The sequence below is a fragment of the Streptomyces sp. NPDC006384 genome (assembly GCF_042870695.1).
In the GTDB taxonomy this organism is placed as follows: Bacteria; Actinomycetota; Actinomycetes; order Streptomycetales; family Streptomycetaceae; genus Streptomyces.
In genome coordinates this window covers 1-56,290 of record NZ_JBIAHR010000003.1, presented here as the reverse complement: position 1 = coordinate 56,290, position 56,290 = coordinate 1, and the positions used below count along the sequence as shown (strand labels likewise).

General features: G+C 72.3%; 49 protein-coding genes and 1 rRNA gene. 30 read left to right on the top strand and 20 right to left on the bottom strand.

Annotation, left to right across the window (positions count from 1 at the left end; translation table 11 throughout):
• Positions 1–31: 31 nt before the first annotated feature.
• Positions 32–946 carry an RNA polymerase sigma factor SigF gene (locus ACFYOJ_RS04410; RefSeq protein WP_356554359.1) on the bottom strand — a complete coding sequence of 305 codons (915 nt, stop codon included), beginning with the start codon at positions 944–946 and terminating at the stop codon, positions 32–34.
• Positions 947–1,197: 251 nt separating this feature from the next.
• Here ACFYOJ_RS04410 and ACFYOJ_RS04405 point away from each other — a divergent pair, with 251 nt between their 5' ends.
• The 3 genes from ACFYOJ_RS04405 (at position 1,198) to ACFYOJ_RS04395 (ending at position 2,970) form a co-directional block, all read left to right on the top strand.
• Positions 1,198–1,575 (top strand): STAS domain-containing protein, encoded by a 378-nt coding sequence (locus tag ACFYOJ_RS04405; protein WP_356554358.1) that lies wholly within the window; start codon positions 1,198–1,200, stop codon positions 1,573–1,575.
• Between the two features lie 195 nt (positions 1,576–1,770).
• Positions 1,771–2,343, top strand: coding sequence for an ATP-binding protein (locus ACFYOJ_RS04400; protein ID WP_356554357.1), 573 nt, complete (start codon positions 1,771–1,773; stop codon positions 2,341–2,343).
• Positions 2,344–2,610: 267 nt separating this feature from the next.
• Complete coding sequence (locus ACFYOJ_RS04395) at positions 2,611–2,970, top strand: hypothetical protein (RefSeq protein ID WP_356554355.1); 360 nt, start codon at positions 2,611–2,613, stop codon at positions 2,968–2,970.
• Positions 2,971–3,040: 70 nt separating this feature from the next.
• On the opposite strand, the gene ACFYOJ_RS04390 is transcribed toward ACFYOJ_RS04395, so the two are convergent.
• Positions 3,041–4,579 (bottom strand): oligopeptide:H+ symporter, encoded by a 1,539-nt coding sequence (locus ACFYOJ_RS04390; RefSeq protein WP_356554354.1) that lies wholly within the window; start codon positions 4,577–4,579, stop codon positions 3,041–3,043.
• A gap of 478 nt (positions 4,580–5,057) precedes the next feature.
• Here ACFYOJ_RS04390 and ACFYOJ_RS04385 point away from each other — a divergent pair, with 478 nt between their 5' ends.
• Together ACFYOJ_RS04385 and ACFYOJ_RS04380 are read left to right on the top strand one after the other, a co-directional pair.
• A complete protein-coding gene (locus ACFYOJ_RS04385) occupies positions 5,058–5,735 on the top strand; it encodes a response regulator transcription factor (protein ID WP_356554353.1) in 678 nt (225 codons plus the stop codon).
• A 70-nt stretch (positions 5,736–5,805) separates the two neighbouring features.
• Positions 5,806–7,083 carry an ATP-binding protein gene (locus tag ACFYOJ_RS04380; protein WP_356554351.1) on the top strand — a complete coding sequence of 426 codons (1,278 nt, stop codon included), beginning with the start codon at positions 5,806–5,808 and terminating at the stop codon, positions 7,081–7,083.
• A 14-nt stretch (positions 7,084–7,097) separates the two neighbouring features.
• Here the strand turns inward: ACFYOJ_RS04380 and ACFYOJ_RS04375 are convergent, their stop codons facing one another.
• A complete protein-coding gene (locus tag ACFYOJ_RS04375; protein ID WP_356554349.1) occupies positions 7,098–7,589 on the bottom strand; it encodes a GtrA family protein in 492 nt (163 codons plus the stop codon).
• Positions 7,590–7,747: 158 nt separating this feature from the next.
• On the opposite strand from ACFYOJ_RS04375, the gene ACFYOJ_RS04370 reads away from it, so the two are divergent.
• From ACFYOJ_RS04370 to ACFYOJ_RS04360, 3 genes are read left to right on the top strand one after another with little or no spacing between them, the layout of a single operon-like run.
• On the top strand, positions 7,748–8,923 hold the full coding sequence (locus tag ACFYOJ_RS04370; protein ID WP_356554347.1) for a 5-(carboxyamino)imidazole ribonucleotide synthase: 1,176 nt from the start codon (positions 7,748–7,750) through the stop codon (positions 8,921–8,923).
• Complete coding sequence (gene purE, locus ACFYOJ_RS04365) at positions 8,920–9,459, top strand: 5-(carboxyamino)imidazole ribonucleotide mutase (RefSeq protein WP_356554345.1); 540 nt, start codon at positions 8,920–8,922, stop codon at positions 9,457–9,459. The genes ACFYOJ_RS04370 and purE overlap by 4 nt, the downstream gene beginning before the upstream one ends.
• 5 nt (positions 9,460–9,464) lie before the next feature.
• Complete coding sequence (locus tag ACFYOJ_RS04360; RefSeq protein ID WP_356554344.1) at positions 9,465–10,643, top strand: dipeptidase; 1,179 nt, start codon at positions 9,465–9,467, stop codon at positions 10,641–10,643.
• 103 nt (positions 10,644–10,746) lie between these two features.
• Here the strand turns inward: ACFYOJ_RS04360 and ACFYOJ_RS04355 are convergent, their stop codons facing one another.
• Positions 10,747–12,090 carry a UDP-glucose/GDP-mannose dehydrogenase family protein gene (locus ACFYOJ_RS04355; protein ID WP_356554343.1) on the bottom strand — a complete coding sequence of 448 codons (1,344 nt, stop codon included), beginning with the start codon at positions 12,088–12,090 and terminating at the stop codon, positions 10,747–10,749.
• A 181-nt stretch (positions 12,091–12,271) separates the two neighbouring features.
• On the opposite strand from ACFYOJ_RS04355, the gene ACFYOJ_RS04350 reads away from it, so the two are divergent.
• The 4 genes from ACFYOJ_RS04350 to ACFYOJ_RS04335 all read left to right on the top strand — a co-directional run bounded on the left by ACFYOJ_RS04350 (position 12,272) and on the right by ACFYOJ_RS04335 (position 15,042).
• Complete coding sequence (locus ACFYOJ_RS04350) at positions 12,272–13,429, top strand: acyl-CoA dehydrogenase (protein ID WP_356554341.1); 1,158 nt, start codon at positions 12,272–12,274, stop codon at positions 13,427–13,429.
• 200 nt (positions 13,430–13,629) lie between these two features.
• Positions 13,630–13,980 (top strand): ArsR family transcriptional regulator, encoded by a 351-nt coding sequence (locus tag ACFYOJ_RS04345; protein ID WP_356554340.1) that lies wholly within the window; start codon positions 13,630–13,632, stop codon positions 13,978–13,980.
• Positions 13,977–14,249 carry a hypothetical protein gene (locus ACFYOJ_RS04340; protein ID WP_356554338.1) on the top strand — a complete coding sequence of 91 codons (273 nt, stop codon included), beginning with the start codon at positions 13,977–13,979 and terminating at the stop codon, positions 14,247–14,249. The genes ACFYOJ_RS04345 and ACFYOJ_RS04340 overlap by 4 nt, the downstream gene beginning before the upstream one ends.
• Before the next feature lie 79 nt (positions 14,250–14,328).
• A complete protein-coding gene (locus ACFYOJ_RS04335) occupies positions 14,329–15,042 on the top strand; it encodes a DUF4097 family beta strand repeat-containing protein (protein WP_356554336.1) in 714 nt (237 codons plus the stop codon).
• A 64-nt stretch (positions 15,043–15,106) separates the two neighbouring features.
• Here the strand turns inward: ACFYOJ_RS04335 and ACFYOJ_RS04330 are convergent, their stop codons facing one another.
• The 3 genes from ACFYOJ_RS04330 to ACFYOJ_RS04320 form a co-directional block, all read right to left on the bottom strand.
• Positions 15,107–15,607 (bottom strand): nucleoside deaminase, encoded by a 501-nt coding sequence (locus ACFYOJ_RS04330; protein WP_356554334.1) that lies wholly within the window; start codon positions 15,605–15,607, stop codon positions 15,107–15,109.
• 140 nt (positions 15,608–15,747) lie between these two features.
• Positions 15,748–16,218: a cyanase gene (cynS, locus tag ACFYOJ_RS04325; RefSeq protein ID WP_356554333.1), complete on the bottom strand. Its 471-nt coding sequence runs from the start codon at positions 16,216–16,218 to the stop codon at positions 15,748–15,750.
• Between the two features lie 60 nt (positions 16,219–16,278).
• A complete protein-coding gene (locus ACFYOJ_RS04320; RefSeq protein WP_356554332.1) occupies positions 16,279–16,866 on the bottom strand; it encodes a carbonic anhydrase in 588 nt (195 codons plus the stop codon).
• 124 nt (positions 16,867–16,990) lie between these two features.
• Here ACFYOJ_RS04320 and cynR point away from each other — a divergent pair, with 124 nt between their 5' ends.
• Entirely contained in the window at positions 16,991–17,902 is a 912-nt protein-coding gene (gene cynR, locus ACFYOJ_RS04315) for a transcriptional regulator CynR (RefSeq protein ID WP_356554330.1), read from the top strand.
• Positions 17,903–17,972: 70 nt separating this feature from the next.
• Here cynR and ACFYOJ_RS04310 read toward each other — a convergent pair whose 3' ends face one another.
• Complete coding sequence (locus ACFYOJ_RS04310) at positions 17,973–18,539, bottom strand: acyl-CoA thioesterase (protein WP_356554329.1); 567 nt, start codon at positions 18,537–18,539, stop codon at positions 17,973–17,975.
• Positions 18,540–18,659: 120 nt separating this feature from the next.
• Here ACFYOJ_RS04310 and ACFYOJ_RS04305 point away from each other — a divergent pair, with 120 nt between their 5' ends.
• A complete protein-coding gene (locus ACFYOJ_RS04305; RefSeq protein WP_356554327.1) occupies positions 18,660–19,949 on the top strand; it encodes an LCP family protein in 1,290 nt (429 codons plus the stop codon).
• A gap of 102 nt (positions 19,950–20,051) precedes the next feature.
• On the opposite strand, the gene ACFYOJ_RS04300 is transcribed toward ACFYOJ_RS04305, so the two are convergent.
• Positions 20,052–21,419 (bottom strand): LCP family protein, encoded by a 1,368-nt coding sequence (locus ACFYOJ_RS04300; protein WP_356554325.1) that lies wholly within the window; start codon positions 21,417–21,419, stop codon positions 20,052–20,054.
• 295 nt (positions 21,420–21,714) lie between these two features.
• Here ACFYOJ_RS04300 and ACFYOJ_RS04295 point away from each other — a divergent pair, with 295 nt between their 5' ends.
• Positions 21,715–22,770: a glycosyltransferase family 2 protein gene (locus ACFYOJ_RS04295; RefSeq protein ID WP_356554324.1), complete on the top strand. Its 1,056-nt coding sequence runs from the start codon at positions 21,715–21,717 to the stop codon at positions 22,768–22,770.
• A gap of 84 nt (positions 22,771–22,854) precedes the next feature.
• Here the strand turns inward: ACFYOJ_RS04295 and ACFYOJ_RS04290 are convergent, their stop codons facing one another.
• From ACFYOJ_RS04290 to ACFYOJ_RS04270, 5 genes are all read right to left on the bottom strand, one after another.
• Positions 22,855–24,615, bottom strand: a complete 1,761-nt coding sequence (locus ACFYOJ_RS04290) for an LCP family protein (protein WP_388596204.1) — start codon at positions 24,613–24,615, stop codon at positions 22,855–22,857.
• Positions 24,616–24,817: 202 nt separating this feature from the next.
• Positions 24,818–26,548 (bottom strand): LCP family protein, encoded by a 1,731-nt coding sequence (locus ACFYOJ_RS04285; protein ID WP_356559424.1) that lies wholly within the window; start codon positions 26,546–26,548, stop codon positions 24,818–24,820.
• Between the two features lie 167 nt (positions 26,549–26,715).
• The gene (locus ACFYOJ_RS04280; RefSeq protein ID WP_388596149.1) at positions 26,716–28,476 is read right to left on the bottom strand and encodes an LCP family protein; all 1,761 of its coding nucleotides are present in this window, start codon (positions 28,474–28,476) and stop codon (positions 26,716–26,718) included.
• Positions 28,477–28,738: 262 nt separating this feature from the next.
• A complete protein-coding gene (locus tag ACFYOJ_RS04275; RefSeq protein ID WP_356558508.1) occupies positions 28,739–29,926 on the bottom strand; it encodes an LCP family protein in 1,188 nt (395 codons plus the stop codon).
• A gap of 204 nt (positions 29,927–30,130) precedes the next feature.
• Entirely contained in the window at positions 30,131–30,892 is a 762-nt protein-coding gene (locus ACFYOJ_RS04270; protein ID WP_356558507.1) for a TIGR03089 family protein, read from the bottom strand.
• A 140-nt stretch (positions 30,893–31,032) separates the two neighbouring features.
• On the opposite strand from ACFYOJ_RS04270, the gene ACFYOJ_RS04265 reads away from it, so the two are divergent.
• Both ACFYOJ_RS04265 and ACFYOJ_RS04260 read left to right on the top strand, forming a co-directional pair.
• Positions 31,033–32,385, top strand: coding sequence for a peptidoglycan recognition protein (locus ACFYOJ_RS04265; protein WP_356558506.1), 1,353 nt, complete (start codon positions 31,033–31,035; stop codon positions 32,383–32,385).
• Positions 32,386–32,490: 105 nt separating this feature from the next.
• Positions 32,491–33,573, top strand: a complete 1,083-nt coding sequence (locus ACFYOJ_RS04260) for an NDP-sugar synthase (RefSeq protein ID WP_356558505.1) — start codon at positions 32,491–32,493, stop codon at positions 33,571–33,573.
• Between the two features lie 220 nt (positions 33,574–33,793).
• Here ACFYOJ_RS04260 and ACFYOJ_RS04255 read toward each other — a convergent pair whose 3' ends face one another.
• The 4 genes from ACFYOJ_RS04255 to ACFYOJ_RS04240 all read right to left on the bottom strand — a co-directional run bounded on the left by ACFYOJ_RS04255 (position 33,794) and on the right by ACFYOJ_RS04240 (position 37,843).
• Complete coding sequence (locus tag ACFYOJ_RS04255) at positions 33,794–34,813, bottom strand: DNA-3-methyladenine glycosylase 2 family protein (protein WP_356558504.1); 1,020 nt, start codon at positions 34,811–34,813, stop codon at positions 33,794–33,796.
• A 151-nt stretch (positions 34,814–34,964) separates the two neighbouring features.
• Positions 34,965–36,272: a coenzyme F420-0:L-glutamate ligase gene (locus tag ACFYOJ_RS04250; RefSeq protein ID WP_356558503.1), complete on the bottom strand. Its 1,308-nt coding sequence runs from the start codon at positions 36,270–36,272 to the stop codon at positions 34,965–34,967.
• Positions 36,269–37,228, bottom strand: a complete 960-nt coding sequence (gene cofD / locus ACFYOJ_RS04245) for a 2-phospho-L-lactate transferase (RefSeq protein ID WP_356558502.1) — start codon at positions 37,226–37,228, stop codon at positions 36,269–36,271. Before cofD ends, ACFYOJ_RS04250 begins: the two co-directional genes overlap by 4 nt.
• Before the next feature lie 99 nt (positions 37,229–37,327).
• A complete protein-coding gene (locus ACFYOJ_RS04240) occupies positions 37,328–37,843 on the bottom strand; it encodes a cysteine dioxygenase family protein (RefSeq protein ID WP_356558501.1) in 516 nt (171 codons plus the stop codon).
• Between the two features lie 687 nt (positions 37,844–38,530).
• Between ACFYOJ_RS04240 and ACFYOJ_RS04235 the strand changes: the two genes are divergently transcribed.
• The 3 genes from ACFYOJ_RS04235 (at position 38,531) to ACFYOJ_RS04225 (ending at position 44,368) form a co-directional block, all read left to right on the top strand.
• Entirely contained in the window at positions 38,531–38,794 is a 264-nt protein-coding gene (locus ACFYOJ_RS04235) for a WhiB family transcriptional regulator (protein ID WP_003975777.1), read from the top strand.
• Positions 38,795–39,119: 325 nt separating this feature from the next.
• On the top strand, positions 39,120–42,842 hold the full coding sequence (locus ACFYOJ_RS04230; RefSeq protein ID WP_356558500.1) for a glycosyltransferase: 3,723 nt from the start codon (positions 39,120–39,122) through the stop codon (positions 42,840–42,842).
• The gene (locus ACFYOJ_RS04225) at positions 42,839–44,368 is read left to right on the top strand and encodes a DUF5719 family protein (protein ID WP_356558499.1); all 1,530 of its coding nucleotides are present in this window, start codon (positions 42,839–42,841) and stop codon (positions 44,366–44,368) included. The genes ACFYOJ_RS04230 and ACFYOJ_RS04225 overlap by 4 nt, the downstream gene beginning before the upstream one ends.
• A gap of 51 nt (positions 44,369–44,419) precedes the next feature.
• Here ACFYOJ_RS04225 and ACFYOJ_RS04220 read toward each other — a convergent pair whose 3' ends face one another.
• The gene (locus ACFYOJ_RS04220; protein WP_356558510.1) at positions 44,420–44,872 is read right to left on the bottom strand and encodes a metallopeptidase family protein; all 453 of its coding nucleotides are present in this window, start codon (positions 44,870–44,872) and stop codon (positions 44,420–44,422) included.
• Positions 44,873–45,167: 295 nt separating this feature from the next.
• Between ACFYOJ_RS04220 and ACFYOJ_RS04215 the strand changes: the two genes are divergently transcribed.
• The 8 genes from ACFYOJ_RS04215 (at position 45,168) to ACFYOJ_RS04180 (ending at position 53,494) form a co-directional block, all read left to right on the top strand.
• Positions 45,168–45,590 carry a DUF3499 domain-containing protein gene (locus tag ACFYOJ_RS04215; RefSeq protein WP_356558498.1) on the top strand — a complete coding sequence of 141 codons (423 nt, stop codon included), beginning with the start codon at positions 45,168–45,170 and terminating at the stop codon, positions 45,588–45,590.
• A gap of 115 nt (positions 45,591–45,705) precedes the next feature.
• Complete coding sequence (locus tag ACFYOJ_RS04210) at positions 45,706–47,070, top strand: phosphomannomutase/phosphoglucomutase (protein WP_356558497.1); 1,365 nt, start codon at positions 45,706–45,708, stop codon at positions 47,068–47,070.
• A 223-nt stretch (positions 47,071–47,293) separates the two neighbouring features.
• Positions 47,294–47,464: a Trm112 family protein gene (locus ACFYOJ_RS04205; RefSeq protein WP_356558496.1), complete on the top strand. Its 171-nt coding sequence runs from the start codon at positions 47,294–47,296 to the stop codon at positions 47,462–47,464.
• Between the two features lie 85 nt (positions 47,465–47,549).
• On the top strand, positions 47,550–48,677 hold the full coding sequence (locus tag ACFYOJ_RS04200) for an SIS domain-containing protein (RefSeq protein ID WP_356558495.1): 1,128 nt from the start codon (positions 47,550–47,552) through the stop codon (positions 48,675–48,677).
• A 38-nt stretch (positions 48,678–48,715) separates the two neighbouring features.
• Positions 48,716–49,867: a mannose-6-phosphate isomerase, class I gene (manA, locus tag ACFYOJ_RS04195; protein ID WP_356558494.1), complete on the top strand. Its 1,152-nt coding sequence runs from the start codon at positions 48,716–48,718 to the stop codon at positions 49,865–49,867.
• A gap of 147 nt (positions 49,868–50,014) precedes the next feature.
• Positions 50,015–50,989, top strand: a complete 975-nt coding sequence (locus tag ACFYOJ_RS04190; RefSeq protein ID WP_356558493.1) for a cation diffusion facilitator family transporter — start codon at positions 50,015–50,017, stop codon at positions 50,987–50,989.
• 322 nt (positions 50,990–51,311) lie between these two features.
• The gene (ahcY, locus tag ACFYOJ_RS04185) at positions 51,312–52,769 is read left to right on the top strand and encodes an adenosylhomocysteinase (protein ID WP_356558492.1); all 1,458 of its coding nucleotides are present in this window, start codon (positions 51,312–51,314) and stop codon (positions 52,767–52,769) included.
• Positions 52,770–52,879: 110 nt separating this feature from the next.
• Positions 52,880–53,494, top strand: coding sequence for a hypothetical protein (locus ACFYOJ_RS04180; protein ID WP_356558491.1), 615 nt, complete (start codon positions 52,880–52,882; stop codon positions 53,492–53,494).
• A gap of 107 nt (positions 53,495–53,601) precedes the next feature.
• Here ACFYOJ_RS04180 and ACFYOJ_RS04175 read toward each other — a convergent pair whose 3' ends face one another.
• On the bottom strand, positions 53,602–54,516 hold the full coding sequence (locus tag ACFYOJ_RS04175; protein WP_356558490.1) for an RDD family protein: 915 nt from the start codon (positions 54,514–54,516) through the stop codon (positions 53,602–53,604).
• A 129-nt stretch (positions 54,517–54,645) separates the two neighbouring features.
• Here ACFYOJ_RS04175 and ACFYOJ_RS04170 point away from each other — a divergent pair, with 129 nt between their 5' ends.
• Both ACFYOJ_RS04170 and ACFYOJ_RS04165 read left to right on the top strand, forming a co-directional pair.
• The gene (locus ACFYOJ_RS04170) at positions 54,646–55,653 is read left to right on the top strand and encodes a stage II sporulation protein M (RefSeq protein WP_356558489.1); all 1,008 of its coding nucleotides are present in this window, start codon (positions 54,646–54,648) and stop codon (positions 55,651–55,653) included.
• A 566-nt stretch (positions 55,654–56,219) separates the two neighbouring features.
• Positions 56,220–56,290: ribosomal RNA gene (locus ACFYOJ_RS04165) — 16S ribosomal RNA — on the top strand; the annotation flags it as partial.

The following is a 56,290-nucleotide window of genomic DNA, read 5'->3' as shown; positions in this document are numbered from 1 at the left end:
TCTGGGGAGGACGAGCGTCACCCGGTGAGGATCACTCCTCGACCGTCAGTCCCTTGCGCAGCCGTACCAGCGTGCGCGACAGGAGCCGGGACACGTGCATCTGGGAGATGCCGAGTTCCTCGCCGATCTCCGACTGGGTCATGCCCGCCACGAAGCGCAGGGACAGGATCTTCCGGTCCCGGGGCCGCAGTTCGGCGATCAGGGGCTTGAGCGACTCGACGTACTCGATGCCCTCGAGCCCGTGGTCCTCGTAGCCGATGCGGTCGGCGAGCGCCCCCTCCGCGTCGTCCTCCTCCGGCTGGGCGTCCAGCGAGGAGGCGGTGTAGGCGTTGGACGCCGCCATGCCCTCGAGCACCTCGTCCTCGGACAGGCCGAGGTGCTCGGCGAGTTCGGACACGGTCGGGGAGCGGTCCAGGCGCTGGGCCAGCTCGTCACCGGCCTTGGCCAGGTCGAGCCGGAGCTCCTGCAGCCGGCGCGGGACGCGCACGGACCACGAGGTGTCACGGAAGAAACGCTTGATCTCGCCGATGATGGTCGGCATCGCGAAGGTGGGGAACTCCACCCCGCGGGACATCTCGAAGCGGTCGATCGCCTTGATCAGGCCGATCGTGCCGACCTGGATGATGTCCTCCATCGGCTCGCTGCGGGAGCGGAAGCGGGAGGCGGCGAACTTGACCAGGGCGAGGTTGAGCTCGACGAGCGTGTTGCGTACGTACGCGTGTTCGTGAGTGCCTTCCTCCAGCGACTCCAGTCGCTCGAAGAGGGTCTTGGACAGGGCTCGGGCGTCCGCCGGAGCGACCTCGTCGTAGGCGGGGATGTCCGGAAGTCCGGCGAGTGCGCCGTCGCGGTCGACGAGCGCGTCGTGCTGCTCGATGGGATCCAGATGTTCCGGAGGGAGTGTCGACGTCGCTTTTCGGGTACGCGGTCCGTCGAGCCGGGGTGACATGATGTCCTCCATCGTTCTCGGCATACGGCTGCCGAAGCCAATTCGTGCACTGCGGTGTGCGGCGCCTCCAAAGCCGGCCGTGTCGGGTACGTGTCTCTCCTAGCCCTACCGGGTTTACCGAGGCCACCGCAAGTGTCTTCTGTGCGGTTATGTCCATTTGTGTGCAGTTGTACGGGTGACGGAGTGCCGCGGGAAGGCGTAGTGTGCGAGGGCGTCAGCAAGCAGTCACGACGTCGGGAGAGAGAGACGGCATGGACCGCGGGACGGTCGGCAGCGCACAGTCGGGCCGGCTAATGGTCGAGGTGCGGGAAGAGGGCCCCAGTGCCGTCGTGACCCCGGCGGGTGAGCTGGACCATCACACCGCCGATCTGTTGCGCGAGCCGCTGGAGGAGTGCCTCGCCAAGGGATTCAGCCGGCTCGTCGTCGACTGTTCGCGTCTGGAGTTCTGCGACTCCACGGGACTCAACGTCCTGCTCGGCGCACGGTTGAAGGCGGAGGCCGCGGGGGGTGGCGTACATCTCGTCGGAATGCAGCCGGTGGTGGCGCGCGTGTTCGAGATCACGGGGGCCGAAGCGGTCTTCACCCTCCACGACACCCTCGAGTCCGCCCTGGCCGACGCGACCGGCTGAGCCGTCGCCCTCGGCCGCGGCGGCGGGTCCCGTGCGGCCACTGGTGCCGGCGTTCTCACCCCGTCCCGTGTTCCGTGGCGAACACAGGGGTGTTCCGCCGGTCCGGTCGGGCAGGAGACCTTCTGACCGTGAGTGTGACTGTGACTGTGTACGACGTTGAAACGTGAACTGGTGAATCGGTGAGGTGAAGCGCTGATGAGCACCACCCGGCCCTACTCGCCGGGCGACCGCGGTCCGGAGCCCAGCGGCGCTTCCGGAGCGTCCGACGGAGGCGCCCCGGGACCCGGTGAGCCCCGGGGTGACGGCACGCCCGCTGCCGGGTCCGGCGTGCCCGCAGCCGCCTCGGCGGCCGTCGCCGGTCCCCAGGTCCGCAGACTGAGCTTCGACGGCCAGAGCGGCGTCGTCCCGCTCGCCCGCGACTTCACCCGCCAGGCGCTGTACGACTGGGGCTGGCTGCCCTCCGCCACCGCCGACCAGCGTGCCGCCGCCGAGGACGTCCTCCTCGTCGTGTCCGAGCTGGTCACCAACGCGTGTCTGCACGCCGAGGGGCCGGACGAGCTGCGGATCACCTGCGAAAAGAAGGTGATCCGGCTGGAGGTCTCCGACCGCGGCACCGGCCAGCCCGCACCCCGCACCCCGCACCGCGCCGGGCGCCCCGGCGGCCACGGCATGTTCATCGTGCAGCGGCTCTGCCTGGACTGGGGCGTCGCCCGCACCCCGGGCGTCCCGGGCAAGCGCGTCTGGGCGGAGCTGGGCGCTCCCGGGTAGCGAGCCGGTTTCGTCGCCTTCCCCTGCGCTCCCGCGGTCATGCCGCAGGAGCGCTTTGTGCTGTCCGGCCGGCGCTCCGTTCCCCGGGCCGGGGACCGTGTCCCGGGCCGCGGCCCCTGGCCGGAGCCGATTTGCTCCCAAGATCATTCAGTGCCTACCGTCTCGGTGATCGCACGGGCGAACGCCCGTCGACACGACAACCGGCGTATCCGCGCACGTGAAATGACCAGCCGTGCCCGTGCGCCGAGAAACGGGAAGAGAATGCGAATGATCCGGGGGAAGAGGATCACGGGCGGCGTCGTCGCGGCCGTGCTCACCGCGACCGGGGGAAGCCTGGTGACGGCGGCGCCGGCCCAGGCCGCGGGCGCCACCTACACGTGCAAGGCCGAGGTGCACCTGGACCTGGGACGGCCCAGGGGCACGTCGTCGTGCAAGAAGTCGAGCAAGGGCAAGAAGGTCGCGCAGCACCGCGTGAAGCTCGTGTGCGACATCGTCCGGGGCCGTGGCACCCCGCACGAGATCCCGGTGGTGCTCTACGGCCCCTGGAAGAAGCCGGGCCAGAAGTCGACCGTGACGTGCGGCTTCAGCAGCTTCACCCGGTCCTGGTCGGTGCAGACCAAGTCCTGACCGTCCGGCCGGGAACGCCGAGGGCCGTCACACCGGGTGGTGTGACGGCCCTCGGCATACGGCTGTGCGGTCAGCGCACGTCGCCCATCAGCGACTTGACCTTGCGGCGGTACATGTAGATCGCCACACCGGCGATGACCGCGAGGGCCGCCTCGACGGCCACCGCACCCCGGCCGTTGAGGTCCACCCCGCCGACGGCGGAGTTGGACAGCAGGCTGGTGACCGAGTCGCCGGCGGTGACGGCGAGGAACCACACGCCCATCATCTGGCTGGCGTACTTGGCGGGAGCCATCTTCGTGGTGACCGACAGGCCGACCGGCGAGATGCACAGCTCACCGACGGTCTGGATCAGGTAGATGCCGACCAGCCACATCGGGGTGACCTTGGTGCCGTCGGAGGCCATGCCCAGCGGCAGCAGGAAGAAGAAGAACGACACGCCGACGAAGAACAGGGCGGCGGCGAACTTCGCGACCGTGCTCGGCTCCTTGCCCTTGCGGTTCAGCCACAGCCACACCCAGGCCATCACGGGTGCCAGCGCCATGATGAACACCGGGTTCAGCGACTGGTACCAGGACGACGGGAAGGTGAAGCCGAGCAGGGAGTCGGAGGCCTGCGTCTCACCGAAGGCCTGGAGCGTGGAACCACCCTGGTCGTAGATCATCCAGAAGACGGCGGCGGCGACGAAGAACCAGATGTAACCGGTCATCTTCGACTGCTCGACGTCCGACAGCTCCTTGTCCCGCTTGATCCGGAACAGCACGCCCGCCGGAATGATCAGGCCGATCACGGTGAGCGGGATCATCGCCCAGTTCAGGGTGAAGTGGCCGGTGAAGCCGACGATGCCGTAGAAGACGGCCGCCACGATCAGCCAGATCATGCCCTTGCGCAGCCACATCCTGCGCTCCTCGGCCGCCAGCGGCTTCGGGACGACGTTGCTCTCCGGGCTCAGGTTGCGGGTGCCGAGCAGGAAGGAGACGAGGCCGATGGCCATACCGACGGCGGCGAGGCCGAAGCCGAGGTGCCAGTTCACCTTCTGGCCGACGGTGCCGATGATCAGCGGAGCGAAGAAGGCACCCATGTTGATGCCCATGTAGAAGATCGTGAAGCCGCCGTCACGACGCGGGTCGTCCGGTCCGTCGTACAGGTGGCCCACCATCGTGGAGATGTTGGCCTTCAGCAGACCGGAGCCGAGCGCCACCAGCGCCAGACCCGCGAAGAACGGTGCCTGACCGCCGGGCAGTGCCAGCACGAGGTGACCGGCCATGATCGTGATCGCCGCGACCGCCACCGTCTTGCGGGGGCCCCAGACCCGGTCGCCGAGCCAGCCGCCGGGCATGGCGAGCAGGTAGACCATCGACAGATAGACGGAGTAGATCGCCGTCGTCGTGGCCAGGTCCATGCCCAGGCCGCCGCCCATGCTGCCGTCCTTGGCGTCAGGGCCGCCGGAGAGCAGGTAGACGACGAGCAGGGCCCTCATGCCGTAGAAGCTGAAACGCTCCCACATCTCGGTCATGAAGAGAGTGGCCAGTCCGCGGGGGTGGCCGAAGAAGGTCTTCCCGGACCCGGGGGTGCCCGGACGGACCGAGTCCTTCGTCAGGCTGGACGCCATGGTCGTTCCTTGCTGTCGGGACGCGCTCATGAGGCGATGCGCGCCCGGTGGGGGCAGCCGGCACCGGCGGTCTCGTCCGCCCGACCCCACGCCTGAGGGATTTCGCCCCGGATCACGGAGCGATGGACGGCGACCACCGGGATCCACGCCTCCGCGCGCTTCACTGCACGCGACGAGGCCCGGCCACAGGTCATTCCTTTCAAGGCCGGCCGTGGACCGGCCCGCACACGAAAGAGACCTTCAGCGTCGAACTGTCGCCAAAGGTCCTCTGGGTGCTACAGGCGCTGATTCACCATACGGCAGGACACCGCCCGGTATGGAAGCACTTGAGACGCGGATCACAGGCCGGAACGGAACCGCGGACGGCCGTTCGAAGGTCCGTTCCAGGATGGCATCCCACAGTCGCAGGCCCGTACCCGGGACCGCGAGGCGGGCCGATCCCCTCCGGGCGCTGCTCCGGGCGGACTACCATCAGCTCATGACCCGTGTACTGCTCGCCGAGGACGACGCGTCCATCTCGGAGCCGCTGGCCCGCGCACTGCGCCGGGAAGGGTACGAGGTCGAGGTGCGCGAGGACGGACCCGCCGCGCTCGACGCCGGGCTGCAGGGCGGTGTCGACCTGGTGGTGCTGGACCTCGGGCTGCCCGGCATGGACGGACTCGAGGTCGCGCGCCGGCTGCGCTCCGAGGGGCAGGCCGTGCCGATCCTCATCCTGACCGCCCGCGCCGACGAGGTGGACACCGTCGTCGGCCTGGACGCCGGGGCGGACGACTACGTCACCAAGCCGTTCCGGCTGGCCGAGCTGCTCGCCCGGGTCCGGGCCCTGCTGCGGCGCGGTGCCGCCGAGCCCCAGCAGCCGCCCGCCACGCACGGCGTGCGCATCGACGTCGAGTCCCATCGCGCCTGGATGGGCGACGAGGAGCTCCAGCTCACCGCCAAGGAGTTCGACCTGCTGCGGGTCCTGGTGCGCGACGCGGGCCGGGTCGTCACCCGCGACCAGCTGATGCGCGAGGTCTGGGACACCACCTGGTGGTCGTCGACGAAGACCCTCGACATGCACATCTCCTGGCTGCGCAAGAAGCTGGGCGACGACGCCGCCAACCCGCGCTACATCGCCACCGTGCGCGGCGTGGGCTTCCGCTTCGAGAAGAGCTGAGCCCCCAGGGCCGCACGCGGGTGCATGCACGCACGCGGGTACATGAGGGAACCGGGAAAACACAGGGGACATGCGCCGCCGACTGATCCAGTCCACGCTCGCCGTGGTGCTCGTCGTGATCGCCGTCTTCGGCGTCTCCCTCGTCATCGTCGAGACCCGCACCATCAGCAGCACCGCCCAGGAGCGGGTGGATCTGGAGGCGGCCCGGCTGGCCAGCATCGTGGACAGCCGCCTGCTCGGCACCGGCAGCGTCGACGCGGAGGTGCTGCGCCAGCAGGTCGAGGACGACCGCTACGCCGAGATCCGCATCCCCGGCCGGCCGGTCATCCGGGTCGGCGGCGAACCGGACGGCGACGTCATCCGGGGCGAGGCCACCGGCGAGGAGGGCGAGACGGTCGTCGTCGAGGAGCCGCGTTCCTCGGTGACCCGCGAGGTCGGCCGGACCCTGCTGATCATCGGCCTGGTGGCGCTGCTCGCGGTGATCGCCGCCGTTCTGCTGGCGGTCCGCCAGGCCAACCGCCTCGCCTCCCCGCTCACCGACCTCGCCGAGACCGCCGAACGCCTCGGCTCCGGCGACCCGCGCCCCCGCCACAAGCGCTACGGCGTCCCCGAGCTGGACCGCGTCGCCGACGTGCTGGACGCCTCCGCCGAACGCATCGCCCGGATGCTGACCGCCGAGCGCCGCCTGGCCGCCGACGCCTCCCACCAGCTGCGCACGCCGCTGACCGCGCTGTCGATGCGGCTGGAGGAGATCACCCTCACCGATGACCCGGAGACGGTGAAGGAGGAGGCGACGATCGCGTTGTCGCAGGTGGAGCGGCTGACGGACGTCGTGGACCGGCTGCTGACCAACTCCCGCGACCCGCGCAGCGGCTCCGCCGTCACCTTCGAGCTGGACGACGTCATCCAGCAGCAGATCGCCGAGTGGCGCCCCGCCTACCGCAGCTCGGGCCGGGCGATCGTCAGCTCCGGCAAGCGGCACCTGACGGCCGTGGGCACACCCGGCGCGGTGGCGCAGGTGCTGGCCGCGCTGATCGAGAACTCCCTGATGCACGGCGGCGGCACCGTGGCCCTGCGCACCCGCGTCACCGGCAACCAGGCGGTCGTCGAGGTGACGGACGAGGGGCCGGGCGTCCCCGCCGACCTGGGGGCGCGGATCTTCGAGCGCACCATCAGCGGGCGGAACTCGACCGGCATCGGGCTGGCCGTCGCCCGGGACCTCGCCGAGGCCGACGGCGGCCGCCTGGAGCTCCTGCAGTCCCGGCCCCCCGTCTTCGGCCTCTTCCTGTCCCGCACGCAGCCGTCGAAGAAAGCGTCGTCGGAGCGCACCGGCCCGACGGTGCGCTGAGGGGGGAGACAGCCTCAGCGGCTCGGGGGCGGCAGGGTGCGGAAGACCCAGGTGCGGTACGACCAGAAACGGAACAGCGTGCCGATGCCGATGCCGAGGAACTTGAAGATGTTGCTCTGCAGCGGGCTGTCCCAGCCGAAGCCGTAGGTCGCGGTGTACAGCACACCGTTCTCGATCACCAGGCCGACCGCGCTGAACAGCAGGAACAGCGACATCTCGCGGGTGCGGCCGCTCTTGTCGCGGTCCCGGTAGGTGAAGTACCGGAAGCCCAGGTAGTTGAAGACGATCGCGACGACGGTGGCGACGATGCTGGCCCGCACCACCTGGAGGTCGGTCGTGTGCCGCACCAGGTTGAAGACCAGCAGGTTGACCAGGACGCCCGCGCCGCCCACGGCGCCGAACTTCGCGACCTCACGGACCAGCCGTACGATCCGCTCCCGCATCGCGGCGCGCGGCGCGGGAGGAGCGGGGGGAGCCGTCCGGGCACCCGAGGAACCATGTCCCATGGTCGTGCAGGCTCCCGTCCATCGGTCGTCGTCGATCCGGCCATGCTAACCACCCGGGTGTGCGATCTTCCTGCGGGCACGGGGGCGGAGCGCCCCGGGGGAGGCGGGGGAAACGGCCGGCAGACCGGTGGGCCCCGCGCGGCCGATACGCTAGGGGTGTGACGTTCCCGGTAGTCGGCATGGTCGGCGGGGGCCAGCTCGCGCGTATGACACACGAGTCGGGCATCCCGCTGGGCATCAGGTTCAAGCTCCTCAGTGACACCCCTCAGGATTCCGCGGCGCAGGTCGTCGGTGATGTCGTCGTCGGCGACTATCGCGACCTGGACACGCTGCGCGCGTTCGCGAGGGGCTGCGACGTGATCACCTTCGATCACGAACACGTACCGACCGAGCACCTACGGGCCCTGGAGGCGGACGGCATCCCCGTGCGTCCGGGGCCCGACGCGCTGGTCCACGCCCAGGACAAGGGGGTGATGCGCGCGAAGCTCACGGAGATCGGGATCCCCTGCCCCCGGCACCGGATCGTCACCGATCCGGCCGACGTGGCCGCCTTCGCGGCGGAGGGCGATGGGGGCCCCTCCCGCTCGGGCGAAGCCGAGAGTGGGGGATTCCCGGTCGTCCTGAAGACCGTCCGCGGCGGCTACGACGGCAAGGGCGTGTGGGTCGTCGGCTCCGTCGAGGAGGCCGCCGAGCCCTTCCGCGCCGGCGTGCCCGTGCTGGCGGAGGAGAAGGTCGACTTCGTCCGCGAGCTGGCCGCCAACGTCGTCCGCTCCCCGCACGGCCAGGCGGTGGCCTACCCCGTCGTCGAGTCCCGGCAGGTGAACGGCGTCTGCGACACGGTGATCGCACCCGCCCCCGGCCTGGACCGGGACCTGGCGCTGAAGGCCGAGGAGATGGCGCTCAGCATCGCCAAGGAGCTGGACGTCGTCGGGCACCTCGCCGTCGAGCTGTTCCAGACCCGCGACGGCCGCATCCTCGTCAACGAGCTCGCGATGCGCCCGCACAACTCCGGCCACTGGACGATGGACGGCGCGATCACCTCGCAGTTCGCCAACCACGTCCGCGCCGTCCTCGACCTCCCCCTCGGCGACCCGCGCCCGCGCGCCCCGTGGACGGTCATGGTCAACGTCCTCGGCGGCGACTACCCCGACATGTACTCCGCGTACCTGCACTGCATGGCCCGCGACCCCCAGCTCAAGATCCACATGTACGGCAAGGACGTGAAGCCCGGCCGCAAGGTCGGCCACGTCAACACCTACGGCGACGACCTGGACGACGTGCTGGAGCGCGCCCGTCACGCTGCCGGCTACCTGAGAGGGACGATCACCGAATGAGCCAGGCCAGCCCGGACAGCCCGGTCGTCGGCATCGTCATGGGGTCGGACAGCGACTGGCCCGTGATGGAGGCCGCCGCCAAGGCCCTCGACGAGTTCGAGATCCCCTACGAGGTCGACGTCGTCTCCGCCCACCGCATGCCCCGCGAGATGATCGCGTACGGCGAGCAGGCGGCCGGCCGCGGACTGAAGGCGATCATCGCGGGCGCGGGCGGTGCCGCCCACCTGCCCGGCATGCTCGCCTCCGTCACCCCGCTGCCGGTCATCGGCGTGCCGGTGCCGCTGAAGTACCTGGACGGCATGGACAGCCTCCTGTCCATCGTGCAGATGCCGGCCGGCGTGCCCGTCGCCACCGTCTCCGTCGGCGGTGCCCGCAACGCCGGTCTGCTGGCCGCCCGCATGCTCGCCGCGCACGACGAGGAGCTGCTCGCCCGGATGCGCGAGTTCCAGCAGGAGCTGAACGACCAGGCCACCGAGAAGGGCAAGCGGCTGCGCGCCAAGGCCGAGGGCTCCGGAGCCTTCGGCTTCGGGAAGTGACGCCGATGACCTCCCTGGACCGGGCCCGGGAGCTGCTGCGGGAGTTCCCCGTCGTCGACGGCCACAACGACCTGCCCTGGGCCCTGCGCGAGCAGGTCCGCTACGACCTCGACGCCCGGGACATCGCCGCCGACCAGTCCGCCCACCTGCACACCGACCTCGCCCGCCTGCGGTCCGGCGGCGTCGGCGCGCAGTACTGGTCGGTGTACGTCCCCTCGGGCCTGCCCGCCCCGGTGACGGCGACGCTGGAGCAGATCGACTGCGTACGGCGGCTGATCGACCGGCACCCCGGGGAGCTGCGGGCCGCGCTGACCGCCGCCGACATGGAGGCGGCCCGCGCGGAGGGCCGTATCGCGTCGCTGATGGGCGCCGAGGGCGGCCACTCCATCGACGACTCGCTGGCCGCCCTGCGCGCCCTGTACGCGCTCGGCGTGCGCTACATGACGCTCACCCACAACGAGAACGTGGCGTGGGCGGACTCGGCGACCGACGAGCCCGGCGTCGGCGGCCTGTCGGCCTTCGGCCGCGAGGTCGTGCGGGAGATGAACCGCGAGGGCATGCTCGTCGACCTCTCGCACGTCGCCGCGACGACGATGCGCGACGCGCTGGACACCTCCGCCGCGCCGGTGATCTTCTCGCACTCCTCCGCCCGCGCCGTCTGCGACCACCCGCGCAACATCCCGGACGACGTGCTGGAGCGCCTGCCCGCCAACGGCGGCGTGGCGATGGTGACGTTCGTGCCGAAGTTCGTGCTCCAGGCCGCCGTGGACTGGACGGCCGCCGCCGACGAGAACCTGCGCGCGCACGGCTTCCACCACCTGGACACCAGCCCCGAGGCGATGAGGATCCACCGCGCCTTCGAGGAACGCGTCCCGCGCCCCGTCGCCACCGTGTCCACGGTCGCCGACCACCTCGACCACATGCGCGAGGTCGCCGGCGTCGACCACCTCGGCATCGGCGGCGACTACGACGGCACCGCCTTCACCCCGGACGGCCTGAACGACGTCTCCGGCTACCCGAACCTCGTCGCCGAACTGCTCGACCGCGGCTGGTCCCAGGCCGACCTGGCCAAGCTGACCTGGAAGAACGCGGTCCGGGTACTGGGCGACGCCGAGGACGTGGCCCGGGCGCTCCGGGCGACACGGGGCCCGTCGAACGCGACGATCACCGAACTCGACGGCTGAACGGCGGCCTCCCCCCGGCACCGGCGCACGCCGGGCGACCGGGACGGCGGAGGTGACGTACCGCCCACGGCCCAGGCCCCGCAGGGCCTGGGCCGTCCGGTGTTCAGCCCGTCGGACGGCCCATCGCCCGGTACGTCCACCCGGCCCGCCGCCAGGCCTCCGCGTCCAGGGCGTTGCGCCCGTCGAGGACCACCCGTGCCGCCACCGCCTCGCCCAGCGCCTGCGGGTCCAGCTCGCGGAACTCCCGCCACTCCGTCAGGTGCAGCACCACGTCCGCGCCCCGCACCGCCTCCAGCGCCGAGCCGGCGTACCCGAGCGTCGGGAACAGCCGCCGGGCGTTCTCCATGCCCTTCGGGTCGTACACCGTCACCTGCGCGCCCTGGAGGTGGATCTGCCCGGCGACGTTCAGCGCGGGGGAGTCCCGCACGTCGTCCGAGTCGGGCTTGAAGGTGGCGCCCAGCACCGCGACGCGCCTGCCCAGGAAGGGGCCACCGCCCAGCGCCTGCCGGGTGAGCTCCACCATCCGGCCGCGCTGGCGCATGTTGACCGAGTCGATCTCGCGCAGGAAGGTCAGCGCCTGGTCGGCGCCCAGCTCACCGGCGCGCGCCATGAACGCCCGGATGTCCTTGGGCAGGCAGCCGCCGCCGAAGCCGATCCCGGCCCGCAGGAACTTCTTCCCGATCCGGTCGTCGTACCCGATGGCCTCCGCCAGCCTGGCGACGTCGCCGCCGGCGGCCTCGCAGACCTCCGCCATCGCGTTGATGAAGGAGATCTTCGTCGCCAGGAAGGAGTTCGCGGCCGTCTTCACCAGCTCGGCCGTCGGGAAGTCGGTGACCACGAACGGGGAGCCCTCGGCGACCGGCGTGGCGTACACCTCGCGCAGCAGCTTCTCGGCCCGCTCGCTGCGCACCCCGACCACGATCCGGTCGGGGTGCAGCGTGTCCTGGACGGCGAAGCCCTCCCGCAGGAACTCCGGGTTCCACGCGAGCTCGGCGTCACCACCCGCCGGGGCGTGCTCGGCGAGGTAGGCGGCCAGCCGGTCCGCGGAGCCCACCGGCACGGTCGACTTGCCGACGACCAGCGCGGGTCCGCGGAGATGCGGCGCGAGCGAGGCCAGCGCGGAGTCGACGTACGACATGTCGCAGGCGTACTCGCCGTGCTTCTGCGGCGTGTTCACGCACAGGAAGTGCACGTCGCCGAAGGCCGCGACCTCGGCGAAGTCGGTGGTGAAGCGCAGCCGGCCGCTGGACCCCCCGATCCCCGCCACGTGCCTGCGCAGCAGCTCCTCCAGACCCGGCTCGTACATCGGGACCTCGCCCCGCTGGAGCATCTCGATCTTCTCGGGCACCACGTCCAGCCCGAGGACCTCGAAACCGAGCTCGGCCATGGCCGCCGCGTGGGTCGCGCCGAGGTAGCCGGTGCCGATCACGGTGATCTTGAGGGCCATGGGGTGCTCCAGGGATGTACGGCGGGCGTGCGGGCCGAGCATATCGGGGGCGCCGTGCCGACCGTCCGGACGGCTGTCGTCAACCTCACCTATCCACGACCGCGCACAGGGCTCTAAAATTTGGGTTACTTAACAGTAGTTAGCGTGCCCAGCATCACCCTGTTTTGGAGCGTGAGAGACCTTGGCCGGATCGGCTGACTTCGACCTGTACCGCCCGTCCGAGGAGCACGACATGCTCCGCGACGCCGTCCGCGCGCTGGCCGAGGCGAAGATCGCGCCGCACGCCGCGGCCGTCGACGAGGAGGCCCGCTTCCCGCAGGAGGCCCTCGACGCCCTGACCGCGAACGACCTGCACGCGGTACACGTCCCCGAGGAGTACGGCGGCGCGGGCGCCGACGCCCTCGCCACGGTGATCGTCATCGAGGAGGTGGCCCGCGTCTGCGCGTCCTCCTCCCTCATCCCCGCGGTGAACAAGCTCGGCTCGCTCCCCGTCATCCTCTCCGGCTCCGAGGCGCTGAAGAAGAAGTACATGACCCCGCTCGCCAAGGGCGACGGCATGTTCTCCTACTGCCTCTCCGAGCCCGACGCGGGCTCCGACGCGGCCGGCATGAAGACCAGGGCCGTGCGCGACGGCGACCACTGGATCCTCAACGGCGTCAAGCGCTGGATCACCAACGCCGGCGTCTCCGAGTACTACACGGTCATGGCGGTCACCGACCCCGCCAAGCGCTCCAAGGGCATCTCCGCCTTCGTCGTCGAGAAGTCCGACGAGGGCGTCTCCTTCGGCGCCCCGGAGAAGAAGCTCGGCATCAAGGGCTCCCCGACCCGCGAGGTCTACCTCGACGACGTCCGCATCCCCGCCGACCGCATGATCGGCGAGGAGGGCACCGGCTTCGCCACCGCGATGAGGACGCTGGACCACACCCGCATCACCATCGCCGCCCAGGCCCTCGGCATCGCCCAGGGCGCCCTCGACTACGCCAAGGGCTACGTCCAGGAGCGCAAGCAGTTCGGCAAGCCGATCGCCGACTTCCAGGGCGTCCAGTTCATGCTCGCCGACATGGCCATGAAGATCTCGGCCGCCCGCGCCCTGACCTACCAGGCCGCCGCCGCCTCCGAGCGCGGCGACGCCGACCTCACCTACCTGGGCGCCGCCGCCAAGTGCTTCGCCTCCGACATCGCCATGGAGGTCACCACGGACGCCGTCCAGCTCCTCGGCGGCTACGGCTACACCCGTGACTACCCGGTGGAGCGCATGATGCGCGACGCGAAGATCACCCAGATCTACGAAGGCACGAACCAGGTCCAGCGCATCGTCATGGCGAGGAACCTCCCCTGACGAGCACGCCCCCCGCACGAGAAGCGGCCCCCGGCGAGAGACGCCGGGGGCCGCTTCCCGTGTGCGCGGCTTGGGCGCGCACGGCCCGGCCCTCGTGCGTCACGGGTGGCTTTCCGCCATGACCGCGCAATGATCGAGCCAACTCGTTGTACGCATCGCTGGCACCTGCTAATTTTTTTTGGCAGGAGCAAGGAGTCCGTATGAACCTCTCTGATCTCACCGGAGACGAGTTGACGAAGGTGCTCGCCGCTCTGTCCAACCCGCATCGGCTGCGTGTCGTCGCGGCCGTGGCCAGGGAGCGCAACTACGTGAGCCGGCTGGCCCGGGAGCTCCGCATCAGCCGGGCCCTGCTGCAGGTGCACCTGCGCAAGCTGGAGAGCGCCGGCCTGGTCACCTCCACGATCGAGGTCTCGGAGGACGGAAAGGCGATGAAGTACTACGAAGTCGTGCCCTTCGCCTTGGACCTGACTCCACGCAGTGTCATCAGGCTCGCCGAGACGATCACCGTCGCGACCGAAGAAGAGGCCGGCCAGGCCGAGGGGGAACGATGAACCACATCTACGATCTGAACGGCATCATCATCACGCTGGGCGTCCTGCTGTTGCTCACGCCCGTGATCATCGTGGCCCTGCGGCAGATCGGCAAGACACAGCGCGCCAAGGCCGTCCTCGCCCGTGAGCAGGAGTACCGGCGGCTCACCGAGATGGCCCTGACCACACAGGAACTGCTGGACCAGCGGCTGTCGGAGATCTCCGCCCAGCTCGGCGACGTACGGGCGCGCGTCGAGTCCATGGAACGCACCCTCAAGGACGTCGAGTAGCCGCGACCGGGCACCGGCCCGTCGCCCTGCGCACCGCCGATCCCCTTCCCGCCGGACCTCACCCAGGGAGAACCGAACCATGCACGCGAAGCGCGTCGGAAACAGATCCGGCCGTCCCGTCCTGGCCGTCGTGTCGGCCGTCCTCGCCGGCGCCGCGCTCACGGCGTGCGGCGAGAAGACCGTGGTGGACGAGTCGCGGTACCGGGTCGACGACAAGGTGACGTCCCTGCGCGTCACGTCGAACGGCGGGAACGTCGAAGTGGTCGCCGGGGACGGCCCGGCGGTCGACGTCACCGAGCGGATCGCGTACGAGGACGAGAAGCCGCGCACCCGACACTCCGTGCGCGACGGCGCGCTCACCCTGGACGCTCCCGGTTGCGCGAAGGGCGACTCCGGTGAGTGCAGCGTCGACTACACCCTCACGGTTCCGCGCGGCACCGTCCTGTCCGTGGACACGGGCGGCGGCGACATCACCGTGCGGGGCCTTGCCGGGGCCGTGGACGCGGAGGCCGGCGGGGGCGACATACGGATCGACGGGGTCGCGGCGAAGAAGGTCGCCGCGCGCAGCGGCGGCGGCGACATCGACGCCTCCTTCACCGCGGCGCCCGACCGGGTCGAGACCGAGTCGGGGGGCGGCGACGTCACGGTGCGGCTGCCCGCGGGCCCCTACGCGGTGGACGCCAGGGCCGACGGCGGCGACCGCCGGGTGGACGTGGCCGGTGATCCGGCCTCCGCGCACAGGGTGAAGGCCCGCACGGGCGGCGGGAACCTCGCCGTCACCGCCGTCGGCTGACGGTGCCGCGGCGACCGGGGCGGCCTCGTCCGGCCGTGCCGGGCCGCCTCCCCGGCCGTCCGGGTCATGCGGCGGTGGGGGCACCCGCGACGCGGCGCTCGCCGCCGTTGCGCTCCTGCCAGAGGCGGTACACCTCGACGGCCTCCGCGCGCTCCTCGTGGCGCATCGGCAGCCGGCGCTCCTGCCAGGGCTTGGCGAACTCGTCGTAGAACGTGGCCAGTTCGAAGTACTTGCGGTCGTCGACGTAGTGGGGCTCGTAGGCGTCGCGGGTGGTGAGGAAGACGACCTCGTCCGGCGAGCAGTAGTACAGCGAGCCCAGGCACATCGGGCAGGGGTGGGCGAGGACGTAGACGGTGGTGCCGGTCAGGTGCTCGGTGCCGAGGGCGGTGCAGGCGGCGCGGATGGCGAGGATCTCCGCGTGGGCGGTGGGGTCACCGGTCTGGGCGACCCTGTTGGGGCTCTCGGCGAGGATCTCGCCGTCCTTGACGACGACGGTCGCGAAGGGGCGGCCGCCCTCGGCGACGTTCCGGCGGGCGAGGTCGATGGTGCGCTGGGCGAAGTCCATGAAGGTCCTCCAGGGGCGGGAGAAGGGGGGCGCGAGGCCGCCGGCGGGTGGCCTCGCGGGGGTCGGGGCGGGGCGGGCGGAGGGCTGTTCCTCCGGCCCGCCCCGTCGCCGTCCTTCTGCGGTGCCGTCCCGGCGACGGGTCAGAAGGGCTTGGTCGGCAGGTACTTGCCGTCGAGGGTGATGACGGCGCGCTCGCCGCCCTCGGGGTCGGCGACCTTCTTCACGTCGAGCCTGAAGTTGATCGCGGAGATGATGCCGTCACCGAACTCCTCGTGCACCAGGGCCTTGAGGGTCGTGCCGTAGACCTGGAACATCTCGTAGAAGCGGTACATGGTCGGGTCGGTCGGGATCCGGTTCGGCATCGAGCCGCGCACCGGGACGGTCTGCAGCAGCAGCGCCGCGTCGCCGTCCAGGCCCAGCAGTTCGGCCACGGCCTTCGCGGACTCCTCCGGCAGCGGGTGCTGGCCGAGGACGGCGGCGGTGGTGAAGGCCACCGACAGGCCCGAGGCCTCGGCGATCTGCTTCCAGGACAGGTTCTTGGCGGTCTTCGCCTCCACGGCCCTGGCGGCCAGGGCCTCACGGGCGGTCTGGTCGAACTGTGCGTGCAGCATGGCGGTTACGTCCTTTCGGGGGCCGCTTCACGGGAAGAAGCGGGGGAGTGGGGGTGGGGGTCAGGTCGCGGCCGCGGCACCGGCCGCGGTGAGGTTCTCGACCCGGCCGGTGGGGATGTCGTAGACCCAGCCGTGCAGGGCGACCGTCCCCTCCGCCAGGGCCTTGGCGACCGAGGGGTGGGTGGCCAGGTTCGCCAGCTGGGCGAGCACGTTCTGCCGCACCAGGGCGGGAACGTCACCGTTCGCGGAGGCGCGGGCGACCGAGGCGGAGGCGAGCCGGAGCCAGTCGGCGACCGCCGGGGTGCCACCGAGGTCGTGCCCCTCGGCGAGGGCGGTCATCGCGCCGCACGCGGAGTGACCGCAGACGACGATGTCCTTGACGCCCAGCGCGGCGACGGCGTACTCGATGCTCGCCGCGACACCGTCGGCGCCCGGGGCGTGCGCGGGCACGAGGTTGCCGGCGGTGCGGACGACGAACAGGTCGCCCGGCTCGGCGCCGGTGATCAGCTCGGGGACGACGCGGGCGTCGGAGCAGCCGATGAACAGCGTGTGCGGCGCGTGATGCGTGGCCAGGTGCGCGAAGAGCCGCGCCTTGGCCGGGAAGACGTCGCTCCGGAAACGGGCGACGCCCTCGGTCAGGTCCTGCATGGTCACTCCCTTCGGGTGGTGGCCGGCCCGGTGGGCTGGTGAAATCCACCATGCATGACCTGCCGCTATAGAGTCCAAGAGTCATTGGGCATAGGAGCTATCGACCGCATCTATAGTCGGTTCCATGGCTGTTCTCGAACTGCGTCACCTGCGTTATCTGCTCGCCGTCGCCGAACACGGCAGCTTCACGCGCGCCGCCGAGGAGCTGCACATCTCCCAGCCCACGCTCTCCCAGCAGGTCAAACAGCTGGAGCGGACCCTGGGCGTGCAGCTGCTGGACCGCACCGGCCGCACGGTGCGGCTCACCGACGCCGGCGCCGTCTACGTCGACCACGCCCGGCGGGCGCTGCGCGACCTGGCCGCCGCCGAACGCGCCGTCCACGACGTCCAGGACCTCTCGCGCGGTCACCTGCGCCTGGGGGTCACCCCCACCTTCACGGCCTATCTGACCGGCCCGCTCACCGCCGAGCTCCACCGCCGCCACCCCGGCATCGGCCTCACCCTGGTGGAGACGACCCAGGACCGCATCGAAGCGGCCCTGCTCGCCGACGACCTCGACCTCGGCATCGCCTTCGCCGGCCCCCACCTGCCCGGCGTCACCGCCACCGCGCTGTTCACCGAGACGCTCACCCTGGTCACCGGCGCCCACCGCCCCGGCGCCGGCCGGGCGGACCCGCTACCCGTGAGGGAACTCGCCGACCGGCGACTCGCCCTGCTCAGCGGCGACTTCGCCACGCGCGGTCACATCGACGCCTACTTCGCCCGGCACCGGACCACCCCGCGCACCACGGTCGAGGCCAACTCCGTCCAGGCCCTCACCGAGATCGTCCAGCGCACGGACCTGGCCACGGTCCTGCCCGACGCCATCACCCACGACCACCCCCGCCTGGCCCCCGTCCCCCTGGACCCGCCCATGCCCACCCGCACGGTCACCCTCCTGCACCGCGAGGGCGCCTACCGCAGCGCCGCCACCCGTGCCTTCACCCGGCTCACCCGCGACCTCGTCCGCGCCCGCGGCTACGCGCCCGCCCCGTGACGCGGGTCGCCGCGCGGACCCGCCGCCGGAACCGGCGGGTCCGCGCGGCGACCGGACGGGAACCGGGAGGTCAGTCCTCGAAGCCCTCCGCGATGCGGCGCTCCCGCAGTTCCATGATCGCCCGGCGGCGGGCCAGGCGGTGGGTGCGGCGGATCTGGGCCTCCTGGTAGCGGCGCTTGTCCTGCTCGGTCTCGGGGATGACCGGCGGGACCAGGCGCGGCTTGCCGTCGGCGTCCACCGCGGCGAAGACCAGGTAGGCCGAGCCGACCTGGGTGGCGGGGGCGGACTCGTTCCAGCGCTCGGCCAGGACCCGGACACCGACCTCCATGGAGGTGCGGCCGGTCCAGTTGACCTGGGCCTTCACATGGACGAGGTCGCCGACGCGGACCGGTTCGAGGAACGCCATCTCGTCCATGGACGCGGTCACCGCGGGGCCGCCGGAGTGCCGTCCGGCCACGGCGCCCGCCGCGTCGTCCACCAGCTTCATGATCACTCCGCCGTGCACCGTGCCCAGCAGGTTGGTGTCGCTGTGGGTCATGATGTGGCTGAGGGTGGTGCGGGAGGCCGAGGTCGGCTTGCCCGGGATCTCCGGGGCCGCCGGCCGCGCGGCCGAGGCCTGTTCTGCCTGGTCTGTCATGACCTCCACCTTATGCCGGGGCGGCGGAGGCGTGGATTTGTGTCAGCTTCGCAACAGCGCCGATCCTATTTTCCGACGCCCCTTGTACGGCCCACAGGGCGGACCGGCACACTGTTCCGCATGAATGATTGGCCCGAGGGGCGACCCGGTGACAACCGCGCCGGCCGGTACGGACGCGGCAGCGCGAGCGCACAGCCCGAGAGTGCCCGCGTGATGCGTCAGGTCCGCCGCGGCGCGGTGCCGCCGCCCGGCCCGGGCCGGGCGGCCCCGCCGTACGGCGGGGTGCCGCAGCAGCCGTCGTACGTCGACGGCCGGGGCCACGGCGGCCAGGACGCGTACGACAGCGGCTACAACACCGGCCAGGTCTACGGCAGCCCCGGCGGCCGGGGCCGGGGCCCCGGCGGGCCCGGTCCGGGCGGTCCGCGTCCCGCGCCCGACTGGCGGCGCCGCATCAAGTGGACGGCGATCACGGTGGCGACCGTGCTGGTCGTCACCACGGTCGGCACCTACTTCTGGGCCGACTCCAAGCTCAACCGCGAGGTCGACCTGTCCAAGGTCATCGACCGCCCCGAGGCCGGCGAGGGCACGAACTACCTGATCGTCGGCTCCGACAGCCGCGAGGGCATGACCGACGAGCAGAAGAAGGAACTGCACACCGGTTCCGCCGAGGGCAAGCGCACCGACTCGGTGATGATCCTGCACACCGGGGACAACGGGTCGACGCTCGTCTCGCTGCCCCGCGACTCCCACGTGGAGATCCCGAGCTTCGTCGGCTCCGAGTCCGGCAAGAAGTACGAGGGCACCGGCCGGCACGTGAAGCTGAACGCCGCGTACGCGGAGGACGGGCCCGAACTGCTGGTGCGCACCGTCGAGTTCAACACCGGGCTGCGCATCGACCACTACGTCGAGATCGGCTTCGCCGGCTTCGCGAACATCGTGGACGCGGTCGGCGGTGTCGAGATGGACATCCCGCAGGACATCAAGGACAAGAAGTCCGGCGCCGACCTCAAGAAGGGCAGGCAGACCCTGAACGGCGAGGAGGCCCTGGCCTTCGTCCGTACCCGGTACGCGCTGGCCGGCTCCGACCTGGACCGCACCAAGAACCAGCAGAAGTTCCTGTCGGCCCTGGCGAACCAGGTGGCCACCCCGTCGACCGTGCTGAACCCGTTCAGGCTGTACCCGACCATGGGCGCGGGCCTCGACTCCCTCGTCGTCGACAAGGACATGGGCCTGTTCGACCTGGCCGGCATGTTCTGGGGGATGAAGAGCGTCAGCGGCGGTGAGGGCACGTCGATGAACATGCCGGTCTCCGGCAGCGTCGGCGGGAACCTCAGGTGGGACGACGCCAAGGTGAAGAAGCTGGTGGAGCAGTTGAAGAACGACGAGAAGGTCACCGTCTCCGGCGACTGAGCCGGGTGCCGCGTCCGTGCGGGACCCGGTGGCCGTGCGGGACCCGATGGCCGTGCGGGACCCCGCGTCCGGGCGGGGCCCGGTGACCGGGCCGGGCCCCGGTCACCGCTTCCCGCACACCACCTCGTCGCCGCGCACCACCGTGCCCGTCTCCTGCGGCGGTTCCGCCGGCCGCACCTTCACCACCCGTCTGAAGTCGGCGCCCGCGATCACCTTCAGCGTCGGGCCCTGGCCCCGTACCGGCCTGAGCTCGCTGCCGGGCAGGGCGGCGGCCAGGGACTTCGCCGAGTTGTCCCAACGGGGGTCGAAGGCGACGACGGTCCGTGCGACGGCGCGGTCGGCGGCGTTCACCGGCGCCCGGGTGGTGCGGAAGCCGGTGGCGGCCAGGGCGTCGTCGATCCGCCGGCCGAGCCCGGCCGTGTGCGTGCCGTTCTCCACCTGCACCCGGATCTGCGCCGGGTCGACCGGGACGCGCACCGGCGCCGGGCCCTTCGGCCGGGGCGCGGGGGCGGTCAGCGGCTCGTCCTCGCGCAGGGCCTCGAAGATCCGCTCGGACTTCGCGGGGTCCCACTTCAGGGTCGAGCCGAAGCCCTTGACGGTGTGGCCGGTCCGGCCGACCGGCACGGTGGTGAACTCGGAGGACGAGGGCGAGAAGTTCCGCATCGCCCGCCCGAGAGCGAGCAGTTCACCGGTGCCGAAGCTCTTGTCGGCCCGTACCGAGCCCAGCACGGTCCGGGCGACGTCGCGGAACCTGAGCGGGTTCAGCAGGATCCCGGAGGAGGTCGCCCGGTCGATCAGGGCGGCCAGGAAACGCTGCTGGCGCTTCATGCGGCTCAGGTCGGAGGCACCGTCGAGGTGACGGGAGCGGACGTACTGCAGGGCCTGTCCGCCGGTCAGCTCGTGCGTGCCGGCCGGCAGGTCGAGGCCGGTGTAGTCGTCCTTGAGCGGCTGGGCGGTGCAGATCCGTACGCCACCGAGGACGTCCACGGTCCGCATGAAGCTGGTGAAGTCGACTTCCAGATAGTGGTCGATCTTCACGTGGGTCATGTGCTCGACGGTGCGGACGGTCAGCTGGGGGCCGCCCTCGGCGTAGGCCGCGTTCAGCTTGAGGGGGTGGCCCCGGTGATGCTCGCCGGTCGTGCGGTCGGTGTGGTCGGGCGTCACGGCGTACGAGTCGCGCGGCAGGCTGACCACGCTGGCCCGCTCCCGGTCCTCCGAGATGTGCACGATCATGATCGTGTCGGTGCAGCGGCAGGGGGCGCCGCCGAGCCGGTACCTCTTCCGTTCCTCCGCGCTGATCCGGTCCCGGCCGTCGGTGCCGACCAGCAGGATGTTCATGCCGTCACCGGCCCGCGGACGGTTCTTCATGTCCCTGAAGGCGTCGACGCGGGCGATGTCCGCGCCGATGCCGGAGAGCACCGCGTGCCCGATCCCGGCGGAGGCGAGCACCACCACCGACAGCGCGGTCACCGCCCGTACGGCCCAGCGCGGCCCCTTCCGCCGTACGGAGGGCCCCTGCGGGCGGCGGGACGGGCCCCGGCGGGAGCGTCGCGGGGGAGGAGCGCCCTGGGGGGACGGGGCCGGGACCCGGGGGGAGCGGGGCGGCGTGGGCAAGGTGACACCTCCGCGAGGACGGGCCCTCGGGACGGAGTCCCGGGCCGGGCGTGGGATCCGTGAGCACCGTAGGCCCATACGATCTGCTGCCCGGGGTGGTGACCCCCGCGGCGCGCACCCGTGTCCCCCGTTCGCGGTAACGTGAGCAGCGATGAACGCCAAGTCCGACGTGCGGCTGCCCGCCGTTTCCGTGATCATGCCCGTCCTCAACGAGGAGCGGCACCTGCGCGGCGCCGTCCGCGCCATCCTCGCCCAGGAGTACGCAGGCGAGATGGAGGTCGTGATCGCCCTCGGTCCGTCCACGGACCGCACGGACGAGATCGCCGCCGAACTCGTCCGCGAGGACCCCCGCGTCCACACCGTGCCGAACCCCACCGGCCGCACGCCCGCCGCGCTCAACGCGGCGATCAGGGCGTCGCGCCACCCCGTCGTCGTCCGCGTCGACGGCCACGGCATGCTCTCGCCGGACTACATCGCCACGGCCGTACGGCTGCTGGAGGAGACCGGCGCGCAGAACGTGGGCGGCATCATGCACGCCGAGGGGGAGAACGCCTGGGAGGAGGCCGTCGCCGCCGCGATGACGTCGAAGATAGGCGTGGGCAACGCCGCCTTCCACACGGGCGGGCAGGCGGGGCCCGCCGAGACCGTGTACCTCGGTGTCTTCCGCCGCGAGGCGCTGGAGCGGCAGGGCGGTTACAACGAGGAGTTCATCCGCGCCCAGGACTGGGAGCTGAACTTCCGCATCCGCGAGGCCGGCGGCCTGATCTGGTTCTCGCCCGAGCTGAAGGTGTCCTACCGGCCCCGGCCGAGCGTGCGGGCCCTGGCCAGGCAGTACAAGGACTACGGCCGCTGGCGGCACGTCGTCGCCCGCTACCACTCCGGGTCGATCAACCTGCGCTACCTCGCTGCGCCGACCGCCGTGTGCGCGATCGCGGCCGGTGCCGTGGTGGGCGCGGTGCTGACCCCGTGGGGCTTCGTCGTACCCGGCGGCTATCTCGCGGCGATCGTCGCCGGGTCGGTCCCGGCGGGCAAGGGGCTCGGGCTGAAGGCGCGGGCACAGATCCCGGTGGCGCTGGCGACCATGCACATGTCGTGGGGCTGGGGCTTCCTGACCAGCCCGCGGTCGCTGGCCAGGAAGGTCATCGCCTCGCGGCGCCCGGCGGTGCGGCCGGACGCCGACGCGGCCGACGCCGCCGGGGCCCGCTGAGCCGGGCCGGGACCACCGCCCGGCACCACCGGACCACCGCCGTCGGCTCCCTCGGCTCAGGGGCACCGGCTCAGAGGCACCGGCTCACTTGGCGCACTGCACCTGGTCGGCCGTGGACTTCTCGACGCCTTCGGGTGTCTTGCCGGCGGTGGCGTTGAGTTTGATGCCGGCGCCCTTGAAGTCCTTGCCGAGGGTGAGGGTCATGGTGGGCAGGCCCTGGGAGTTGGTGACGCTCTCGCCGGGTTTCATGGCGGCGCCGGACAGGCCGAGGATGTCGGCGAGGGCGCGGGCCTGGTCGGCCTGGTCGGGGGCGTATTCCAGGGTGGTCCTGTCGAGGGGGGCGGGGGCGTTGCCGCCGTTCTCGGACTTGGTGACGCCGGCCTCGGTCTGGAGGTAGCGCAGTTCCTGCTGGGCGCTGCCGCCGGGGGCGCCGCCGTTGAGGATGCGGACGCGGATCTCGGAGGGGTCGGACTTCTCGCCCTTCAGGCGTGCGGCGACGGCGTCGGCCTCCTTCTTCTTCTCCGCCTTCTCCTTCTTCTCGACCTCGGTGAAGGAGATGTCGTTGCGGATCATGTCGAAGACCTGGGCGGCGGGTCCCTCCTGGAGGACGACCGTCGCCTTGACCTTCTCGGCCGGGTTGTCCTTCACCGGCACCGTGGCGAACGAGATGTTCTTCGTCGGAACCTTCTTCAGCTCCAGGGCGATGTCCTTGAGCGTGCCGACGTCGCCGATGGGCTTGTCCACGGTGAGCGCCTTCGTGGCGGCCTCGGCGAGCTTCAGCAGCTTGGTGGGGCTGGTGAGGGTGTCGCCGGAGGACATCTTCCGCATGAGCGAGCCCAGGAACTGCTGCTGCGCCTTGATGCGGTCCAGGTCGCCGTGGTTGCCGAAGGCGTGCCGGGTGCGGAGGAAGGCGAGGGCCTCTTCGCCCTCCACCTTGCTCTTGCCCGCGGGCAGGACGAGTTTGGACTGCTTGTCGTCGACGGCCTTCTCCACGCAGACCTCCACGCCGTCGACCGCGGTGGTCAGCGTCTTGACCGCGTTGAAGTCGGCCATCATGAAATGGTCGACCGGTATGCCGGTCGCCTCCTTCACCGTGCGCATGGTGCAGCCCGCGTCCCGGCCGTTCTCGCCGAGGCTCCGGTTGAAACGCACACCCTGCTGCCCGGGGACGACCTTCGTGCTCCCGTCCTCCTGCACGGTCGGGCAGTCCGGGATGTCGACGATCAGGTCACGGGGGATGCTCAGCGCGGTGGCGTTGGAGCGGTCCTTGGCCACGTGCAGCAGGATGTTGGTGTCGGCGTGCCCGGGGCTGCCGGCGTCGCCGTACCCCTCGTTGCCGGCACCGGTGCGCTTGTCGGTGCCGATGATGAGGATGTTGAAGGCCTCGTCCTTCTTGAAGCTGCTGCTGCCCGCGCTGCCGATGTCCGTCGTCGAGACGTTGCCCTCGAGGTGCTTGAGGTAGAGGTAGCCGCCGACGCCGGCCACGAGGACGACGAAAGCCGTCGTGCCGCCGGTCCACAGCAGGATCTTCCTGCCCTTCGGCTTCTTCGCCGGCCGCCTGCCGCGCCGCCCGGACGCTGCCCCCGCGGGGGAAGCGGTCTCCTCGGGGGCGGGCCGGCGCCGCCGCTGCGGCGGGACTTCCCGGCCGGGGGCCGCCGTACGGAGGGAGGCCGTGCCGCCGCCGGTGCCGCTCGCTCCGCCCCCGCCGCCCGCGCGGGGTGCCGGAACGGTCGGCTGCGGCGCGGTGGAAGGCAGCCGCAGTTCGTATTCGCCGGTCCGCGGATTGAGCACCCACTGGTCTGCGGGGTCGATGTCCTCGGCCCGCCCACGTCCTTGCGCGTCCACGGTCTCCCAGTCCTCCGTCGGGGCCACGCGGCGCCTTTCCGTAAGGCGCACGATGAAGGGTCAACAAGTGCACGACGCCAGGGCGGACCTCGCGGCGGGGCCACTGGAGCGTTCACACTATCGGCCCAGTTCAGCGTCGAACGACAGCGGTGACAAATTCGACTTCCCTACAACAGGGCAATCCGCCCCATTTCTGGGACGCCTACCAGCGGTAGGGCGCATACACGTCCATGCACTTGCCGGTGTCGGCGCCGTTGAGGGCGTCACTGCTGTCCGGCAGCTCGCCGGCCTCGGGCGTCTTCTGCTCCGGATACGTCGCGCCCTCACGCCAGTCGGCGCCCACGACGACCGTGACACCGGACACGTCCGTGGACTGCCGTACCGCGCTCGCCGGGATCCCCAGCGCGTCGGCGACCCGCCGTGCGTCACCGGCCAGGTCGGCGCTCGGGTACCGGACGACGGTCTTCTCCTCGGACGCGGCCGAGGTGTCGTCCGTCGCCGCCTTGGCGAAGCCCTTCTCCGTCAGTGTCCCGACGACCGCGGTCGCGCGGCCGCCGACCGGGCCGCTGGTGCCGGTCCGGGTGGCGTTCTGCACGAGGACGCCGATCTCGGCGTCGGCGGCGGCCGAGTCCGCGGGCGCCTTGTCGCCGGTGTTCTTCCCGCCGGTGCTCCTGCCGCCGCCGGTCCCGGTTCCGGCCTTCGGGCCCTTGTCGTCGAAGGGCACGTCGTCGCGGAGCATCGCCCACAGCTTCTCGGCGTCCGGGGCCTGCAGCAGGTGGTTCCGGTCCAGGGGGTCCTGGACGGTGGGGATCGTCGTCATGGTGATGCGGTCCGTGGGCACCGTCCTGAGCTGCATGGCCAGGTCGTACAGCTTCTTGACGGTGCCGATCTCCTCGGAGACCTCCAGGGCCTTCGTCGCCGCGTCGGCCAGGTCCATCAGGCGTGTGGTGTCGGTGAAGATGTTCTGGCTCTTCAGGGTGCGGATCATCGAGTTCATGTACATGTGCTGGGCCCGGGCGCGCAGCGGGTCGCTGCCCCAGGCATGCCGGGTGCGCAGCCACTGCAGGGCCTGCTCGCCCTTGACCTTGTGCGGTCCCTTCGTCATGTACAGGCCGGAGCCGCCCTCCCTGCCGGGCTTCGGACGGTCGTCGACGTTGTGGTTCACGCACACCTCGACCCCGCCGACGGCGTCCGCCATCCGCACGACGCCCGCGAAGTCGATCGTCATCCAGTGGTCGATGTACACACCGGTGAGGTTCTCCCAGGTGGCGAGGGTGCAGCCGGCGCCGCCGCGGGCCAGCGACGCGTTGATGATGGTGTTGGTCGCCGGGTAGGTCCTGCGGGTGTCCGGATCGGTGCACTTCGGGATGTCGACGCGGGTGTCGCGCGGGATGCTGACCACGGCGGCGCTCTTGCGGTCGGCGGACAGGTGGATGAGCATCTGCACGTCGGCGAGCGGCGGGTTGTCGCGGTGGTTCTTGCCGCCGCCCAGGGCCACGTTGGCGTCGGAGGCGCGGCTGTCGGAGCCGATCAGCAGGATGTTCAGGGGCGTCTGTCCGGCCGCGTTCGGCTCGGTCCTGTGCGCCTTGGAGTCGCCGCTGCTGCGCTCGCCCTTCCGGATGTTGGCGTTCAGGTGCTGGTAGTAGAGGTATCCGGCGCCGGCCGTCCCGAGTATCAGGACCGCGAGAGTGGTCGCGGACCACCGGAGCACCCGGTGCTTGCGTCCGGACCGTCGCCGGGACCGCCGGCCGCGCCCCGCGCCGCCCGTTCCGCCCGCTCCCCCCGCGTCGTCCGTCCCGCCCCGGTCGTCAGGGCCGCCTCCACCGCCCGTACCGTCCTCGTGCGGGACCGCCTGCCGGGTGCCCCGGCCGCCTCTTCCGTGCCGGACGGCACCGGATCGCGTCCCCTCCCCGCGCACACCGCTCTGCGTCATGTCTCTCTCTTCCCACCCCATGTGCCGGCCGACGGGCCGACGGACACGTCCTGTTCGCACAGTTGGACGTATGGCACGCCCCTTTGGCTGTACGGCCGCGCGGCGGATTTCCTCCGTCCCGGCCGCGGACACGGCCACCCGGTAGGACGCGAGACCGGGCCCTCAGGTCACTTGGCGCACTGCACCTGGTCGGCCGTGGACTTCTCGACGCCTTCGGGTGTCTTGCCGGCGGTGGCGTTGAGTTTGATGCCGGCGCCCTTGAAGTCCTTGCCGAGGGTGAGGGTCATGGTGGGCAGGCCCTGGGAGTTGGTGACGCTCTCGCCGGGTTTCATGGCGGCGCCGGACAGGCCGAGGATGTCGGCGAGGGCGCGGGCCTGGTCGGCCTGGTCGGGGGCGTATTCCAGGGTGGTCCTGTCGAGCGGGGCGGGGGCGTTGCCGCCGTTCTCGGACTTGGTGACGCCGGCCTCGGTCTGGAGGTAGCGCAGTTCCTGCTGGGCGCTGCCGCCGGGGGCGCCGCCGTTGAGGATGCGGACGCGGATCTCGGAGGGGTCGGACTTCTCGCCCTTCAGGCGTGCGGCGACGGCGTCGGCCTCCTTCTTCTTCTCCGCCTTCTCCTTCTTCTCGACCTCGGTGAAGGAGATGTCGTTGCGGATCATGTCGAAGACCTGGGCGGCGGGTCCCTCCTTGAGGACGACCGTCGTCGGGACCTTCTCGGCCGGGTTGTCGATCACCGGCACCGTGGTGAAGGTCAGGTTCTTCATGTTGAGCTTGCCCAGCTCCAGGCCGAGGTCCTTCAGCTTGCCGATGCTGTCCAGCTTGGCGTCGACGGTCAGCGCCTCGGTGCCCGCCTCGGCCAGCTTCACCATCTTCGACGGGCTGGTGAGGGTGTCGTTGGACTTCAGCTTGCGCATCAGGGCGCTGAGGAACTGCTGCTGGATCCCGATACGGCTCAGGTCGCCGCCGAAGCCCACCGAGTGCCGGGTGCGCACGAACGCCAGCGCCTGCTCGCCCTTGATGGTGTGCGTGCCCGCGGACAGCTTCAGGTGCGAGTCCGGGTCGTCGATGTCCTTCGCCAGGCACACCTCGACGCCGCCGACCGCCGACGTCAGCGTCTTGACCGCGTTGAAGTCGGCGACCATGAAGTTGTCGGGGGTGATACCGGTCAGCTCGGTGACGGTCCGCATGGTGCAGCTGGGCGTACGGCCGTCCTGACCGAGGCTCATGTTGAAACGGGCGTCGGCGGAGCCGGGGATGACCTTCGTGCTGCCGTCCTCCTGCGTGGTCGGGCAGTCCGGGATGTCGACGATCAGGTCGCGGGGGATGCTCAGCGCGGTGGCGTTGGAGCGGTCCTTGGCCACGTGCAGCAGGATCGTGGTGTCGGCGTGCCCGGCGCTTCCGGCGTCGCCGTAACCCTCGTTGCCGGCACCGGTGCGCTTGTCGGTGCCAATCAGCAGGATGTTGATCGCCTTGTCCTTCTGGAAGCCACCCGTGCTCGCGCCGTCGTCCGGGGCGGACTTGATGTTGCCGTTGAGGTGCTCCAGATAGAAGTACCCGGTCGCGGCGGTGCCGAGGACGAGGAACGCCATGGTGCCGCCGCCCCACAGCAGGATCCGCCTGCCCGTCGAACGCTTCTTCTTCGCCGGCCGCCGGCGTCCGCTCCGCCCGGGCGTCGGTTGCCCGGGGCCCGGGCGCGGCCTGCGCGGGTCCGGGACGGTGCGTCCCGGCACGGCCGCGGGCGCCTGCGCGGTACGGCGGGGTGCCGCGTCGGCCGCGTCCGCTCCGCCCGGCGTGCCGCCGCGGGGTCCGGGGAGCGGCGACTGCGGTGCGGAAGGGGCCAGTCGCAGTTCGTATTCGCCGGTGACCGGGTTGAGCACCCACTGGTCTGCGGGGTCGATGTCCTCCGCCCGCCCACGGCCTTGCGCGTCCACGGTCGTCCGATCCTCCGTCGGGGCCACGCGGCGCCTGCCCCTCCAGGCGCCCGGTCTCGGTCACTCAGTGCGCGGCCCCGGGACGGAATCTCGTGGCCGGGCACACCGGAGCGCTCACACTAACCCGCCCGGATCAACGTACGACGACGTACGTGATCCAGCCCACGAACCTTACAAGGGGGCAATCCGGTCCTTTTCCGGGACAAGCGGCCGGCGTCTCATGCCGTACGGAGGCCCGCCGTGCGCCTTTTTGGCCCGCGCTTTACCGGCAGATGTCCTCGGCGGCGGTGTTGCCGCTGAACGTCGGTTCCGGGGAGGCGCCGTTCCCGGGGGCCTTCGTGGCCGGGTTCTCCGTGGCCGGGTTCTTCGCGGCCGCGACCGTCACGGGCTCGTCCGTCCGCAGGCGGGTGAACAGCTTCTCGGCGGCGGGCTCCACGAGTTGGTCGCGATCGGCGTCGCGCGCGTACGGCTCCCGGGGCACGGTCAGGAACTGCACGCGCTCGGCGGGAAGGCCGCGCAGTCCGCGCACGAGGTCGTACAGGCCGCGCAGACTCGCCAGTCCCGGGTCCGTGGTGAGGGACGACGTGGCCGCGTCCAGGACGGGGTAGAGCTTCACCGGGTTCAGCAGTACGTCGTTGCTCTGCACCTTGCTGACGAGCGCCCCCAGGAAACGCTGCTGGCGCTCCATCCGGTCCGTGTCGCTGCCGTCGCCGAGCGACTTGCGGGCCCGGACGTACCCGAGGGCCTGCTCCCCGTCGAGGGTCACCCGGCCCGCGGGCAGGGACAGCCGGGCGTCCTTGTCGTGGACCGGCTCGCGCAGGCACACCTCGACGCCGTCGAGGGCGTCGACCATCTTCTTGAAGCCCTGGAAGTCGACGACCACGTGATGGTCGATCCGGATGCCGGTCAGCTTCTCCGCGGTACGGATGGTGCACGCCGAACCGCCCGCCTCGAAGGCCTGGTTGAACGGGGCGAAGGCCGGTGCGGTGCGGGAGCCGTCCGGGCGGCGGCAGCCGGGCACGTCCACCATCAGGTCCCGGGGGAGCGACACGGCGGTGGCGCTGTCCCGGTCCGCGGCCAGGTGCAGCAGGATCGTGGTGTCCGAGCGTTCCGTGCCGGTGTCCCGTCCGTAGCGCCCGTTGCCGTCACCGGACCGCGAGTCGGAGCCGATCACCAGGACGTTCTGCGCGCCGCGGACCAACGCGGTGGGCCGCTCCTTGTCGTACCGGGCGAGTTCGGCGGCGGCCGCCTCGTCGGCGGTGATGTTCCCGCTCAGCTCGGCGTACACCGCCCATCCGACGCCCACCACCGTGACGCCGAGCGCGAGAGCCGCCGCTCCGGACCAGCGCAGCCGGCGCCGCCGCCGACGCCGCAGCCCGCCCCCGACCGCGGACGCCCCCGCCCCGGGCCCGAGCACACCGGGGGGCGTGCCCGCGTCGTCGTCGCCCACGTCTCCCTCCGTCCCGCTCCCGTACGGCTCCTACGACCATGACCCGCCCGGCCACCGAAGACAGCCCGGAACTGCTCCGAACGGGCACCCCTCCCCGAGAGGCGAACCGCCCCAGCGCCGTGGCGCGCCCCCCGCCCACGCCGGCACCTCATCAACGCCGGCCGCCGAGAACACCGGCACGCGGAACACCGGCCCCCGCAGAACTCACCGCGCCGTCGCCGACACCCGCTCCGCCTCGATCCGCTGGTCGACCACCCCGTCCGCCGCCCGCTCCAGGTGCCGGCACAGCACCACCGACCCCCCCGACGCCAACGGCCCGTACAGCCCCGCGCTCAGTCCCTCCCACGTGTCGTACGGCAGCCCCGACAGGATCCGCGCCCCCGGCCCCGTGAGCCCCAGCCCCGACGCCTCCGCCCGGGCCCGCTCCACCACCTCGGCCGCGCTGAACTCCCGCCCGGCCACGATCAGCGCCGGCGCCTCCGGGTCCACCGGCGCGTACGGCACGAACCGGTCCCCCTGCCCCGGCACCTCCACCGCGTAGTCGGCGAAACCCTCCGGCACCTGCGGGAACCGCCCCCCGAGGGGCCGCAGGGCCAGCGCCACACGCGGACCGGAGCACGCCCGCGCCGCCTCCAGCGACTCGGGCTCCGGCCCGCTGACGACCACGTCCGCGGCGGCTGGATCACCCGCCACGTCGGCGACGACCCCCACCGACGCGCACGCCAGCAGCCACACCGCCGTCTGCCAGTGCGCGGGCAGCAGCAGCGCGACCCGGTCGCCGGGTTCGACGGAGAGTTCGTCCTGGAGCAGGTTGGCGGTCTTGGCCACCCAATTGGCGAAGGTGGCCACGGAGAGTTCGACGCGTTCGCCGGTGGCGTCGTCGTAGAAGGTCACCAGGGGGCGTCCCGGGTCCGCGGCGAGCGCGGAACTCAGCAGGTCGGCAGGGGTGCGGTCAGTCGCGTTCACCCGCGTCAGCGTACGCGGGCCCGCGGATCCGCACCGCGCGGACGGGGGTACCGGACCGCCACCGGTTCGGGCGAAAAGACCCTACAGGCCGTCAAATCCCGTATGGACAGATTTATACGACCATGTCCAAGATCAGGGGCATGCGTGGATTCCTTGCTTCCTCGATCGGCGTCACCTGTGCGGCGGCACTCGCCCTCCCGCTCGCCGCGGCACCCACGACGGCGACGGCAACCACCGGAAGACCGGCACCGGCGCCGGCCGGGGGACACGCCCCCGGCTCCACCCAGTCGCTGCCGCTCGCTCCCCTGGCCCACGACCGCGCCACCGACACCCCCGGCACCGCCGAACAGGGCGTGCCCCGCCGGGACACACGGCGCTTCTCCCTCGTCGGTGTCGTCTGGGACGACCCGGCCGCCGAACTGCACGGCACCGTCCAGGTCCGCACCCGCTCCACCGCCACCGGTGCCTGGTCCCCGTGGCAGGACCTCGAGACGCACCACACCGACCACGCCGCCGACCCCGGCACGCCCGAGAGCACCTCGGGCCGTGTACGCGGCGCCACCGCCCCGCTGTGGGTGGGCGAGTCGGACGGCGTGGAGGTCCGGGTACGCCCGCTGGACGGGACCGGCGACCAGGACACCGCCTCCGCCGCGTCCCCCCTCCCCGCCGGCCTGCGCCTCGAACTCGTCGACCCCGGCGAGGGCGACCCCGGCGAGGCCGCCCCGCCCCGGACCTCCACGACCCCTGTGGCCCTCACCGGGACACCCCGCACCCCCGCACCACCCCTCGGTGCCACCGAGATCCCGGCGCTGAGCCGCGCGCAGACCGTGGCCGGGCTCCTCGCCCGCGGCACCGGCACCCTGACGGAGCAGCAGAGGGCCAAGCCGTACGTCGGCCCGCGCCCGGGCATCACCACGCGCCGCGGCTGGGGCGCGGACGAGAGGCTGCGCGAGAAGAAGTTCGTGTACACGAAGAAGGTCAAGGTGGCCTTCGTGCACCACACGGCCACCGGCAACAACTACACCTGCAAGCAGGCGCCGTCAGTCATCCGCAGTATCTACCGCTACCACGTCAACAGCATGGGATGGCGGGACATCGGCTACAACTTCCTCGTCGACAAGTGCGGAAAGATCTACGAGGGCCGGGCCGGCGGCGTGTCGAAGCCGGTACTGGGTGCCCACACCATGGGGTTCAACTCCGACAGCACGGGCATCGCGGTCCTCGGCACCTACAGCTCCAAGAAGCCGTCGTCCGCGGCCGTCAAGGCCGTCGCCAAGCTCACCGCGTGGAAGCTCGGGCTCCACGGCATGAATCCGCGGGGCAAGACATACCTGAAGTCCGGGGGTGGCAACCTCTACCGAAAAGGCAAGAATGTGCGACTGAACGTCATCTCGGGTCATCGCGACGGCTTCCTCACGAGCTGCCCCGGCAAGCAGCTCTACGGCAAGCTCGGCACGGCCCGTTCCTCGGCAGCGAAGTACCAGGGCCGCTGAGGGGGGAAGCAGCGCACGGCGGTCGAAGGTGCCATGGAACGGTCTGCATACACTGGCCGGCCGAAAGACAGTTCGGCCGGTCCCGGCAGGAAGCAGAGACGACAGGTGACAGAAGCGATCCTCCTGGTCGGCGGCAAGGGCACGCGGCTGCGCCCGCTCACGGTGCACACCCCGAAGCCCATGGTCAGGGCGGCCGGGGTGCCGTTCCTCACGCACCAGCTGGCGCGGGCGAAGGCGGCGGGCGTCGAGCACATCGTGCTCGCGACGAGCTATCTGGCGGAGGTGTTCGAGCCGTACTTCGGAGACGGCTCGTCCCTTGGTCTCCACCTGGAGTACGTCACGGAGGAGGAACCGCTCGGCACGGGCGGTGCGATCCGCAACGTGGCCTCGCGGCTGCGCTCGGGCCCGGACGAGCCGGTGCTCGTCTTCAACGGCGACATCCTGACGGGCCTCGACATCGGCGCGCTGGTGCGCACCCACGAGACGACGGGCGCGGACGTCTCCCTGCACCTGACGAAGGTGACGGACCCGAGGGCGTACGGCCTGGTCCCCACGGACGACACGGGCCGCGTCCTGGCGTTCCTGGAGAAGCCGCAGACCCCGGAGGAGATCGTCACCGACCAGATCAACGCGGGGGCGTACGTCTTCCGCCGCTCGGTCATCGACACCATCCCGGCGGGCCGCCCGGTCTCGGTCGAACGGGAGACCTTCCCCGACCTCCTCGCCGCCGGGGCGCACCTGCAGGGCATGGTCGACTCCACGTACTGGCTCGACCTCGGCACCCCGGCAGCCTTCGTGCGCGGCTCGGCGGACCTCGTCCTCGGCCGTGCCCCGTCCCCCGCCGTACCGGGCCGCTGCGGCGACCGTCTGATCCTGCCCACGGCCACCGTCGCGCCCGACGCCAAGCTGACCGGCGGCACGGTGGTGGGCGAGGGCGCCTTCGTCGCGGAGGGGGCGCGGGTCTTCGGCAGCACGATCCTGCCGGGTGCGGTCATCGAGCCGGGCGCCGTCATCACCGACTCCCTCATCGGCACCCGCGCCCGCGTCGGCACCCGCTCGGTCCTCACGGACACGGTCATCGGCGACGGCGCGGTCATCGGCGCCGACAACGAACTCCGCTCCGGCGTCCGGGTCTGGTGCAACGCCCACATACCCCCGGCCTCGGTCCGCTTCTCCTCGGACGCGTAACTCCCCGCTCCCTCCCCCCGCAACTGCGGGCAGTCGTGCCTCCCCCAGTGCCTCGAGGGCCCTGGGAGGTACCCCCGGGGGCGGCACGGGTGGGTGCTGGGGGTCCCCCTCCGGGGGAGGCACCCCGCAACGCCGGGCCGCGCACCCCACTCCACCCCCCCCGCCCCACCTCACCCACCAACCGCCCCGACGACAGCCGCCTTCCCCCGCACCACCAGGCTCAGATCCCCTCGAACCCTCGCGGAGCGAACCGCGGCGCCCGCCTCCCCGGCACCCGCCCGCTCAGCAGCACCAGCCGAACCGCCCGATGCCGCTGCCCGGCGTACGGCTCCAGCAGGCGCAGCATCACCGCGTCGTCCGCGTCCCGGTCCCCGCCCAGCGCGAACCCCACGATCCCCGGCAGATGCAGATCCCCCACCGTCACCGCGTCCGGCGCCCCGTGACTGCGCTGCACGGTCTCCGCCGAGGTCCACGGCCCGATCCCCGGCACGGCCTCCAGCCGTGCCCGCGCCGCCGCCGGGTCCATCCCGGCCGCCTCCTCCATCCGCGCGGCGGCCCGCACGGCCCGCAGGACCGTCGACGCCCGTTTGTCGTCCACCCCGGCCAGGTGCCACTCCCAGGACGGGATCAGCGCCCACGTCCGCGCCGCCGGCATCACGTGCATCCGCCCGGGCGCGGGCCCCGGCGCCGGCTCCCCGTACTTCCGTACGAGCAGCCGCCACGCCCGGTACGCCTCCAGCGTCGTGACCTTCTGCTCCAGGACCGACGGGATCAGCGACTCCAGCACCAGTCCCGTCCGCGTCAGCCGCAGTCCGGGACGCCGGTGCGCCGTGTGGGCCAGCAGCCGGTGCCGGGGCACGAACGCGGACGGGTCGTCGTCGGCGCCCAGCATCCGCGGCAGCTGCTCCAGCAGCCACTCCGCGCCCGGCCCCCAGGCCTCGCCCCGCACCTCGCCGCCGCACGCGGAGACCCGCAGCGTGCCCGGCCCGGCGGGTGTCAGGCTGGCCCGCCACACGGACCCGTCGGGCGTCGCCCGGAACGTCGGATCGCCCGGCCCGCGCCGCAGCGGACCGAGGACCAGGCCCAGCTCCAGCGGCCCGTCCGGCACCCACACCCGTACCTTCCCCGGTCTCCCGGGCGCGTCGCCCCGCCGGGGCGCCGGCGTCCGGCCCGCGGGTACGGCGGTCTCCCCGCCGCGCACCGTGCTGCGCGCGGGCCGGGGAGCGAAACGTCCTGCCACGATGAGACCCCAGGGACGCGGGAGACGAAGGGACCCCTGCGGAACGAGGGGCCCCTCCCGAGGGTAGAGCGTCACCGGACCGCGTCACCGGGCCTTGTCACCGGACCCCGCGACGGGCGTCAGGGTGCCGGGGTGTCAGCGCGTCGGGGCGTCACCGCACCTCGATGAACGCCTCCGCGTCCCGGTCCGCCCGCGGCCGGGGTTCCTCGGCGGGATGACCGACCGCGACCGCGCCCATCGGGTCCCAGTCGTCCGGCAGCCCCAGCACCTCCCGTACGACGTCCCGGCAGAACATCGTCGAGGAGACCCACGCCGAGCCCAGCCGCTCCCCGGCGAGGGCGACGAGGAGGTTCTGCACGCCCGCGCCGGCGGCGACCACGAACATCTCCCGCTCGGCCCCGTCGCGCCGTGCGTCCCCGTAGGTGTGCGAGCCGTCCATGACCAGGCAGGGCACGACGAGGTACGGGGCGTTGCGCAGCACGTCCCCGCGCCGGACCCGCTTGGCGATGGACTCCTCGCTCTTGCCGTCCCGCCGCAGGTCCGCGATCCAGGCGTCCCGCATCGCGTCCAGCAGCCGGGTGCGTGACTCCTGCGACTCCAGCAGCACGAACCGCCACGGCGTCGTGTGGTGCGGCGCCGGAGCCGTGACCGCCGCGGCCACCGCCCGGCGCACGGCACCGGGATCGACCGGCTCGTCCGTGAAGGCCCGCACCGTACGCCGCTGGGTGACCGCCTGCCGTACGGCCTCCGACGTGCCGAGCCGGAACATGTCGTCGCGTGCGCCGCGCACCATGACCCGCGCGCCCTCGCCGTCGTCCCCGGTCACCACCCGGTGCAGCCCGCTGACGACGGCGACGGGCAGCCCGGCGGCCTTGCCCTTGACCAGATCGCCCGCGGCGGCGAGTTCGTCGGCGGTGGCGACGACGGTGGCGCCGAGCGGATTGCCGTGCGCGTCGGTGCCGCCGCGCAGGTCGTCGAGGACCCGCACGCCCGCGGCGCCGATCGCCACGTCGGTGAGACCGGCCCGCCAGGGACGCCCGAAGGTGTCGGTGACGATCACGCCGACGTCGACGCCCAGCAGGTCCCGCAGGCCCTCGCGCAGCGCCCGCGCGGACGCGTCCGGGTCCTCGGGCAGCAGCAGCACCGTGCCGGGCGGGGTGTTGGAGGCGTCGACGCCGGCCGCCGCCATGACCAGGCCCTGCCGGTTCTCGACGATGCGCAGCGCCCCGCGCCGGGCCACCACCCGCACGGTCTCGGCGTCGATCGCGGCCTCCCGGTCGCCGGCCCGCACGACGCGGCCCTCCGCCTTGGACACGATCTTCGAGGTGACGAGGAGCACGTCCCCGTCGGCCAGCCCGGGGCCGGCCGACGCGATCAGCTTGGCCAGGTCGTCACCCGGCTGCACCTCGGGCAGGCCGGGGAGTGCCCGGACCCGGTAGCCGGGAGCACCGTCGCTCACGCCCGACGCACCTCCTCCGCCAGCGTCAGCGCCTCGCGGGCCATCTGCGCGGCCGCGTCGACGTCGGTCATCATCAGCGGCACGGCGCGGCACAGGATGCCGGCCGCCCTGACCCGCGTCACGGCGTCCGCGTCGACGGTGTCGACCAGCCAGCCGTCCAGCAGCCCCGAGCCGTAGTGCTCGGCGACCGCCGCGGCCGTGGACTCGACGCCGACCGCGGCGAGGACCTTGTCGGCCATCCCGCGCACGGGCGCGTTCCCGACGATCGGGGAGAGGCCGATCACCGGCACGCCGGCGTCGGCGATCGCCTCCCGGATGCCGGGCACGGCGAGGATCGTGCCGATCGAGACGACCGGGTTGGACGGCGGGAAGAGGATGACGTCCGCCTCGGCGACGGCCTCCAGGACGCCGGGCGCCGGCTTCGCCTGCTCGGCGCCGACCGGCACGACCGCCTCGGCGGGGACCGAGGCCCGCAGCCGCACCCAGTACTCCTGGAAGTGGACCGCCTTGCGCTCCCCGTCCAGCTCGACGGCCACGTGCGTCTCCACGCGGTCGTCGGTCATCGGGATGAGCCGCACGCCGGGCTTCCAGCGGTCGCACAGCGCCTCGGTCACCGCGCTGAGCGGATACCCGGCGGTGATCATCTGCGTCCGCACGATGTGCGTCGCGAAGTCGCGGTCGCCCAGACCGAACCACTCGGGCCCGACGCCGTAGGCCGCGAGTTCCTCCTTGAGGTGGAAGGTCTCGTCGGCCCGCCCCCAGCCCTGCTCCTCGTCGATGCCGCCGCCGAGCGTGTACATCACCGTGTCGAGGTCCGGGCAGACCTTCAGTCCGAAGAGGTGGATGTCGTCGCCGGTGTTGCCGATGACCGTGATGTCCGCGTCCGGCGCGGCCCGCTTCAGACCACGCAGGAACCGGGCACCACCGATGCCGCCTGCCAGAACCACAATGCGCATGGAAACAGTGTGTCAGCCGTCGGGCCGACTCGTTGAGGGGTGGTCGGGCGGCGGGTGGGACAGTCCGGCAGGCGGACGTGACACCGCGTCAGCCGGCCGTCACCGCGCCCCGGCACCGGCACCGGCGTCCTGCGGTGCGGCGGCGGAGCACCGGGCGGAGTGCATGGGCATCTCGGTCAGGCCCGGGTAGTAGACGTGCAGGCTGACCGCCGGCTCCAGCGTGTCGTTGACGACCTCGTGCGCGTACCCCGGCGCGAACACCCGCTGCGTCCCCGCCCCCAGCGCGCGCGTGCCGCGTTCGGTGCGCTCGGTCAGCGTGCCGTCCAGGACCGTCCACACGCCGCAGGACGGGCCGTGGTCGTGGCGGCCGCTGCCCTGACCGGGCAGCCAGGACAGCAGCCACACCTCGTAGCCGGGGCCGGTGCGCAGCCGGTGGTACCAGCGTGCCGTCGCGTCGTACCGGACGAGGTGCGCCCACCGGGAGCGGTCGTCGGCGAGGGAGCGGAGCAGTCCGGCGAACTCGGCGACGGTGGCCGGGTGTTCGCGCGGTGCCTGCAGGAGGTGGGGGACTTCGAGGATGTCGCCGGCGATCTGGAGGTCGCTGTCGCTGTTCATGGGTGAGGTGTTCCTCGGCGGAAGAGTGCGGGGGAGGAGCGGGGCACGGGGATCCCCGTGTCCGGGAGTGCGGGAGCACACGAGCCGGGTCGGGTGGGCCCGGGGCAGCCGGAGCGTGGTCGGCTCAACAGCTGGAACAGCGACAACAGCTACAGCGAACGTGGGCAGCACCGTGGGACCCGGCGGTGCGGGTCGAGGTGAGTGCCAAGTTCGCGAGCATGCCCACAAGGACAGCGGCTCACACCGGCACTGTCAACTCGATGACCGTTATGTGGGACATGGTTCACCTCATCCGGTTCATCTGGAAGGTGAAAGGTTTGCTCACGCGGCTTCCGGGACACATGCGGCACAGACCGGGCACACGATCCCCGTTGCGATCCCGTGATCCGAATGTGATCAGGTTCGCTTCGGCGCGTGTGTCGGAACGAGAACGAACGCCGGGGCGTCCTTCCCCGCACAGCTCCTGTGCGGACCGGGAGTCCCGACGGGCCTCGTCGGTATGTCAAGGTTTATGGAGATTTGAACACTTTCCGCAGAGCCTTGGTTCCGCAGAGTGAATAAGGGGCCCAATAGCAGATCTCGGCTTGACTCGCCCGGAGCGGCACACTTGTAATTTCACTCGTGTCGTTCGGCCGGAATCGATAACGGCCGGATCACGGGGACGCGAAGAACAGACGAGGGGCGCACATGACCGAGCTGGTGCAGCAACTGCTGGTCGACGACGCGGACGAGGAACTCGGCTGGCAGGAGCGCGCACTGTGCGCCCAGACCGACCCCGAGTCCTTCTTCCCCGAGAAGGGCGGATCCACCCGGGAGGCCAAGAAGGTCTGCCTCGCCTGCGAGGTCCGCTCCGAGTGCCTCGAGTACGCGCTCGCCAACGACGAGCGCTTCGGCATCTGGGGCGGCCTGTCCGAGCGGGAGCGCCGCCGGCTGAAGAAGGCCGCCGTCTGACCGGTCGTCCGGCCGGCCGTCGACCGGGCCTCGTCACCCGGTCCGGTGTCCGTCCCGGTGCCCGGACCGCCGTCCGGCGGGCGGCACCCCCATGCACGCACATACACGCACAAGCACGCGCAACGACGTGAACGGCCCCTCGCACACGGGCTGTCCACGACCGGCGGGCCGGCACACCGCCCGCCCCGGCCGCTTCCCCCCGATGAGGCGCTCCGCGCCGCCCCGTTCGATCTGCCGATAGTGTGGGCGCTCGTCCGAGACGCCCCGCCACCCCCACCGGGCACGGGTGTCCACCGCAGTCCATCGAACCGGGGCCCGTACCTCGATGTCCGTGCACAGCCACCCGGCAGCCCAGCAAGACCTCGCTGCCGCACCTGAGTTCCCGCGCCACGTGGTGACCGCGGTCCTCGTCTCCCACGACGGAGCCCGCTGGCTGCCCGACGCGCTCGCCGGTCTGCTCGGCCAGGAGCGCCCCGTCCAGTACGCCGTGGCCGCCGACACCGGCAGCGCCGACGACTCCGCCCGGCTGGTCACCGAGGCCCTCGGTGACGACCGCGTGCTCCACCTGGCCCGGCGCACCGGCTTCGGCCAGGCCGTCGAGGAGGCCACCCGCACCGCACCGGTCCTCACCCCCGAGGAGCTCCCGTACCTGCGGCGCCCGAGCGGCTGGGACCCCGTCACGCGCACCTGGCGCGACGACGCCCACGACCTGCCCGAACTCCCCCACGGAGAGCCGGTGCAGTGGCTGTGGCTGCTGCACGACGACTGCGCCCCCGAGCCGGACGCCCTGGCCGAACTGCTGCGCGTCGTCGACAACGAGTTCGCGCTCGGCCGCGAGGACGTCGCCGTCGTCGGCCCCAAGCTCCGCGGCTGGTACGACCGTCGGCAACTGCTGGAGGTCGGCGTCTCCATCGCCAACTCCGGCCGCCGCTGGACCGGCCTGGACCGCCGTGAACAGGACCAGGGCCAGCACGACCACGTCCGGACCGTCCTCGCGGTGTCCACCGCGGGCATGCTGATCCGGCGCGACGTCTTCGAACGGCTCGGCGGATTCGACCGCCGGCTGCCCCTCATGCGCGACGACGTCGACCTGTGCTGGCGCGCGCACGCCGCCGGCCTGCGCGTCCTGGTCGCCCCCGAGGCGGTCGTACGCCACGCCGAGGCGGCCTCCCGCGAGCGCCGCACCGTCGACTGCGCCGGACGCACCGCCGCCTCCCCGCACAAGGTGGACAAGGCCGGCGCCGTCCACACCCTGCTCGTCAACGTCCGCACCGCCGCCCTGCCCTGGGTGCTGCTGCGCCTCGTCGTCGGCACCCTGCTGCGGACCGTCGCCCACCTCGTCGCCAAGGTCCCCGGCCAGGCGCTCGACGAGATCCGGGGCCTGCTCGGCGTCCTGCTGCGCCCCGAACGCATCCTCGCCGGACGCCGTGAACGCGGACGCCCGCAGATCGGCAAGGACGAACTGCGGGCCCTGTTCCCGCCCCCCGGCGCGACGGTCCGCGTCACCGTCGAACAGGCCGCGGGCAGCCTCTTCGGCGGCTCCGACGCGGACACCGCACCGGGCGCCGGACGGCACGGCGGCGCCATCGAGTCCGGCCCGGGCGGCGACGACGCCGACTTCCTCGAGATCGAGCAGTTCGCCCGCCTCAAGCGCATCGCCCGCAGACCCGGCCCGGTCCTCTTCCTGGTCCTGCTCCTCGCCTCCCTGGTGGCCTGCCGCGCGCTCATCGGCGGCGGCACCCTCGCGGGCGGCGCGCTGCTGCCCGTCCCGGACGGCGCCACCGACCTGTGGTCGCGGTACGCCGACGCCTGGCACACCGTCGGCACCGGCGGCACCGCCTCCGCCCCGCCCTACCTCGCGATCCTCGCCACGCTCGCCTCCGTGCTGCTGGGCTCCGCCCAGCTGGCCGTCACCCTGCTGCTGGTCGGCTCGGTTCCCCTGGCCGGCGTCACCGCGTACTTCGCCTCCCGCCCGCTCGTCCCCTCCCGGCTGCTGCGCGCCTGGGCGGCCGTCGCCTACGCCTTCCTGCCCGCCGTCACCGGCGCACTCGCCGGCGGCCGCATCGGCACCGCCGTCCTCGCCGTGCTGCTCCCGCTCATCGCGCGCGCCGGCGTCGCCGCCGCCGGCCTGACCGGCTCGTCCGGCACCCGGGGCAGCTGGCGCGCCACCTGGGCGTACGCGCTGCTGCTGACGATCACCACCGCCTTCACGCCCGTCGTGTGGCCCCTCGCGCTGCTCCTCGGCATCGGCGTCCTGGTCCTGCGCCGCGGCGACATCACCGCGTACGGGCTGCGCCTCCTCGCCCAGCTCGGCACGCCCCTGCTGCTGCTCGCGCCCTGGTCGCTGTCGCTGTTCCCGTCCGGCTTCCTCGACGAGGCGGGCCTCGCCCACGGCGCCTCGGCGGCCTCCGCGCTCGACCTGCTCGGCGCCGTCCCCGGCGGCCCCGGCACGGTCGGCGGGCTCGTCCTCGTCGGCATCGTGGCGGCCGCGCTGGCCGCCCTGCTGCGCTCCGAGCGGCAGGCGGCGATCCGCACCGCCTGGGCCGTCGCCCTGGTCGCCCTCGTCCTCGCGGTCCTGTCCAACCGTTCCGCCTGGGCCGGCCCCGCCACCCTCGTCTACGGCCTCGCCCTGCTGTCCGCCGCCGCCCTGGGGGCCGACGGGGCGCGCTTCCGCGTCGCCGAGCAGAGCTTCGGCTGGCGCCAGCCGGTCGCCGCGCTCATCGCCCTCGCCTCGGCCGCCGGTCCGCTGATCGCCGCCGTCGGCTGGATGGCCGGCGGCGCCGACGGGCCGCTGGAACGCCGCGACCCCGCGCAGGTGCCCGCCTTCGTCGCCGAGGACACCCTCACCCGCGACCAGGCCCGCGCCCTCGTCATCGCCGGCGACTCCGCCGCCGAGGTGCGCTACATGCTGGTCCGCGGCTCCGGCATCCGCATGGGCGACGGCGAACTGGCCACCCAGGGCGGCAACGCCCGGCTCGACAAGGTCGTCGCCAACCTCGTGGCCGGCTCCGGCGCCGACCAGGCCGGCCAGCTCGGCGGCTTCGCCGTGCGCTACGTCCTCGTGCGCCAGGGCGCGCCGCGCGACGTCGTCCGCGTCCTGGACGCCACGCCGGGGCTGCGGCGGCTCAGCCAGCAGGACGGCAGCGGACTGTGGCAGGTGGACCGCGACGTCGCACGCGCGACCATCGTGCCCGGCGACGGCTCGGACGCCGGCGAGCCGCAGCCCGTCGCCGCCGGCCCCGTGGAGATCCACACGAAGATCCCGTCCGGCTCCGAGGGGCGCGTGCTGCGCCTCGCCGACGAGGCCGCCGACGGCTGGAGCGCCACCCTCGACGGCAAGCCGCTCACCCGCACCACCGTCGACGGCTGGGCACAGGGCTTCGAACTCCCCGCCTCCGGCGGCCGGCTGGACGTCACCTACGACGCCCCGCTCACCCACACCGCCTGGCTGTGGACCCAGGGCCTGCTCGCCGTCGTCCTGGTCGTCCTGGCCCTGCCCGGCCGGCGCCGCGACGTCGACGACGACCTGCCCGAGGAGCCGCTCGTCCCCGCCCGGGCCGCGGCCGGCGAGGGCCGCCGGGCCCGGCGCCTGCGGGCCCAGGCGGAGACCGGGACCGAGACCGAGGCCGCTCCGGTCCCCGCCCCGCCGCAGGAGGCACCGGCGCCGGTCCCGCAGCAGCCGGAGTACGGCACGTGGGAAGCGGCCGGCCCCCGGAACGACGGCTACGACGCCTACGGCACGTACCCCGGCGAGCAGTACCAGGACGGCCGGCAGTACGACCCCGCCGCCCACGGTCAGCAGCAGCCGTACCAGCCGGACGCCTACCAGGAGCCCCAGGGCGCGCAGGCCGGCCGGTACGAGGCGGGCCCGTACGACCCGTACGCCTACGGCGCCCCCGCCCGGACCGGCACCTACGACCAGACGTACCACCAGACATACGGCCAGGACGGCTACGACCAGGGCGGCTACGCCACGCCGTACGACCCTTCCCCGCCCCGGCACCCCCACGGCCCGGGCAGTGAGCGTCCCGACGGGAGCCAGCAGTGAACCGCACCACCCTGTCCCTGATCGCCGGCGCCACCGCACTCGCCGCCGTCACCGGATTCGCGGCGCTCACCACACCGGACGCCCCCGGCACGGACACCGCACCGGCGTCCGCCGCCCGGCTGCCGGTGGAGCGCTCCAGCCTGACGTGCCCGGCGCCCAGCATCTCCGACCTGGCCGAGACGACGTACACCTCCTTCACGCCCCTCACCAAGGGCACCGACGGCAAGGGCAGGGCCGCGCTCGCGGCCGCACCGTCGGATCCGGCCGGCACCGACGAGGACGCCGAGAAGGGTGACCAGGACGACAAGGACGACAAGAGCGGCCGGAAGGACGAGAAGCCCGCCGTCCAGCCGAAGGCGCCCGGCACGCCGGTCACCGGGACGACCAGCGGCGCCGACACGCCCGCGTTCGTCGGCATCGCCGAGGGAAGCCACGCCCCCGGCTGGACCGTGCAGCAGACCACGGAGGTCGCCGCGGGCACGGGCCGCGGACTGCTCGGCGTCACCTGCTCGGCGCCGGACACGGAGTTCTGGTTCCCGGGCGCCAGCACGGCCGCCGACCGCACCGACTACGTCCAGCTGACCAATCCCGACGACTCGGCGGCCGTCGTCGACATCGAGCTCCACGGCAAGGACGGCGCCGTGAGGACGACGGTGGGGGAGGGCATCACGGTGCCTCCCCACGCCAGCGAGCCGATCCTGCTGTCCACGCTGAGCGGCACGCAGGAGACCGACCTCACCGTGCACGTCGTCGTGCGCAGCGGGCGGGTGGGGGCCGCGGTGCAGGCCCTCGACGACAGGACCGGCGGCGACTGGCTGGCCCCGGCCGCGGACCCGGCGGGCGACCTGGTGCTGCCGGGCATCCCGAAGGACGCCACGGCCGTACGCCTGGTGCTGTTCACGCCGGGGAACACGGACGCCGACCTGAAGGTGCGGCTCACCTCGCCGTCCGGGCCGATCACCCCCGCCGGACACGAGACGGTGCGCGTCAAGGCGGGCATGACGACCGGCGTCGACCTCGGCGAGGTCACCCGCGGCGAGGCGGGCTCCCTGGTGCTGACGCCGACGGACCGGCCCGTGCCGGTCGTGGCCGCGCTGCGCGTGGTGCGGGGCAAGGGCGACGCGCGGGAGACGGCGTTCATCCCGGCCTTCGGCCCGGTCGGGGCGCGCGCCACCGCGGTGGACAACCGCGCCAAGGGCACCACGCTGTCCCTGACCGCGCCCGGCGAGAGCGCGAAGGTGAAGGTCACCGCGTCGGCGGGCAGCGAGGGCGGCACGCCGGTGTCCAGGACGTACACGGTCGAGGGCGGCACCACCCAGGACGTCGAGCCGCCGGTCCCGGCGGGCCTGAAGGGCACCTACGCGCTGACGGTCGAGCCCGTGTCGGGCGGCCCGGTGTACGCGGCCCGCACCCTGGACCGGGCGGACGACGACGCGGCGGCCTTCACGGTGCAGACCCTCCCGGACGACCGGGGCATGGTGGCGGTCCCGAAGGCGCGGGAGGACCTGTCGGTGCTGCAGAAGTGACCTTCCCCGGTCCTTCCCGCCCGCCCCGGTCCTTCCCGCCCCTCCCGGCCCTCAGTCCTCCCCGTACCTCGGGTCCACCGTCTCCGGCGTGAGGCCGAGCAGCTCCGCGACCTGCTCGACGACCACCTCGTGCACCAGCGCCGCCCGTTCGTCCCGGCCCTTCGCGCGGATCTCGACGGGCCGCCGGTAGACGACCACCTGCCCCCGCCGGCCGTCCCGTGCGGGCACCGTGCCGCCCAGCGGCACCGCCTCGTCGTCCCACACCTGCCCGGACGCATCCAGCCGCGGTACCTCGAGCACGTGGAAATCGATGTCGGCCAGCTGCGGCCACCGCCGCTCCAGCCGCTCGACGGAGTCCTGCACCAGATCCGCGAACACATCGGCGCGGCTGGCGGCCAGCGGTACCTGCGGCGGCGCGATCGGGCCGCGCATGCCCCGGCCGTGGCGATCACGACGGCGGGGTCCCGGGCGGCCGGCCTCACGGGGTGTCACGGGGTTGTCCATCACTGGGGAAGGGTAGTCCCCGCCGGCACCGCGTGCCCGCCCCCGCACGACACACCGGCCGACGATGGGGGCACCGGCACGACATGTCGCCGGATGACCATTTCGGCCAAGGTTGGACTCGATTTCGTATCTCTCTGTGACCGCGGAACCTGCGGCATGCGATGCCGTCTGTGATGCCTTATGACCGCTTTCGGACGCGTCCGACCGTGCGGAAAACGGCGTCCGCCCAGGTCGCAGAGGCCCGCCCGGAAGGGCCTGTGGCCCGTCTCACACCGCGACACGGTGGTGTGACCCGGTGGAGGATCGTCGCGGCCCGCTCAAGAGTGCGGTACCGTCCAACATCGTGAGCCCTGTACGTCGCTGTTCGCGCACCGCCTGCGGCCGTCCCGCCGTCGCGACGCTGACGTACGTCTACGCCGACTCGACCGCGGTCCTCGGCCCGCTCGCCACCTACGCCGAACCCCACTGCTACGACCTGTGCGCCGAGCACTCCGAGCGCCTCACCGCCCCGCGCGGCTGGGAGGTCGTCCGGCTCCTCGACGGTTCGGCCCCGGCGCGCCCCAGCGGCGACGACCTGGAAGCGCTCGCCAACGCGGTGCGCGAGGCCGCCCGCCCCCAGGAGCGTGCGGCGGGAGCCGGCGGCGGAGCGCGGTCGGCCGACCCGATGGAGGTCGCGCGCCGCGGCCACCTGCGCGTGCTGCGCTCGCCGGACAACTGAGTCCTCCCTCCTCCACCCCGCACCCTCGCCCGTGCCGGACGGGATGCTGCCCTGTCCCGTGCCGGTGCCTACGGGTAGTTTGTGGTCACTGACAGGACTTCCAGGAAGGCTGGCCGTGGCTGCTGATCTGTCACAGATCGTGAAGGCGTACGACGTGCGCGGTGTGGTCCCCGACCAGTGGGACGAGCCGCTGGCCGAGCTGTTCGGCGCCGCCTTCGCCGAGCTGACCGGCGCGGACGCCGTCGTCGTCGGCCACGACATGCGGCCCTCGTCGCCCGGCCTGTCCGGTGCCTTCGCGCGCGGGGCGGCCGCACGCGGCGCCGACGTCGTCCTGATCGGCCTGTGCTCCACGGACCAGCTGTACTACGCCTCCGGCGCGCTGGACCTGCCGGGCGCCATGTTCACGGCCTCGCACAACCCCGCCCGGTACAACGGCATCAAGCTGTGCCGCGCGGGCGCCGCCCCCGTAGGCCAGGACACCGGCCTCGCCGAGATCCGCGCCATGGCGGAACGCTGGAGCGAGTCCGGCGCCCCGCAACCGGCGTCCCGCCAGGGCACGCTCACCCGGCGCGACACGCTCGCCGACTACGCGGCCCACCTGCGCTCCCTCGTCGACCTCACCGCGATCCGCCCCCTGAAGGTCGTCGTCGACGCGGGCAACGGCATGGGCGGCCACACCGTCCCCACGGTCCTCGACGGCCTGCCCCTGGACGTCGTACCGATGTACTTCGAGCTGGACGGCACCTTCCCCAACCACGAGGCCAACCCGCTCGACCCGGCCAACCTCGTCGACCTCCAGAAGCGCGTCCGCGCGGAGGGCGCCGACCTCGGCCTCGCCTTCGACGGCGACGCCGACCGCTGCTTCGTCGTCGACCAGAACGGTGACCCGGTCTCCCCGTCCGCGATCACGGCCCTTGTCGCCTCCCGCGAACTGGCCCGCAACGGCGGCACGGGCACGGTCATCCACAACCTGATCACCTCCTGGTCCGTGCCCGAGGTCGTCAGGGAGAACGGCGGCACCCCGGCCCGCACCCGCGTGGGCCACTCCTTCATCAAGGCCGAGATGGCCCGCACCGGCGCCATCTTCGGCGGCGAGCACTCCGCGCACTACTACTTCCGCGACTTCTGGAACGCCGACACGGGCATGCTGGCCGCCCTCCACGTCCTGGCCGCCCTCGGCGGCCAGGAGGGCACCCTGTCCGCACTGGTCGCCCAGTACGACCGCTACGCCGGCTCCGGCGAGATCAACTCCACCGTCGACGACCAGGCGGCCCGCCTCGCCGCGATCCGCGCCGCGTACGAGGGCCGCGACGGCGTCGCCCTCGACGAACTCGACGGCCTCACCGTCACCGCGGCCGACTGGTGGTTCAACGTCCGCCCCTCCAACACGGAGCCCCTGCTGCGCCTGAACGCCGAGGCCCGCGACGAGGCGACCATGAAGAAGATCCGCGACGAGGCCCTGGCGATCATCCGCGCATAACCGAAGGCGCCCCAGCGGCGGGCAGCCGTGCCGCCCGCCCGCCTGCCCGTCCCGCCGTAGCTGCGGGCAGTGGCACCCCGCAACGCCGGGCCGCGACACCCGCCCGCGAGCACCGGCGCCGGGTGCGCCGACACCCACCCCGGCCCCGTCACCCGCCCCACGACCGGCGGTACCCTGACCAGCACATCCGCACAGCGCTCAACCGCCCCCGAAGGGAACCCCCATGCCGCTCGAAGCCGGCCTCCTGGAGATCCTCGCCTGCCCCGCCTGCCACTCCCCCCTCGAGGAGCAGGACGCGGAGCTGATCTGCACCGGCCAGGACTGCGGACTGGCCTACCCGGTCCGCGACGGCATCCCCGTCCTCCTCGTCGACGAGGCCCGCCGCCCCGAGTGACCGGCGGCCGGGTTCCCCCAGCCGCAGGACGGGCCCCCGCGCCCGCGCGACCGAACGAACGCCCCGGCGATCGGAGACTGCCGCCATGCTCGACGAATCGCTCCTCGACACACCGGAGGGCCTCGCCGAGGCCGACCGCCGCGGCCTGCTCCGCGGCGCCGCCGAGGCCGGCGCCCGGGTGCGCACCGCCGCCCGGCTCGCCGCCGAGGCCGGCGTCGGCCGCCTGGAACCGGACGGCCGCCCCCGCGCCGTACTGATCGCCGGCCCCGGCGCCGCCGCCACCCACACCGCCGACCTCCTCGGCACCCTCGCCGGCGCCGGCAGCCCCGTCACCCGCCTCGCCCCCGTCGGCGTCGCGGCCGCCGCGGGCGCCCTGCGCTGGGAACTGCCCGGCTGGGCCGGCTCCGTCGACCTGCTGCTGATCGCCACCCCCGACGGCACCGAGCCGGGCCTCGCCCTGCTCGCCGAGCAGGCCTACCGCCGCGGCTGCACGGTCGTGGCCGTCGCCCCCGGCGGCTCCCCGCTCAGCGAGGCGGTGAACGGCTCCCACGGCCTGTTCCTCCCGATGGCGACCGCCCCGTACGACCACGACGAGCCCCTCGCAGGCGCCGCCCCCGGCGTCCTGTGGGCGCTGCTCACGCCGCTCCTCGCCCTGCTGGACCGCACCGGCCTGCTGGAGGCGCCGCCCGAGGCCGTCGAGAAGGTCGCCGACCGCCTCGACCAGGTCGCCGAACGCTGCGGTCCCGCCATCGTGACCTACAGCAACCCGGCCAAGACCCTGGCGGCCGAACTCGCCGACTCCCTCCCCGTCGTCTGGACCGAGGGCACCTCCGCCGGACCGGCCGGCCGCCGCTTCGCCGCCGCGCTCGCCGAACTCTCCGGCACCCCCGCGGTCGTCGCCGAGCTCCCCGAGGCGCTCGCCGCGCACAGCGCCCTGCTCGCCGGCCCCCTCGCGGCCGCCGCCGACCCCGACGACTTCTTCCGCGACCGCGTCGAGGAGCCGCCCGCCCTGCACGCACGCGTGGTGCTCCTGCGCGACCGCCCCATCGGCGGACTCAGCGCCGCCCCCGCCGCCCGGGACGTGGCCCTCGGCCACGACACGCCGATCAGCGAACTCGAACCGCAGGCCGGCGGCGAACTGGAGACCCTCGCCGAACTGATCGCCATCACGGATTTCGCCGCCGTTTACCTGGCGCTCGCCTCCGGCACCTGATCTCGTACAGGACACGCGCACACCGGCAGAGAGAGCCCATGGACCGCCTCGACAACACCGTCCGCCCCTACGCCTGGGGTTCCACCACCGCGATCCCGAACCTGCTCGGCACCGAACCGACCGGTGAACCGCAGGCGGAGATGTGGATGGGCACCCACCCCGGCGCCCCCTCCCGCACCGCCCGGGGCACCCTCGACGAGGTCGTCGCCGCCGCTCCCGAGCGGGAACTGGGACCGGTCTCCGTGGCCAGGTTCGGCCCCCGGCTGCCCTTCCTCCTCAAGCTCCTCGCCGCCGGCGCCCCCCTCTCCCTCCAGGTCCACCCCGACCTCGACCAGGCCAGGCGGGGCCACGAGGACGAGGAACGCCGAGGCGTCCCCCTCGACGCCCCGCACCGCAACTACAAGGACGCCAACCACAAGCCCGAACTGATCTGCGCCCTCACCGAGTTCGACGGCCTGTGCGGCTTCCGCCCGCCCGCCGAGACCGCCGGCCTCCTCGACGGCCTCGGCGTCGCCTCCCTCAAGCCCTACGCCGACCTGCTGCGCGCCCACCCCGAGGACGCCGCCCTGCGCGAGGTCCTCACCGCGATCCTCACCGCAGACCCCGAGGGCATGTCCCGCACGGTCGCCGAGACCTCCGCCGCCTGCGAACGCCTCGGCGGCCCCTACGCGCCCTACGCCGGCATCGCCCACCACTACCCGGGCGACCCCGGCGTCCTCGCCGCCCTCCTCCTCAACCACGTCCGGCTCCAGCCCGGCGAGGCCCTGTACCTGGGCGCCGGCATCCCGCACGCCTACCTGAACGGCCTCGGCGTCGAGATCATGGCCAACTCCGACAACGTCCTGCGCTGCGGCCTCACCCCCAAGCACGTCGACGTCCCCGAACTCCTGCGCATCGTCCGCTTCGAGCCCGGCGACCCGGGCATCCTGCGCCCGGAGGCGTCCCCCGACGGCGAAGAGGTCTACGACACCCCCGTCGACGAGTTCCGCCTCTCCCGCTACGTGCTCCCCGAGGGCACCGCCCCCCGCGACCTCACCCGCCCAGCCCCGCAGATCCTGCTCTGCACGGCGGGCACCGTACGGGCGGGCGAGCACGACCTGACCCCCGGACGGTCCGTCTTCGTCCCGGCCGGCGAGAAGGCCGAAGTGTCCGGCAACGGCACCGTCTTCCGTGCCACCGTGCGTGTCTGACGCGAATGCGGCAACCCGTTCCGTCGCACCGGCGACCGGCCGGGCTGCAACAATGACCCACCGCGAAGGACGGGCGGAGCCGGCACCGGCACAGCCCCTCCCGAGCGGCGTACACACGCAGGCGAAGGCGAAGGGACAACGCGGCACATGAGCGCGTCAGGCGGCACCAAGGCGATCGTGGCGGCACTGGCCGCCAACCTCGCGATCGCTGTATCGAAGTTCGTTGCGTTCGTCTTCAGCGGCTCGTCGTCGATGCTCGCGGAGTCCGTGCACTCGCTGGCGGACTCCGGCAACCAGGCCCTCCTCCTGGTCGGCGGCAAGAAGGCCCAGCGCGAGGCCACCCCGCAACACCCCTTCGGCTACGGCCGCGAGCGCTACATCTACGCCTTCCTCGTCTCCATCGTGCTCTTCTCGGTCGGCGGCATGTTCGCCCTCTACGAGGGCTACGAGAAGATCAAGCACCCGCACGAGATCGAGCACTGGTACTGGCCCGTCGGCGTCCTCGTCTTCGCGATCATCGCCGAGGGCTTCTCCTTCCGCACCGCCATCAAGGAGTCCAACGCCCTGCGCGGCAAGAAGTCCTGGACGGAGTTCGTCCGCCGCGCCAAGGCGCCCGAGCTGCCGGTCGTCCTCCTGGAGGACTTCGGCGCGCTCGTCGGCCTCGTGCTCGCCCTCGGTGGCGTCGGTCTCGCCCTGCTCACCGGAAACGGCGTCTGGGACGGCGTCGGCACCCTGTGCATCGGCGTCCTGCTCATCCTGATCGCCCTCGTCCTGGCCGCCGAGACCAAGTCCCTGCTGCTCGGCGAGGCCGCCGGCGCCGAGGACGTCCGCAGGATCGAGGCCGCGACCGTCGACGGCGCCACCGTCACCCGCATCATCCACATGCGCACCCTCCACCTCGGCCCCGAGGAACTCCTCGTCGCCGCCAAGATCGCCGTCCGGCACGACGAGACGGCCGCCGAGGTCGCCGCCGCCATCGACGCCGCCGAGGCCCGCATCCGCGAGGCCGTCCCCATCGCCCGCGTCATCTACCTCGAACCGGACATCTACAGCGAGACCGAGGCCGCCAGGGGAGCGGACCGCGAGGCGACGCCCGGCGGCCCGGCCACCGGCCACCACTGACACCCTCGATCTCCCCCGTGACCCGGCCCCGCCGACCTCCGGCGGGGCCGGACCACGTTTCCCCGCCCTGTGAAACGGCCGGATGTGTGCGGAGGCGGACTGGGGACGGCCGGGCCCACCGGTGTAGCTTGGGACGGAGCCAGACGTCGCTGCTGATGGCGGTCGGGCGGTCCGAGGACGGACCGGCCGAGGGAGAGAGGGCCTCCGACGGACTGCGCTGCGCGTACGCGGGCATGCCTGTGTCCTCTTCGGGGCACCCCTGTGTCCGCCGCCGCGCAGGTCAGCCGTACCCACCTCGACCCAACCCGAGGAGCAGCCCGTAATGACGACTGTCGACAACCGACAGGACTTCAAGGTCGCCGATCTCTCCCTGGCCGCGTTCGGCCGCAAGGAGATCACGCTCGCCGAGCACGAGATGCCCGGCCTGATGGCGATCCGCAAGGAGTACGCCGAGGCCCAGCCGCTGGCCGGCGCCCGGATCACCGGCTCCCTGCACATGACCGTGCAGACCGCCGTGCTCATCGAGACCCTGGTCGCCCTCGGCGCCGAGGTCCGCTGGGCCTCCTGCAACATCTTCTCCACCCAGGACCACGCGGCCGCCGCCATCGCCGTCGGCCCGAACGGCACGCCCGACAACCCGCAGGGCGTCCCCGTCTTCGCCTGGAAGGGCGAGACCCTCGAGGAGTACTGGTGGTGCACGGAGCAGGCGCTGACCTGGCCGAACACCCCCACCGGCGGCCCGAACATGATCCTGGACGACGGCGGTGACGCCACCCTCCTCGTCCACAAGGGCGTCGAGTACGAGAAGGACGGCAAGGTCCCCTCGCCCGACACCGCCGAGTCCGACGAGCACCGCGTCATCCTCGAGCTCCTCACCCGCACGGTCGCCGAGAGCCCGCAGAAGTGGACCCAGCTGGCGTCCGAGATCCGCGGCGTGACCGAGGAGACCACCACCGGCGTGCACCGTCTGTACGAGATGCAGCGCGACGGCACCCTGCTGTTCCCGGCGATCAACGTGAACGACGCCGTCACCAAGTCGAAGTTCGACAACAAGTACGGCTGCCGCCACTCCCTGATCGACGGCATCAACCGCGCCACGGACGTCCTCATCGGCGGCAAGACCGCGGTCGTCTGCGGCTACGGCGACGTGGGCAAGGGCTGCGCGGAGTCGCTGCGCGGCCAGGGCGCCCGCGTGATCGTCACGGAGATCGACCCGATCTGCGCGCTGCAGGCGGCGATGGACGGCTACCAGGTCACCACCCTGGACGAGGTCGTCGAGACGGCCGACATCTTCATCACCACGACGGGCAACAAGGACATCATCATGGCCTCGGACATGGCCAGGATGAAGCACCAGGCGATCGTCGGGAACATCGGCCACTTCGACAACGAGATCGACATGGCCGGCCTGGCGAAGATCCCGGGCATCGTCAAGGACGAGGTCAAGCCGCAGGTCCACACCTGGACCTTCCCCGACGGCAAGGTCCTCATCGTGCTCTCCGAGGGCCGCCTGCTGAACCTGGGCAACGCCACGGGTCACCCGTCGTTCGTGATGTCCAACTCGTTCGCGGACCAGACGCTGGCCCAGATCGAGCTGTTCACCAAGCCCGACGCCTACCCGACCGGTGTCTACGTGCTGCCCAAGCACCTCGACGAGAAGGTCGCCCGTCTCCACCTGGACGCCCTGGGCGTCAAGCTGACCACGCTCCGCCCCGAGCAGGCCGAGTACATCGGCGTCGCGGTCGAGGGCCCCTACAAGCCCGACCACTACCGCTACTGAGCCACCGGCTCCTTCCGCGATTCCGAGACAGGCCCCCGCACCCCCGTGCCGGGGGCCTGTCCCGTTGGCGCCTCAGCGGCCGGACCGACCCGTCACCACCCAGGACCCCCATGCCCCGCGGCCGATATTCGCTCCATGACCCGCACGACCACACCCCTCTCGCAGACGAACACTTCCAGTGCGCCCCCGGCCCGTCCGGCTGGCGCTACGTCTCCCGGCTGACCACCCCCACCGGTGACCATCAGGGCTCCGTCGACCTCGCCCTCGACGAACTCGGCCGCCCCATCCGCCTGGAACTCCACGCCGCCGACTGGCAGGTGCGCGGCGCGGCCATCGACGGCGTCACCTGGGTCCGGACCGACCCCACCGGAGCCCACGCCACCGAAGGCAATGCGCGCGCCCACGCCTTCACCGGAACGTCCCCGGCGTTCCTCGTCGCCACCACCCGACTCCTGCGCCTCACCCCCTCCGCACCGGCCACCCGCGTACGCCTCGTCGCCCTCACGGACCCGGTCCTCGCCCCCCGCACCGTCGACCAGTCCTGGGCCCTGGTGAAGAGAGAAGCACACACCACTGACAACGGCCCCCTCACCGTGGACGAATACCAGGTCACAGCCCTGGACACGGGCGAACAGCACACCGTCCACATCGCCGGCGACGTCGTCCTCGCGGCCCCCGGCATCGAACTGGAGGACCTGGAGTCACCGCCGTCCGTGTTCCCGTGACCAGCCCCGGGAACGGCACGTACCGCCGCCCGGGGAACAGGTGAGCAAGGGAACTGCGGGAGCAGAGGGCGCACGGGAGCCGGGTCGCGGGGCGGCCGGGGCGACCGCTACGCCGGGGGCACGAACCCGCCGCCGGAACGCCCGTTCCGTGGCTCGTCGTACGGCATGCCGTACGGACGTTCCACCGGCGAGGCCGAGGACGGACGTTCCACCGGCGGAGCCGACGGCGGCACCGGGCCCGGCATCCCGGCAGGCGCCACACCGGGGGACGTACCGCCCCCGAACACCTTGCGGGCCTCCCGGGCCTGCCGTTCCCGCAGCACCGCAGCCAGATACGCCGCCGGTGGAACGCCCTGCGGGGCCGGAACGCCCGTACGGGCCGCGACATCCGCGGCGAGCCGTTCCCCCATGGCCCAGCCGATCCGCGGATCCAGCTGCTGCATCCGCGCGAGGTACTGGCGGACGGCAAGCCACAGGTCATCGGGCACCGCGGACAGGTCGATTCCGGAGAAGCGCCCCGCCAGCCAGGGCGGAGGCGGCGGCAGGAAGCCCGTCGGCGCGACCGGCACCCGCTCCCGCACGACCAGGGTCCCCGCGAACACGTCACCGAGGCGGCGGCCCCGCGCCGACACGAGGGAGGCGATACAGGCGACCACACCGAGCGTCATCAGGATCTCGACCACGCCGATCAGGCCCCGTACCAGCGCGTGCCGAAACCGGATCGGGCCGCCGTCGTCCCGCACCACCCGCAGGCCGCAGGCCATCTTCCCCAGCGATCTGCCGTGGCTGAGCGTCTCCACCGCGATCGGCCCGCCCACCAGCACCAGAACGAACGCGGCAAGGGACAGCGCCGTCTGGGCCGCCGTGTCCAGGGAGGCGGTGGCCAGCACCAGAACGACGGTGACCGCCACATAGGCGGCGACGGCCACGACCAGGTCGAGCAGGACGGCCATCGCCCGGCTGGGAAGTCTCGCCGGGCTCAGCTCCAGCGCCACCGCCTCGCCCGTCACCAGCTCACTCACGCCCGCCGCCCTTCCCCTGACTGCTGCCCCCCACCTGGCCAGTCTGCCAAGCTGGGCACGCATCGCGCCCCAGTACGACAAGCTGATCCACGAAGACCCGCCGACGATAGCCGAGGAGCAGGCACACCGATGGACCTCGACGTCTTCGTCTCCGCGCACCGGGCGGAGTGGGACCGCCTCGACGCCCTGCTCCGTCGCCGTCGTCGGCTGACCGGCGCGGAAGCCGACGAGCTCGTCGCCCTCTACCAGCGCACGGCCACCCACCTCTCCCTGATCCGGTCCAGCGCCCCCGACCCCCAGCTGACCGGCAGGCTCAGCCGGCTCGTGGCCCGCGCGCGCAGCGCCGTGACGGGCACGCGCCGGGCATCCTGGCACGACGTCACACGTTTCCTGACCCGGCAGTTCCCGGCCGCGGTGTACCGGGCCCGCCACTGGTGGGTCCCCACGGCACTCCTGTCGACCGCCGTGGCCGCGCTCCTGGGCTGGTGGATCGGCACCCACCCCGAAGTGCAGTCGACCATCGCGGCCCCCAGCGAACTGCGCGAGCTCACCCGCCCCGGCGGCCAGTACGAGACGTACTACTCCAGTAACCCAGCGGCCTCCTTCGCCGCGCAGGTCTGGACGAACAACGCCTGGGCCGCCGCGCTCTGCCTCATCTTCGGAGTCTTCCTCGGCCTGCCGGTCATCTGGATCCTGTTCCAGAACATGCTCAACCTCGGTGTCGGCTTCGGCCTGATGTCGTCGGCCGGCCGCCTCGACACCTTCCTCGGCCTGGTACTCCCGCACGGCCTGCTCGAACTGACCGCGGTCTTCGTCGCCGCGGGCACCGGTCTGCGTCTGGGCTGGACCCTCGTCGATCCCGGCCCGCGCACCCGGCGCGTCGCTCTCGCCGAGGAGGGCCGGGCCGCGATCGGCATGGCGATCGGTCTGGCCCTGGTCCTCTTCGTCTCCGGCGCCATCGAAGGCTTCGTCACCCCGTCCGGCCTGCCCACCTGGGCCCGCATCACCATCGGAGTCATCGCCGAGCTGGCTTTCCTCGCCTACGTCTATGTCCTGGGCGGCCGTGCCGTACGCGCCGGCGACACGGGCGACGTCGACGAGACCGAACGCAGCGCCACCGTGCCGACAGCGGCCTGATGTGCATCAGCCCCCGGTGAGCTGCTAGTGTCCTCTTCGTTCCCGCAAGAGCCGTTGACACGGATCGAGCGGGGAGGTAGATTCGAACAGTTGCCTGTAGACGGGGTCACCCCAGAGGGCAGTGGTAAGTTTCTATACGCTTCCTCCTGATTCGTCGAATTCGGAGAAGCACCCTCCCGATTAATCGGAAATGAACGGCCGGTCAGACTGGCCCAGAACTTCTGATAAAGTCGGAACCGCCGGAAAGGGAAACGCGGAAGCGGGAACCTGGAAAGCACCGAGGAAATCGGATCGGAAAAGGATCTGATAGAGTCGGAGACGCAAGACCGAAGGGAAGCGCCCGGAGGAAAGCCTGAGAGAGTCTCTCGGGTGAGTACGAAGGAAGCGTCCGTTCCTTGAGAACTCAACAGCGTGCCAAAAGTCAACGCCAGATATGTTGATACCCCGTCCATCCTCCGGATGGTCGAGGTTCCTTTGAAAAAACACAGCGAGGACGCTGTGAACGGCCGGGCTTATTCCGCCCGGCTGTTCCGCTCATCGTGGTGTCACCCGATCACGGGTAAACATTCACGGAGAGTTTGATCCTGGCTCAGGACGAACGCTGGCGGCGTGCTTAACACATGCAAGTCGAACGATG

Bases quoted from the DNA above. Each gene is read 5' to 3' on its own strand.
- ahcY (WP_356558492.1), top strand. From the start codon at position 51,312: ATGACGACTGTCGACAACCGACAGGACTTCAAGGTCGCCGATCTCTCC.
- cofD (WP_356558502.1), bottom strand. From the start codon at position 37,228: ATGCGCATTGTGGTTCTGGCAGGCGGCATCGGTGGTGCCCGGTTCCTG.
- ACFYOJ_RS04190 (WP_356558493.1), top strand. From the start codon at position 50,015: ATGAGCGCGTCAGGCGGCACCAAGGCGATCGTGGCGGCACTGGCCGCC.
- cynR (WP_356554330.1), top strand. From the start codon at position 16,991: ATGGCTGTTCTCGAACTGCGTCACCTGCGTTATCTGCTCGCCGTCGCC.
- ACFYOJ_RS04200 (WP_356558495.1), top strand. From the start codon at position 47,550: ATGCTCGACGAATCGCTCCTCGACACACCGGAGGGCCTCGCCGAGGCC.
- ACFYOJ_RS04330 (WP_356554334.1), bottom strand. From the start codon at position 15,607: ATGGACTTCGCCCAGCGCACCATCGACCTCGCCCGCCGGAACGTCGCC.
- ACFYOJ_RS04345 (WP_356554340.1), top strand. From the start codon at position 13,630: ATGAACCTCTCTGATCTCACCGGAGACGAGTTGACGAAGGTGCTCGCC.
- ACFYOJ_RS04395 (WP_356554355.1), top strand. From the start codon at position 2,611: ATGATCCGGGGGAAGAGGATCACGGGCGGCGTCGTCGCGGCCGTGCTC.
- ACFYOJ_RS04305 (WP_356554327.1), top strand. From the start codon at position 18,660: ATGAATGATTGGCCCGAGGGGCGACCCGGTGACAACCGCGCCGGCCGG.
- ACFYOJ_RS04285 (WP_356559424.1), bottom strand. From the start codon at position 26,548: ATGACGCAGAGCGGTGTGCGCGGGGAGGGGACGCGATCCGGTGCCGTC.
- ACFYOJ_RS04180 (WP_356558491.1), top strand. From the start codon at position 52,880: ATGCCCCGCGGCCGATATTCGCTCCATGACCCGCACGACCACACCCCT.
- purE (WP_356554345.1), top strand. From the start codon at position 8,920: ATGAGCCAGGCCAGCCCGGACAGCCCGGTCGTCGGCATCGTCATGGGG.
- ACFYOJ_RS04230 (WP_356558500.1), top strand. From the start codon at position 39,120: ATGTCCGTGCACAGCCACCCGGCAGCCCAGCAAGACCTCGCTGCCGCA.
- ACFYOJ_RS04390 (WP_356554354.1), bottom strand. From the start codon at position 4,579: ATGGCGTCCAGCCTGACGAAGGACTCGGTCCGTCCGGGCACCCCCGGG.
- ACFYOJ_RS04380 (WP_356554351.1), top strand. From the start codon at position 5,806: ATGCGCCGCCGACTGATCCAGTCCACGCTCGCCGTGGTGCTCGTCGTG.
- ACFYOJ_RS04205 (WP_356558496.1), top strand. From the start codon at position 47,294: ATGCCGCTCGAAGCCGGCCTCCTGGAGATCCTCGCCTGCCCCGCCTGC.
- ACFYOJ_RS04385 (WP_356554353.1), top strand. From the start codon at position 5,058: ATGACCCGTGTACTGCTCGCCGAGGACGACGCGTCCATCTCGGAGCCG.
- ACFYOJ_RS04320 (WP_356554332.1), bottom strand. From the start codon at position 16,866: ATGCAGGACCTGACCGAGGGCGTCGCCCGTTTCCGGAGCGACGTCTTC.
- ACFYOJ_RS04360 (WP_356554344.1), top strand. From the start codon at position 9,465: ATGACCTCCCTGGACCGGGCCCGGGAGCTGCTGCGGGAGTTCCCCGTC.
- ACFYOJ_RS04335 (WP_356554336.1), top strand. From the start codon at position 14,329: ATGCACGCGAAGCGCGTCGGAAACAGATCCGGCCGTCCCGTCCTGGCC.
- ACFYOJ_RS04375 (WP_356554349.1), bottom strand. From the start codon at position 7,589: ATGGGACATGGTTCCTCGGGTGCCCGGACGGCTCCCCCCGCTCCTCCC.
- ACFYOJ_RS04240 (WP_356558501.1), bottom strand. From the start codon at position 37,843: ATGAACAGCGACAGCGACCTCCAGATCGCCGGCGACATCCTCGAAGTC.
- ACFYOJ_RS04410 (WP_356554359.1), bottom strand. From the start codon at position 946: ATGTCACCCCGGCTCGACGGACCGCGTACCCGAAAAGCGACGTCGACA.
- ACFYOJ_RS04235 (WP_003975777.1), top strand. From the start codon at position 38,531: ATGACCGAGCTGGTGCAGCAACTGCTGGTCGACGACGCGGACGAGGAA.
- ACFYOJ_RS04295 (WP_356554324.1), top strand. From the start codon at position 21,715: ATGAACGCCAAGTCCGACGTGCGGCTGCCCGCCGTTTCCGTGATCATG.
- ACFYOJ_RS04265 (WP_356558506.1), top strand. From the start codon at position 31,033: ATGCGTGGATTCCTTGCTTCCTCGATCGGCGTCACCTGTGCGGCGGCA.
- ACFYOJ_RS04340 (WP_356554338.1), top strand. From the start codon at position 13,977: ATGAACCACATCTACGATCTGAACGGCATCATCATCACGCTGGGCGTC.
- ACFYOJ_RS04355 (WP_356554343.1), bottom strand. From the start codon at position 12,090: ATGGCCCTCAAGATCACCGTGATCGGCACCGGCTACCTCGGCGCGACC.
- cynS (WP_356554333.1), bottom strand. From the start codon at position 16,218: ATGCTGCACGCACAGTTCGACCAGACCGCCCGTGAGGCCCTGGCCGCC.
- ACFYOJ_RS04170 (WP_356558489.1), top strand. From the start codon at position 54,646: ATGGACCTCGACGTCTTCGTCTCCGCGCACCGGGCGGAGTGGGACCGC.
- ACFYOJ_RS04405 (WP_356554358.1), top strand. From the start codon at position 1,198: ATGGACCGCGGGACGGTCGGCAGCGCACAGTCGGGCCGGCTAATGGTC.
- ACFYOJ_RS04220 (WP_356558510.1), bottom strand. From the start codon at position 44,872: ATGGACAACCCCGTGACACCCCGTGAGGCCGGCCGCCCGGGACCCCGC.
- ACFYOJ_RS04400 (WP_356554357.1), top strand. From the start codon at position 1,771: ATGAGCACCACCCGGCCCTACTCGCCGGGCGACCGCGGTCCGGAGCCC.
- manA (WP_356558494.1), top strand. From the start codon at position 48,716: ATGGACCGCCTCGACAACACCGTCCGCCCCTACGCCTGGGGTTCCACC.
- ACFYOJ_RS04310 (WP_356554329.1), bottom strand. From the start codon at position 18,539: ATGACAGACCAGGCAGAACAGGCCTCGGCCGCGCGGCCGGCGGCCCCG.